Consider the following 56,420-nt stretch of genomic DNA (forward strand, 5'->3'; position numbering starts at 1 on the left):
GCAGGTTGCGCAGGATCGGCGACGGCGTGTGGGTGCCGTAGTAGCCCTGGCCGATGTAGGTCTTGAACAGCTGGTTGTTGCCGGCGATGGACTTGATCAAGGCCAGGGCATCGGCTTCGCTCAGGCCGTCTTCGAGGCCGAGGACGCTGGTGCCCTTGATGCTGTCGGGGATGACGCTGGCGCTCAGGGCTTCCAGGGAATCGAAGCCGAGGCTGTTGAGCATGGCTTGCTCGTCGCCGGCGCGCGGGCCGATGTGGCGGGCGATGAATTCGTTGGCAGTGGTCAGGCTTACTTGGGTCATGTCAGCGCTCCTCAGGCTTCGGCGTTGGCTTTGATCAGACGGTCGTAGGCGTCTTGATCCAGCAGTTTGGCGACAGCCGATGCATCGGTTGGCTGGAAGCGGAAGAACCAGCCTTCGCCCAGCGGATCTTCGTTGACCAGTTCAGGGCTGCTGTCCAGCGCCGGGTTCACTTCCAGCACTTCACCGTCCAGCGGCATGTACACGCCGCTCGCGGCTTTTACCGATTCCACGGTGGCGGCTTCAGCGCCTTTGTCGTAGGACTGCAGCTCAGGCAGTTGTACGAAAACCACGTCGCCCAGGGCGTTCTGTGCGAAAGCGGTGATGCCGACTGTGACGCTGCCGTCAGCTTCGGTACGCAGCCATTCGTGATCTTCAGTAAAACGCAACTTGCTCATGGAAACTCCTAAGGGGGCCAGACTCGTCTGGTGGACGCGATTGAATGCTTGGGCAAAAGCCCTGCTTTATAAGCGGTTACTAAGCAAAATCGCGGCCAATGTTTTTTAATCGTTATAAATCAATAGCTTATATGTTTGTTCGAGGTGCAAGGATTTGCTGGCTGTAGCGAAATCGCTACAGCCCAAGGCGGAGAAAAAAGCCTAAGTGGATCAAAGCCTTGCACAGCGGTGATCGGGAGGGGGTGTAGCGATATCGTTCCGCTGTAGCGCTTTCAGTACAGATGGAGGTCGTTTTTGAGTTGAGTAAATGATCGTTCCCACGCTCTGAGTGGGAATGCCTCAATGGACGCTCTGCGTCCGCTTTGGGACGCGGAGCGTCCCGGGCTGCATTCCCACGCAGAGCGTGGGAACGATCAATCAACCGAGTAGAACCTATGGCTTATTGGGAATGCCGTACTTGCGCAACCGATGGGCGATGGCGGTGTGGGAGGTTTGCAGCCGGCTGGCCAGTTGGCGGGTCGAGGGATAGCTGACGTAGAGTTTTTCCAGCAGGGTCTTCTCGAACTCTTCCATCGCCTGTTCGAGGCTATCGACGTCGCTGTCACTCTGGCGGGCCACGGAGGTGCCAGCGATATCGAGGTCGCCAATATCGACCAGGCTGCTTTCGCAAATCGCCGCGGCGCGGAAGATCACGTTCTGCAGTTGCCGTACGTTGCCCGGCCAGCGGTTTCCCAGTAATGCCGGGTAAGTGCCGGGCGCCAGGCGACAGACCGGGCGCTGGATTTGCGCGCAAGCCTGCTGCATGAAGTAGCGGGCCAGCAGCAGGATGTCCTGGCCGCGTTCGCGCAGGGGCGGGACTTCGACGTTGAGGACGTTGAGGCGATAGAAGAGGTCTTCGCGGAACGAACCTTCGCTGACCATTTTTTCCAGATCGCGGTGCGTGGCGCTGAGGATCCGCACATTGACCTTCACCTCACGATCCCCGCCCACCCGGCGGAAGCTGCCGTCGTTCAAGAAGCGCAGCAATTTTGCCTGCAAGTACGGCGACATCTCGCCGATCTCATCGAGAAACACCGTGCCCTGGTTGGCCAGTTCCATCAGCCCCGGTTTGCCGCCCCGTTGTGCGCCGGTGAAGGCGCCGGGGGCGTAGCCGAACAGTTCGCTTTCGGCGAGGTTCTCCGGCAATGCCGCGCAGTTCAGCGCCAAAAATGGCGAACTGTGCCGAGCGCTGATGGCGTGGCAGGCACGCGCCACCAGTTCTTTGCCGGTGCCGGTTTCGCCCTGGATCAACAACGGCGCATCAAGGGCCGCAACACGCTGGGCACGGGCCTTGAGGGTCCGGATCGCCGGGGACTCCCCAAGCAGCGCATCGAAACCTTCGGCATGGTCATGATGCAGCGCCGACAGGCGTTCGCCGATGCGGTTCGGTTGATACAGGGTCAGCAGGGCGCCGGCGTCGGTAATCGGTGTGGCGTCCAGCAGCAACGTCTGGCCGTTGACAGTGACTTCCCGTAGCGGCAGGCGGAAGCCGTTTTCCAGCAGGGCTTCGAGCAGTGTCGGGTCGGCGAACAGGTCGGCGATGCTTTCGCCGTCAGGTTCGCGACCGTACAACGCAATCAGTGCCGGGTTGGCCAGCAGCACCTTGCCGGCACTGTCCAGCGCCAAAACCGGGTCAGTCATGGCCGCGAGCAACGCATCAAGCTGCAGGTGCCGACGCTGACCGGGAAGAATGTCGACCACCGTCACCGCTTGCACGCCGCGCACGCTGAACAACGCATCGCGCAGCTCTTCGAGGACTTCCGGGCTCAGCGTCGGGGCGTCGATGTAGACGTTGGGCGGAACCATTTCCACCGCATCCAGATTGAGATTGCGCCCACCGAGCAGGGCCAGGACTTCCTGGGTAATGCCGACGCGGTCGATGAAGCTGACGTGGATACGCATGGGGCGTTTTTGGGTTCTGGAATGCGGAGGGTGGCAAGTATGCCTTGGAGGAGGGCTGGGGTGAAATCTTGAGATGTATTGATCGTTCCCACGCTCCTGCGTGGTAACGCCGCCATGGACGCTCCGCGTCCACACTGACGCGGAGCGTCAGGGGATGCATTCCCACGCAGGAGCGTGGGAACGATCAGTGTCATGGCCTTCAGATTCGATCCAGATGCTCAGGTTTGACCGGGTCGCCGGATTTGACGTCGAGCTGCGCCCGCACATCTTCAAACATGGCGTCGTACTCCTTGTGTATCGAGCCGATACTGACCTCTTTGGGCATCCCGTACTTCTGCGCGATGTGTGTGGCATGCCGGGCGAAGTCGAAGGCCTGATCCTTGGGCAGGAAGAATTCTTCCTTCAACTCCTTGTCCCCAACCGTGCCATGCATCTTGAACAGCATGCCTTCGCCTTCCTTGGGATCCTGGCTGACTGCATATTCGATGTGCAGGTTGTAACCGTAATCGTCCTTGGTCAGCGCATGGCGCTCGATGTGCAGGTGACCGGGCTCGAACATAGCCATTTAGCGTTTCTCCTTCAAAAAGGCATTGAATCAGGGCAGACCTCAGGCCTGCCCTCGGAGTTTCTTTTATTGATAGCTTATCCGGGTGTCGCCGTGTCCGAGAGTGGACCGATCACCGCGACTTTTCCAGTCTGTCGGGCGAACGTAATTCATCCTGGTCAGCGTAAATCGGAGGCGTTATGAAGGTGCTGCTGGAGTACCCACCGCCCTATGACTGGTCGGCGATGCTGGGGTTTTTGTCGGCGCGGGCGATTGTCGGGATCGAGGTCGTGGTTGACGGCGTTTACTCGCGCAGCATCGGGTTGAACGGTGTTCATGGCACGTTTTCGATCGAGCCCGCGGCGACGGATGCACTTGAAGTGACACTGGATTTTCCTGATTCAACGGCGGTGCCGGAGATCATCGCGCGGCTGCGGCGGATGTTTGATCTGGATGCGGACCTGGCAACGATTCATCGGCAACTGGCTGTTGACCCCTTGATGGCGCGGTTGATTGCCGAGCGTGCGGGGTTGCGGGTGCCGGGGGCGTGGGATGGCCTGGAGTTGGCGATTCGCGCGGTGTTGGGGCAGCAGATTAGCGTGGGCGCGGCGATTAAACTGGCGGGGAAACTGGTGGCGCAGCATGGCGAGCCGTTGGCTTCGTCGTTGCCCGGCGTGACCCATGTATTTCCTCAGGCCGCCGCTTTGGCATCAGTGGATTTGGCAACGTTGGGGATGCCGAAAAGCCGTGGTCGAACCCTGTCGGGTGTGGCTCAGGCGTTGCTCGATGATCCTTTACTGTTTGAGCCGGATCGTGAGGGCGGCGTTGCGCGGCTGCTGGCGTTGCACGGGATTGGTGACTGGACGGCGCAATACATTGCCTTGCGGCAGTTGCGCGATCTGGATGCGTTTCCACGCGGGGATGTGGGGTTGATCAATGCGTTGGCAGCGCTTGAAGGTGAGGCGGTGACGGCTCGGCAACTGTTGCAGCGCGCTGAAGTGTGGCGACCTTACCGAGGCTATGCGGCGCAGCTGCTTTGGACATCACTGAGTCGAACGGACTGAATATTGATCGAACATCTATGCTGAATGTTCGGGCTCCTTCGCGAGCAAGCCCGCTCCCACACTTAATCGCATTCCATCTGGATGAACCCGGTCAAATGTGGGAGCGGGCTTGCTCGCGAAGGCTATCGGACAGTCACCACCACTGCGCGCGATGGGAACCCAGTTCGCTGGCCGCAAGAGCCCACTGCAACGGCGTCCCCGTAATCTTCAGTGGCACATGAAGTCGATGCGCCGGTCCCCAAGGCGTCTGTTCAACCAACAGCCCTTGATCGTTGTCATCCTCCGCCCGCAACGGCTCATCTGTTCCCGCACCATTTTCAATCAGCAACTTCGCCGTACGCGCCAACGACAACCGCGCCGATCCACTACGCCCCAACAATCGAATCGCACTGGCCGCCATCAAATACCCGGTGGCGTGATCGAGCGCTTGCAAGGGTAATGGCGTCGGCTTGTCCGCGCGTTTCCACTGCATGCCGGCGTCGGCGATTCCGCTGCTCATTTGCACCAGGCTGTCGAAGCCGCGGCGGTTCTGCCACGGGCCGCTCCAACCGTAAGCATTGAGGCTGACGTCGATCAGGCCGGGCGCCAGTTTCTGGCGTTCGGCGACACCGTAACCCAGGCGTTCCAGTGCGTCGGCGCGGTAGCCGTGGAGCAGAATGTCAGCGTCCTTGAGCAGGCTTTCGAACACTGCGCGATCAGTCTTGTCGTGCAGGTTCAGGCGTGTGCAGCGTTTGCCCAGGGTGACTTCCGGCACCACGCCGGGTTCGTTCCAGGTCGGTGGGTCGATGCGCAAAACGTCGGCGCCGAGGCCTGCCAGGAAACGGCTGGCGATGGGGCCGGCGAGCACTCGAGTCAAATCCAGCACCTTGATTCCGGCCAGCGGTTGCGCCACCGAGCCTTGCCACGGTTTCGCGTTCTGGCGGCTGTTTTCAGCAAACTGAATCAGCGGCTCGGCGTTCACGGCCTGACCTTGAGGGTGCGCCTGCCATTGCGCCCAGCTACGCATCTCGGCGGCGCAGCCACCGGCATCGACCACGGCCTGCTCCAGATCGCTTTTGGCCCATTGAGCAACCTTGCTCGCCATCGCTGCACGGTCAGCGCAGGCACCAAGAATGGTTTCGGCAGCGGCGCGGTGATGGGGCGCGTTGGTGTGCAGGCGGATCCAGCCGTCATTGGTCGCGTAGTCACCGGCGACCGGATCCCACAGCGGCGGGACGCTCCAGCCTACCGGGCGGATCGAAGTGGCGAACCAGAAAGAGGCCAGGCGCCGATCGACCTCAAGGCTGGGTAAGCGACCGGTTTGTTGCTGCAACCATTCGCTGACAGCCTGGCCGGCAGCGGCAATGCTGGCGCTTGCCAGGTCGGTGACGGCAAACGCCGAGGGCAGGGCGCCGCTTGAGGTGAACTTGACCTGTGTGTGAGGCAAGCCAAGTGCGGCTTGAATGGACGTGAGTAAATCAGTCATTGAAGGCCCTCCGGGAGAGGGCCTGATCATAGATCAAAAAATTGCCAGGCCGGATGAAATCCCCTTGTGGGAGCGGGCTTGCTCGCGAAGGCGGTGGGTCAGCAACATTGATATCGACTGACACTACGCTTTCGCGAGCAAGCCCGCTCCCACATTGTTCGGTGGCGCCTGTTTAAACCCGAAACTGATCCATCAGTTTCATCTGATGCGAGGTCAACGAGTTGAGGTGGCTGCTGATCTGCGCCGATTCGGTGGCCTGGCCGGTCAGGGTTTCGGTGACGGTGCGGATTGCCGAGACGTTGCGGTTGACCTCTTCGGCCACCGCGCTTTGCTGTTCGGCGGCGCTGGCGATTTGCAGGTTCATGTCGCTGATGACCGTCACCGCGTCGCTGATTTTGCCCAAGGCCTGCACGGCTTGCTGGATCTGCCCGGCGTTGCTGTGAGCCTGGGTCTGGCTCGAATGCATGGTAGCAACCACGCCGCGAGTGCCGGTCTGGATGCGCTCGATGACAATGCGGATTTCTTCCACCGAATCTTGCGTACGTTTGGCCAGGTTGCGCACTTCATCAGCGACCACCGCAAACCCGCGACCGCTCTCGCCGGCACGCGCTGCTTCAATCGCCGCGTTGAGCGCCAGCAGGTTGGTTTGTTCGGCGATGCTGCGGATCACTTCCAGCACCGAACCGATCTGCTCGCTGTTGACTGCCAGTGCTTCGACTTCGGTCACCGCCTTACTGACTTCGTCGGCCAGTTGATTGATGTCGCGGGTGCTGCGTTCGATGATCTGCATGCCGTCGCGGGCCGACTGGTCGGCACCCTTGGCCGCGTTCGCCGCGTTCGACGCACTGTTGGCGACGTCGTGGGCGGTGGCGCTCATTTCGTTGGACGCAGTGGCGACCTGGTCGATTTCGCGGAACTGCACCTGCATGCCTTCGCTGGTCTGGCGGGCGATTTCCGAAGACTGGTCGGCCGTGCCGCGCGCATCGGTGATGCTTTGTTTGATCTGCGCGATGGTCGGTTGCAGCTTGTCGAGGAAGCGGTTGAACCAGCTCACCAGTTCGCCCAGTTCGTCTTTCTTGCTGTAGTGCAGACGCTGCGTCAGGTCGCCGTCGCCGCTGGCAATTGCCTTGAGCATCTCGGCCACGCTGTTGATCGGTCGAGTCACGCCGGACGCCGTCAGCCAGATCAGCAACAGTCCGACCAGACCGGCAATGACAGCGACTAGCACCGCTTTGATCGTGCCGCTTTGCTGGGCGTCATCGAGTACGGCTTGCAACTTGACCGAGTCGGCCAGCAGCACTTGTTTTGGCAGGTCGATCACCACGCCCCAGGCTTTGGACTCGGCAATCGGACTGACCGGGTACACCGCACGGATCAGGTCGCCCTGTTCGAGAATTTTCGGCGTCCCACCGCTGAGCAATTGCAGGACGTCCTTGCCGTCTGCGCCCAAAGTGTCGCCGATGCTTTTGCCGACCTTGCTTGCGTCCACGCTGTAACCGGCGAGCACGCCGCTGCCAGAGACGATCAGCATGTGCCCGGCGCTATTGAACAGATCGCGTTGGGAGTCGACAGCCGCTGCTTGCAGCGCGTCGAGGGCGATGTCCACACCGACCACGCCGATGGATTTGCCATCCACCAGCAGCGGTACGGAAATGGTGGTCATCAGCATTTCCTTGCCGGCGACGGTATCGGCATACGGGTCGAGCAAACAGGTGCGCTTGCTGTCGCGAGGGCAGGTGTACCAGCTGTTATAGGGTGTGCCGCTGAGGCTCAAGGTGGTTTTGGTCATGTCGTCCTCGACCATGATCGTATTGATCCCGACACCGCCAGCACGGCTCCAGTAGCTGGCGAAACGACCGGCTTCGTTGGACTGGCGAGCCGCATCGTTGGCGAATTCGCTGTCCTTGCCGTCGAGGCCATTGGGCTCGAATGCCAGCCAGATGCCGAGTACTTTGCTGTTGCGTTCGAAGGCGGTTTTCAGGCTCTGGTTCAACTCTTCACGCAGGACGCCGGCGTCAAGGGAGCGCTTGCTCGCCATGTTGCGCATGTCCTTGATCTGATCGGCCAGGGCGGTCACCACCAGCAGGCTTTCGCCGAAGGTCTTCTGCACCCGCACCGCTTGCTCGGCGGCCTTGGCCTGGAGCAGGTTCTGCACGCTGGCGGTGAGCATCTTGCTGCTGGAGGCGCTGACCAGTTCATCGTTCTGATCGGTCTGGTAGATGTTCATGCCGACGATCAGGACAACAACGCCAAGCAGGCACAGACCGGACAGCAGGACGATTTTCAGGCGGATGGAGAGAGAGTCGAACATAGGACGAACTCGCGAATGGATGAGGTGTTGGCTGTGAGTCGGGATCGACCCGGTTCGCCAAGTCCATTCAGCGCCATTTAATGCACATCGGCGTGGGCGGAGGTTGCATGAACGCGATGCCGACGAACGGTAACAGGTGAACGTTTGCGCAGGAAAATGCCCTGAAAAGGACGGAAATTCAGGAAATTGTCGGCAACGATTCCGGCCGCGACCAGATCCACAGATTGCCCAGGCTCATGCCGGCAATCGCCAGATAGATCGGCCAGCCATGATCGAGCATCACCAGCATCAACCCGGCGCACAGCAGCATGCTGACGGTGGCGCTGACCTTGGCTCGGCGGGCGATGATTTTGCCGTTGCGCCAGTTGCGCAGGATGGAACCGAACAGCCGATGGTTTTCCAGCCAGGCGCTCAGGCGCGGCGAACTTTTAGTCGCGGCCCAGGCGGCCAGCAGGATGAACTCGGTGGTCGGCAGGCCGGGTACGACGATGGCGATCAGGCCGATGCCCAGGCTGATGTAGGCCAGGAGACCGAAGAGGATTCGGGCGAGTTTTGAAGTGGTGCTCATAAAATTTACGATGCTTTTGTAGGAGCGAGCGATGCGGCGACCCGACTTGCCCGCGATTGGTTCGACGCGGTATGTCAGGCAGACCGCGTTATCGTTCTTCGCGGGCAAGCCTTGCTCCTACAGAAGGGGGGTGTCAGGCGAGTTCTGGGGTGGTGGTGTAAGCCTGTTCCAGCAGTACGGTGAAGCGGTTGAACGCGTCGATAGCGCCTTTATCCAACTCGGCTTCTTCTTGTGCGCTGAGTTCCAGCCCGTCGAGGGTTTTGACGAAGCTCTTCCAGCCTTCAGCGCGGCCACCGGCCGGCTCACCGAGATGACGAGCGCCGAAGGTTTCGCTTAACCCAAGACCCACGGCACGCTTGATCAGGAACGCCGCGCCAAGTTTCGAACCTTCCGACACGAACAGCCAACCCAGCGCCTCTGCTTTGGTTGGATTCTTCACCGCACCGGCGACGGGTGCTGGAACTTCGGTTTCCAGGTCCGCCAGATCTGCCTTGGCCGCTTCAGCACGGCAGCGAGCTGGCAGGTCCGGGACGATGGTGGTCAATTCGGCATCGTTGTACAGCGACACCAGTTCCGACTGAAACAAATACTGAGCCACCACGAAACGCGCGAAGTTGGCCTGGGTTTCGAACGGTGCGTGGGCTTTGACCAAGGCATCCAGCTTGGTATGAGGCTCGTTTGTGATCTGGTTCAAACGTTGCGAACGCAGAGCTGGGCGTTGAGCAGTGTCCTGAGCGGTCATGAGAAGTCCTTGAGAAAAAGAGGCGCTTGGTAACGAGACGAACGGGGCGGCGCCAGACAGTAAAAAAATCCCCCGCGCTCCTATGAAAAGAGCGCAGGGAGGACACTGGGTCAGATATCCCAGACCAGATTGATCGCGAAGTTACGGCCGGGTTGGGTCAGGCGATCGAGGTTGGCCGGTTGAGTCACCGAGGCTTCGCCGACGCTGTCGTAACCGCGCACGTCATCCCACTGCCAGTACTTCTTGTTGGTCAGGTTGTACAAACCGGCGTTGACGGTTACGTCGTCGGTCACCTTGTAGAAACCGGCCAGGTCGAGCACGCCATAGCCCGGGGTTTTGAACTGGGTGCTGGTGCCGTCAGGGGTTTTGAAGCTGGTGCTGTCGACGCGAGTCTTGCGTTTGACCAGTGTCCAGCTCATCAGGGCGCCGTAGTTGTCCTGGTCGTAACCCAGGCCGAACACACCAGTCAGCGGGTTGATGCTGTTAAGCGGCTGGCCGCTGTCATCGTTTCGGCCATACAGATAGGCCACCGAACCTTGGGTGTAGAGACCGGTCGGGGCGCCGAAGCTGTCCAGGTTCAGGCGACCCTTGAGCTCCAGGCCCTTGATGGTGGCGTGCGCGATGTTGTTGCTCTGGAAAGTGGTCTCCGTGTAGCCGGGCGTGATGGCGTTCTCGTCGATGAAGTCGCGGTATTTGTTGTAGAACACCGCCACATCGAAAGTGCCTGCCTCGAACTGGCCGCGCAGGCCGGTTTCATAGCTCTTGCTCTTTTCCGGTTCCAGATCAGGATTCGGTGCGACCTGATAGCCGCCGGCCAGGTTTTCAAAGCGACCGTACAGCGCCTTGGCGGTCGGCGTGCGGAAGCCTTCTGCGTACTGGCCATACCAGGTGTAGTGGTCGTTGAAGCTATAGGTGGTGCCGAATTTTGGCGACAGACGATGCCAGGTCTTGGTGTCCTCGCTCACCACACCGTTGCCGCTCTGGTCGGCGGTGACCAGGAATTCGTCGGTGATGTGCGGCTTGAGCTCGGTGTAGTCGTAGCGTGCGCCGGGCAGGAAAGTCCAGTTGCCCCAACTGATCTGATCCTGGGCGAACAGGCTGTAGCTGTTGATGGTCGGATCCGGGAAGTCGCTGGCGGGTTTCAGTGTGTCGGCGGCGCTGGCGGCACCGATGACCCGGCAAGCGCCGGCCACGGTCAGGCAGGTGCCGCTGCCGGTGCGCAGACCGGTGACTTTGTCCTGTTTGATCGTGGTGCCGTAAGTAATGGTGTGGTCGGTGTCGGCGATGGCAAACGACTTGTCAGCCTGGGCATCGAACACCCATTGGCGATCCTTGTAGGTGGTATCGCGGTTGCGCAGCACCGTGCGCGACGGCGCGTAGATTTCTTCGGTGCTCTGGTCGGTCTTGGCGATCTGGTAATTCAGCGTCCACTTGATGTTGTCAGCCAGGACGCTGTCCAGGCCGAAGCTGTGTTCCAGACCGAAGCGTTCGCGGGTGACGGTGTCGTTGCCGGTACGGGATTTATAGAAGCCGAAACCGCGTCCTGCGTTGAACGGGCCGCCCACTGCGCTCAGCTGGTTAGTGTCGCGGTCATCCTTGTAGTGCTCGTAGGTCAGGCCGAAGCGCGCATCGTCGGCGTAGTCCCAGCCCAGTTTGGCCAGCACGTTGGTGGTGCGCACGTCCTCGGGGTTGGCCTCGGTGCGATTCAGGCCGGTGCCGCCGGTTTCGCCGTAGGACTCTGTTTCATGACCATTGCGCTGACTCAAGTGCAACAGGCCGTCGAAGTCGCCGGTGCGGCCGGCCACGGTGCCGGAGGTCAACCAGCTGTCGTCGGCCGAGCTGTAGCCCGTTTTCAGGCGTGCGCCGACATCCTTGCCCGGTTTGATGATGTCGTCCGGGTCCAGCGTGTAGTAGCTGACCGCGCCGCCGATGGCGTTGCTGCCGTAGAGCACGGATGCCGGGCCGCGCAGAATCTCGACGCGCTTGACGATCTCGGGGTCGACGTAGTTGCGGTTGGTCTGGGCGTAAGGGCCGTTGAAGAAACTGTCGGGCACCTGCACACCGTCGATCTGGGTCAGTACGCGGTCGCCGTCGATACCGCGGATGTTGTAGCCAGTGAGGCCGGCGCGTTGACCGGCGCCGCCCACCGAAACACCGGGCTCGTAGCGCACCAGATCCTTGATGTTATTCACGTTGTTGCGGTCCAGCTCTTCGCGGGTGTGGACGGTGACAGTGCTCGGCACGCTGTTCACGTCTTGCTCCTGGCGGGTGGCGCTAATGGTCACCTGGTCCAGGTTGAGCGCGTTACTGTTGCTGCGCTTCTCCAGCACGATGTTGTTGGTGCCCAGTTTGCGATAGCTCAGGTTGGTCCCCACCAACAGGCGATCGAGGGCTTTCTCTGGCGGCAGCGAACCCCGTACGCCCGGCGAGGCCACGCCTTCAGCCAATTCTGCCGGCAAGCCGACCTGCCAACCGGTCACGGCGGTAAAGGCATTGAGTGCCGAGACCAGCGACTGCTGAGGGATGGCGAACGCGTAATCACCCATGTTGCGGGTCGGTTGCTCTGCAGCGGTGGCAGCGCAGAGTTGCGCGCTGCCGGCCATCAGGATGGCGGCAGTCAGCAGCGACAGCACGCGAGAAGGTGAAGAAGGTTGGCGGGTAAGGCGAGAGGACATCGATAGCGCTCCGTGTCGCACGAATCTTTATAGGTGCTGATCCGAATCAGTAGATGCGAATCAATTGCATTGGCTATAACGAGACGTACGGGGTTTGGCTATCGAGTAAAAATAATTCTCATTTAGTTCAAAATCACCAGCGCCGGGAATTCCTGGAGTCGCGCCGAGGTGATGTGGGCCAGCGAACGAACCACGTCCAATGGCTGGTCGAGGCGGTAATTGCCGGTGACGGCGATGTCGGCCAACTGCTCGTTGTTGTTGATGATCCAGCCTGGGTAGTAACGGCGCAGCTCTGCCAGCACCTGGCTTAGCGGGCAGTTTTCAAACACCAGTCGACCCTGGACCCACGCCAGGTCGGTCGCGGCATCGAGTTTGGCGGGGCGATCGAAACCGTTGGGGCCGATGCGGACGCTTTCTCCGGCGGACAATCGAATTCGCGCGTCATCGCGGGTTGCTCGCAAGTCGACATCCCCACGCTGCACCCGGACCTGTGCCACACCGTCCAGATAACGCACTGCAAACGCGGTGTCCCGAACGCTGGCCTTGACTGGCCCAGCGTCGATTTCCAGCGGCTGGCCACGATTGGCCGCCACCTCGAAAAACGCCTCGCCCTGATACAAACGGGCCACGCGCTGTTGATCGTTGATGGTGCTGGAGAAGGCCGAATTGGTATTGAGCAGGACCTTCGAGCCGTCCTCCAGTTGCAGACGCTGGCGTTCACCGACCACGGTCAGGTGATCAGCCTGCAGGCGAATCGGCAGATTACTGAAACTGAACAAACCGAGGATCAACACGGCGGCGGTGGCCAAAGGTTTCCAGTGCGGGCGCAGGCGCGACAGGACGGTCACTTTCGGCGGCCGGACGGCCAGGCTTTGCGCGCATTGCACGACCTGCGGGCCCTCCCAGATCGCCTGAGCCTTGGCGAACGCCTCGGCATGCAACGGATCGGCGACCAGCCAGTCGTGAAACTGTCGGGTCTGCTCCTCGCTCGGACTGTCCAGCACGATCAGCCAGTCCAGGGCCTGGTCCATCGTGCTTGCGGGGTCCCGCGCCGGGGAGGACGGAGGGGGGGCGGGGGGAGGCACTGGAAGCGTGTCCGTCACGGTGTTTCCTCGGCAGTGTCTTGGCACCGCTGTTTTTTTAGTGAAGCTTGAAAGTGGGGCAAGGGTAGCAAAGCCCGATAGTCAGTGCAGGTCATCCTCACACATAGAGAATTAACCTACAGATTCAGTCGCCGTTTAACCGTTCGGCCACGCCGATGCAGATCGCCATGATCAATTTCAGCTCCTTTTGCACGGTGCTCAATGACACGCCAAGCTTCTCGGCGATCTCCAGATAGCTGTGCCCGTGCAGACGACTGAGGATGAAAATCTGCTGCTGACGGGCGCTGAGTTCATTGAGGCTCACGTTCAAGCGCTCAAGCAGTTGTTCGGCATGGGCGGCGTCCTCGGCACTGCTGGCAGGGGCGGCGACGCTTTCCACCACGTCCAGCGGCACGTCGTCGAGCATCGTGCGCGACTGAATGCGCCGCGCACGCAAATGGTCCAGCGCCAGGTTGCGGGCGGTCTGGAAAACGAACGGTTCAAGGTGATCGATGGCCCGCTCACTGAGCGCCCGGGTCACTCGCAGGTAGGTCTCCTGCAGGAGGTCTTCGGCGGTGCTGTGATTGTTGACCATCCGCTCCAATGTGCGCAGCAGAGACACTCGCTGGGCGATGAAGACGTGATTGAAGCGAGATTGACTCACGGGAGGACCTGATCCATTTCGAGCGAATGATAATGCTTATCATCCGCTCGAGTGGTCAAGTATTGATTTGTGAAGGTTCAGGCGCGGCCCAGCAGATAGGTCGCGTAATCGGGGATCCGATGTTCGTGCGCCTGCTCCATCATCGGGCTGCTGAGCAGGTAGTCGGCGCTGCATTCGTTGCAGGCCACCGGAATGTTCCAGACCGCCGCGACTCGCAATAACGCCTTGATGTCCGGGTCGTGCGGCTGTGGTTCAAACGGGTCCCAGAAGAACACCAGCATGTCGACCCGCTGCTCGGCGATTCGCGCACCGAGTTGCTGGTCGCCGCCCAATGGGCCGCTGATCATGCTTTCCACAGGCAAATCCAGGCGTTGTTGCAACAACAACCCGGTGGTGCCAGTGGCGACCAGTTCATGCTGTGCGAGCCTGTCTTTCTGCCGCTCGGCCCAGTCCAGCAAAAACACTTTGCAGTGGTCATGGGCGACCAAGGCAATACGCTTGCGCGCTGCCATGGTCTTTTGCGTAAAGCTGATACCGATCATCGGTGCTGCTCCTGCTTTTTCACGGCGGCTTATTCAGCGTTGCACAGCGCCAGGCAGTTATCGAGCATGCGGTTGGAGAAGCCCCATTCGTTGTCGTACCAGGCCAGCACCTTGAGCAGCTTGCCGCTGGACTTGGTGTGGTTGGCGTCAAAGATCGACGACAGCGGGTTGTGGTTGAAGTCGCTGGAGACCAGCGGCAGGGTGTTGTAACCGAGAATCTTCGAGTGCTGGCTGGCTTCTTTCAGCAGCGCGTTCACTTCATCGGCCGACGCTTCGCGCTTGAGTTGCACGGTCAGGTCCACCAGCGACACGTTGATCACTGGAACACGCACCGACATGCCGGTCAGTTTGCCCGCCAGTTCCGGCAGCACCAGACCGACCGCTTCAGCCGCGCCGGTTTTGCTCGGGATCATGTTCTGGGTGGCCGAACGCGCACGGTACGGATCGACATGATAGACGTCGGTCAGGTGCTGATCGTTGGTGTAGGCGTGAATAGTGGTCATCAGACCGCTTTCGATACCCAGCTCGCGGTGCAACACCTGGGCCACCGGGGCCAGGCAGTTGGTGGTGCACGAAGCATTGGAAATAATCTGGTGCGATTGGCGCAGAATGTCGTGGTTAACGCCATATACCACCGTGGCGTCGGCGCCTTTGGCCGGGGCGGAGATGATCACTTTGCGTGCGCCGGCCGTAATATGCGCGGCGGCTTTGGCGCGGTCGGTGAACAAACCGGTGCATTCGAATACGACGTCAATCTGCTCGGCAGCCCACGGCAGCTCGGCCGGGTTGCGAATGGCGCTGACTGAAATACGGTCACCGTTGACGGTCAGGGTTTCCTGATCGTGCTGGACATCGGCATCGAACGTGCCGTGAACAGTGTCGTACTTGAGCAGATGAGCGTTCATCGCGCTGTCGCCCAGGTCATTGATGGCAACGATCTGCAGATCCTGGCGATACCCTTGGGTATACAGTGCGCGCAGGACGTTACGGCCAATTCGGCCAAAACCATTGATTGCGATTCGAAGAGTCATTTAACAGGGCCGCCGTCGTTTTGTTGTTGGAATTACAAGATTATTCGCATAAAAATAGAAAACAAGCCTTTTTAATGGCAATATTTTGTTCAATCTACAACGAGTGACCTGAATCAACTGGTCCGACCGATCAAGAAAACCGTCTGTCATCCCATCGACAACGGCTCTTGTTCAGCATAGACAATCAGGTCGCCACATCCGTTAGCCTGGAGTTCTAAACATGCATCCCCGCGTCCTTGAGGTCACCGAACGGCTTATCGCCCGTAGCCGCGCCACGCGTGAGGCTTACCTTGCACTGATTCGTGGTGCTGCCAGCGACGGTCCCATGCGCGGCAAGCTGCAATGCGCCAACTTCGCCCACGGCGTGGCCGGTTGCGGCACCGACGACAAGAACAGTCTGCGGATGATGAACTCCGCGAACATTGCGATTGTTTCGTCCTATAACGACATGCTCTCGGCGCACCAGCCGTACGAAGTCTTTCCTGAACAGATCAAAAAAGCCCTGCGCGAAATCGGCTCCGTCGGTCAGTTCGCCGGCGGCACCCCGGCCATGTGCGATGGCGTGACCCAAGGCGAACCGGGCATGGAACTGAGCCTGCCGAGCCGCGAAGTGATTGCGCTGTCCACTGCCGTGGCGCTGTCCCACAACATGTTCGACGGCGCGCTGATGCTCGGCATCTGCGACAAAATCGTGCCGGGCCTGATGATGGGCGCGCTGCGTTTCGGTCATCTGCCGACGATCTTCGTGCCGGGCGGGCCGATGGTCTCGGGCATTTCCAACAAGCAGAAAGCCGACGTGCGCCAGCGCTATGCCGAAGGTAAGGCCAGCCGCGAAGAGCTGCTGGAATCGGAAATGAAGTCCTACCACAGCCCTGGCACTTGCACCTTTTACGGCACCGCCAACACCAACCAGCTGCTGATGGAAGTCATGGGCCTGCACTTGCCGGGCGCCTCTTTCGTCAACCCGAACACCCCGTTGCGCGATGCCCTGACCCGCGAAGCGGCGCATCAGGTCACGCGTCTGACCAAACAGAGCGGCGACTTCATGCCGATCGGCGAAATCGTCGACGAACGTTCGCTGGTCAACTCCATCGTGGCCCTGCACGCCACCGGCGGCTCGACCAATCACACCTTGCACATGCCGGCGATCGCCATGGCGGCGGGCATTCAACTGACCTGGCAAGACATGGCCGACCTCTCCGAGGTGGTGCCGACCCTGAGCCACGTCTACCCGAACGGCAAAGCCGACATCAACCACTTCCAGGCGGCGGGCGGCATGTCGTTCCTGATCCGCGAACTGCTGGAAGCCGGGCTGCTGCACGAAAACGTCAACACGGTGCTGGGCCACGGCCTGAGCCGCTACACCATGGAACCGTTCCTCGAAAACGGCGAACTGGTCTGGCGCGAAGGCCCGATCGAAAGTCTCGACGAAACTATCCTGCGTCCGGTGGCGCGCGCGTTCTCGCCAGAGGGCGGCTTGCGGGTGATGGAAGGCAACCTCGGCCGCGGTGTGATGAAAGTGTCCGCCGTCGCGTTGGAAAATCAGGTCGTCGAAGCACCGGCTATGGTGTTCCAGGATCAACAGGACTTGGCTGATGCGTTCAAGGCCGGTTTGCTCGAGAAGGATTTCGTCGCCGTGATGCGCTTCCAGGGCCCGCGCTCCAACGGCATGCCGGAGCTGCACAAGATGACGCCGTTCCTCGGCGTGCTGCAGGACCGCGGGTTCAAAGTCGCGCTGGTCACCGACGGGCGCATGTCCGGTGCGTCGGGGAAAATCCCGGCGGCGATTCACGTCAGCCCCGAAGCGTATGTGGGCGGCGCTTTGGCACGCGTCCAAGAGGGCGATATCATCCGCGTCGATGGCGTCAAAGGCACCCTGGAGCTTAAGGTGGACGCCGACGAATTCGCAGCGCGCGAACCTGCCAAGGGCCTGTTGGGCAATAACATTGGCAGTGGGCGCGAACTGTTTGGTTTCATGCGCATGGCCTTCAGCTCGGCGGAGCAGGGCGCCAGCGCCTTTACTTCTGCCCTGGAGACGCTTAATTGAAACTGGCTTTGGTCGGTGACATCGGTGGGACCAACGCACGTTTCGCGTTGTGGAAAAACCAGCAGCTGGAATCGGTCCAGGTGCTGGCGACGGCCGACCACGCCAGCCCGGAAGAGGCGATTGCCCTCTACCTGAGCGGGCTGGGTCTGGCGCCGGGTTCAATCGGTTCGGTGTGCCTGTCGGTGGCCGGTCCCGTCAGCGGCGATGAGTTCAAGTTCACCAACAATCACTGGCGACTGAGCCGCAAGGGGTTCTGCCAGACCTTGCAGGTGGATCAACTGTTGCTGGTCAACGACTTCTCGGCGATGGCGCTGGGCATGACCCGTTTGCAGCCGGACGAGTTTCGGGTGGTCTGCGAAGGTACGCCGGAACCGTTGCGGCCGGCGGTGGTGATCGGTCCGGGGACTGGCCTCGGTGTTGGCACGTTGCTGGATCTGGGCGAAGGTCGTTTCGCTGCGTTGCCGGGGGAGGGCGGTCACGTCGATTTGCCGCTGAGCAGTCCGCGGGAAACTCAGTTGTGGCAGCACATCTTCAATGAGATCGGCCATGTCAGCGCTGAAACGGCATTGAGCGGCAGCGGTTTGCCGCGGGTCTATCGGGCGATTTGTGCGGTGGACGGTCATGAACCGGTGCTGGATTCCCCCGAGTCGATTACCGCGGCCGGTCTGGCCGGCGATCCGATTGCCCTGGAAGTCCTTGAGCAGTTCTGCTGCTGGCTGGGGCGTGTGGCCGGCAACAACGTGCTGACCACCGGTGCGCGTGGTGGCGTGTACATCGTGGGCGGGGTGATTCCGCGGTTTGCCGATTTCTTCATCGAAAGCGGTTTCGCCCGGTGCTTCGCCGACAAGGGCTGCATGAGCGATTACTTCAAAGGCATCCCGGTGTGGCTGGTGACGGCACCGTACTCCGGCCTGGTTGGCGCGGGTGTGGCGCTCGACCAGTCCTGAGACCGAGTCGCCTTCATCGCGGGCAAGCCATGCTCCTACAGAATTGGAGTCGTTCACAAAAATGGCGACCAACCCTATACCTGTAGGAGCCGAGCTTGCTCGCGATGGGGCCATGACAGACAACATAGATTTACGCACGATCAGGCATAATCCGCCCAATTCAAACAACAAGGACGCCGCCCCGTGAGCTCAGTCAACAAGTCGATTTTGTTGGTCGATGACGATCAAGAGATACGCGAGTTGCTGGACACCTACCTGACCCGCGCCGGCTTCCAGGTTCGTACCACGCCTGACGGTGCAGGCTTTCGTCAGGCGATGAACGAGGCACCGAGCGATCTGGTGATCCTCGACGTGATGCTGCCGGACGAAGACGGCTTCAGCCTCTGCCGCTGGATCCGTCAGCACCCGCGTCAGGCGCAGGTGCCAATCATCATGCTCACGGCCAGTTCCGACGAGGCCGACCGCGTCATCGGTCTGGAATTGGGCGCCGACGATTACCTTGGCAAACCCTTCAGCCCGCGTGAATTACAGGCGCGCATCAAAGCCTTGTTGCGTCGCGCGCAGTTCGGCCAGGAACGTTCCGGCAGCGAAGTGCTGGCCTTCGATGACTGGCGGCTGGACATGGTCAGCCATCGCCTGTTCCACATCGACGGCGAAGAAGTGATTCTCTCCGGCGCCGATTTCGCGCTGCTGAAACTGTTCCTCGATCACCCCCAGGAAATCCTCGATCGCGACACCATCGGCAACGCCACCCGTGGCCGCGATTTGATGCCGCTGGATCGCATCGTCGACATGGCCGTCAGCCGATTGCGCCAGCGCCTGCGCGACACCGAAAAACCACCGCGGCTGATCCGTACCGTGCGCGGCAGCGGCTACCAACTGGCCGCCAATGTGGTTGCCAGCAATGGCCACTGAGTTTTTCCGCAAGCTCGCCGCACGGATTCCCGTGCCGCGTTCGCTGCTCGGGCGGATGTTGCTGCTGACGCTGTTGGCGGTGTTGTTCGCCCAGACGCTGTCGAGCGTGATCTGGGTCTCGCAATTGCGCGCCACGCAGCTTGAAGGCCTGGTCACCAGCGCCCGTAGCCTTGCTCATTCGATGACCGCCAGCGTCAGTTACTTCCGCTCTCTGCCGGTCGCGTTTCGGCCATTGGTACTCGACCAGTTGCGCAGCATGGGCGGCACCCGTTTTGTGGTGACGCTCAACGACAAACCCTTGGGCATGGAAGTGCTGCCAATCACCCCGCGCAAGGAAGCCGTGCTCAAAGCGGTGGACGAAGTGTTGCGTCAGTCCCTGGGTCAGGACACGGATATCTCGGTGACGTTCGTCAGCCCCGAAGACCTGCGGATCTTCAACGGTGGTCTGAAACTCGATGAATTGCCTCGCTCCTGGGCGCACTACGCGCTGACTCTGGAGCCGGTAAACCCGCCGGTATTGGTCACGCAAATCCAGATGGCACCGGGCGAGTGGCTGTACATCGCCTCGCTGTTGCCCGAGCCCTACACCAGTCTTGAAGAACAAGGCCTGCCGGCACAACAGGTCTGGTTCATCGTGCTCACCAGCGGCTTTTTGCTGTTGTTCATTGGCCTGCTGGTGCACTGGCAGAGCCGGCCGCTCAAGCGTTTGGCGCGGGCAGCACGGGACATGTCCCTCGGCGCGGAAGTCGAACCCGTGGCGGAGGGCGGCGGCAGTGAAGTGGTCGAAGTCGGCCGCGCCTTCAATGCGATGCGCGAACGTATCAGCCGTTACCTGACCGAGCGCAGCCAGTTGTTCAGCGCGATTTCCCATGACCTGCGCACACCGATTACCCGCTTGCGGTTGCGGGTTGAATTGCTCGAGGACGAAACGCTGCAAGCCAAGTTCGGTCGTGATCTGGATGAGTTGGAGCTGCTGGTCAAAGGCGCGCTGCAATGCGTGAAAGACACCGACATCCACGAAAACATCGAGCCGGTGGACCTCAATCACGTGCTTGATTGTCTGGTGGAGCCGTATCTGGCGCCCAACGGCAATGGTCGCGTTACTCAGCAAGGGCGTGCGCTGGCGGCGTATCCGGGGAAGCCGCTGGCGCTCAAGCGTTGCATCGGCAACCTGATCGACAATGCCTTGAAGTATGGGCAGAAAGCGCATTTGCACATTGATGACGACCAGAGTGCGTTCATCCTGCATGTGGACGATGAAGGGCCGGGCGTGCCGGAACAGCGGATGGAGCAGGTGTTCGAACCGCATTTCCGCCTGGCCGGGCAGCAGCAGGGTTATGGGTTGGGGTTGGGGATTGCGCGAAATATTGCGCATAGCCATGGCGGCGAAGTGAGCCTGCAAAACCTGCGTGAAGGCGGGTTGCGGGTGACGTTGCACTTGCCGCGCAGTGTTGATTAGTGAGACTGCGTTATCGTTCTTCGCGAGCAAGCCCGCTCCCACATTTGGCCGAGTTCATTCAGATGGAATGCATTCAAATGTGGGAGCGGGCTTGCTCGCGAAGACGTCAGACCATTCAGCACATTCATCCAGTCAAATGTCACAAGTCGGTGACATAACTCGCCCCCTTCGTTACAAGCCCGCCACCGCCCGTTGTTTAGACTGCCCCCAGTCATAACAACAAAAAAGGCACCCCATGGACACCTTCCAACCCGCGTTCAGCAGTTGGCTGAACGCACCCGCCCATCAGCACTGGCTCGCCGCCGAAGGCCTGCGCCTGCTGGCGTTTGCCAAGGCTTCGAAGCTTCCCGAAGGTTTCGGCAATCTTGATGAAAAGGGCTGCCTTCCGGTCAGCGCCCACGCCGAAACCATGAACACCGCGCGCATGACCCACAGCTTCGCCATGGCCCATATTCAGGGCTTGCCGGGTTTCGCCGAGCTGGTGGATCACGGCATCAAAGCCCTCAGCGGTCCATTGCGTGACGCCGAACACGGTGGCTGGTTCGCTGCCCCCGAGCATCGCGACGACAACACCGACAAAGCGGCTTACCTGCACGCCTTCGTTGCCTTGGCCGCCAGTTCTGCGGTCGTCGCTCAGCGTCCCGGCGCGCAGGCCTTGCTCGACGATGCCATCCACATCATCGACACGCATTTCTGGTGCGAGGAGGAGGGCGCGATGCGTGAATCCTTCAACCGCGACTGGAGTGAAGAGGAAAGCTATCGCGGTGCCAACAGCAACATGCACGCCACCGAAGCCTTTCTCGCGTTGGCCGATGTCACCGAAGAGAACCGCTGGCTGTGCCGCGCGCAGCGCATCGTCGAGCGCGTCATCCACGGTCACGCCGCTGCCAACGATTACCTGGTGGTCGAGCATTTCGACCGCGACTGGCAGCCGCTTCGCGACTACAACCACGACAACCCGGCCGATGGTTTTCGCCCCTACGGCACCACGCCGGGCCACGGTTTCGAATGGGCCCGGCTGATGCTGCATCTTGAAGCTGCGCGGGTTAAGGCCGGGATGCTCACGCCGGGCTGGCTCGCCACCGACGCGCAGAAACTCTTCGACCACAACTGCCGTCACGGCTGGGATGTCGACGGGGCGCCGGGGATTGTTTACACCCTCGACTGGGACAATCGCGCCGTGGTTCGCCATCGTCTGCACTGGACCCATTGCGAAGCCAGCGCCGCCGCCAGTGCGCTGCTTAAACGCACAGGCGATGCGCAATACGAAAGCTGGTACCGACTTTTTTGGGAATTCTGCGACAGCCATTTCATCGACCGCGAAAGCGGCAGCTGGCGCCACGAGCTCGATCCGCAGAACCGTCCGAGCGCCGATATCTGGGCTGGTAAGCCTGATCTTTATCACGCCTGGCAAGCCGTATTGATCCCGCGATTGCCTCTGGCGCCAAGCATGGCGACTGCCCTGGCACAGTTATCCCAGAGCGCTCCTGTGTAACCATGTGGTGACATTCGAACGTCCCTTCGTTACCTGCGAGGGGATCACTCCTGTTTAAAATCCTATGCAGCGCAAGCACCAGACTTGCATGCATAACAACAAGAAAGGTACTACTAGATGAATGCGATTTCTCGCCTCGCTACTGTCATTTCTCTCGCCTCACTGCTTCCTCTGTCTGCATTCCCGCTGAGTACGCTTGCTGCCGATTCCAAAGGTTCGGTGGAAGTCGTTCACTGGTGGACCTCTGGTGGTGAAAAGGCTGCGGTCGATGTTCTGAAGGCCCAAGTCGAAAAAGACGGCTTCACCTGGAAGGACGGCGCAGTCGCCGGTGGCGGCGGTTCCACTGCCATGACCGTACTCAAAAGCCGCGCCGTCGCCGGTAACCCGCCGGGCGTTGCACAGATCAAAGGTCCGGATATCCAGGAGTGGGGCAGCACTGGCCTGCTCAGCACCGATACCCTGAAAGACGTTGCCAAGTCCGAAGGCTGGGATGGCCTGCTGTCGAAGAAAGTCTCCGACACCGTCAAGTACGAAGGTGACTACGTCGCCGTGCCGGTGAACATTCACCGCGTCAACTGGCTGTGGATCAACCCGGAAGTCTTCAAGAAAGCCGGGATCGAAAAAGCTCCTACTACCCTCGAAGAATTCTATGCCGCTGGCGACAAGCTGAAAGCCGCAGGCTTCATCGCGCTTGCCCACGGTGGCCAGCCTTGGCAGGACAGCACCGTGTTTGAAGACGTGGTGCTCTCGGTCATGGGCGCGGACGGTTACAAGAAAGCCCTGGTAAACCTGGATCAGAAAACCCTCTCGGGCGCCGAGATGACCAAGTCGTTCACCGAGCTGAAAAAACTCACTGGCTACATGGACCCGAATCGCGCCGGTCGTGACTGGAACATCGCGGCCGCCGAAGTCATCAACGGCAAGGCCGGTATGCAGATGATGGGCGACTGGGCCAAGAGCGAATGGACCGCTGCCAAGAAAGTAGCGGGCAAGGACTACCAGTGCGTGCCGTTCCCGGGCACTGAAAAAGCCTTCACCTACAACATCGACTCGATGGCTGTGTTCAAGCTCAAAGCCGATCGCAAAGGCGACATCGCCGCTCAGCAAGACCTGGCCAAGGTCGCCCTGGGTAAAGACTTCCAGAAAGTCTTCAGCATCAACAAAGGCTCGATCCCGGTACGTACCGACATGCTTAACGACATGAGCGGTCTGGGCTTCGATTCCTGCGCTCAAGCGGCTGCCAAGGATTTCCTTGCAGACGAGAAGACTGGCGGCCTGCAACCGAGCATGGCGCACAACATGGCCACTTCCCTGGCCGTGCAGGGCGCGATCTTCGATGTGGTGACCAACTTCATGAACGACAAGAACGCTGACCCGGCCAAGGCCAGTGCCCAACTGGCATCGGCCGTCAAAGCCGCCCAGTAATCCCTGACGCCGCGTGACCCTGTGTGGGAGCGGGCTTGCTCGCGAAGACGGACTGACATTCAACATTGATGTCGACTGACACACCGCTTTCGCGAGCAAGTCGGAGCGCCGAACCGCCGCTCCCACAAGGGATCGCCGTGCCGATTCCATTTCTCTTCACCTGGATTATCCCGATGAGCTCTGTGGCGGTTTTCAGCAAAGCCTCACCGTTCGACGCACTGCAGCGCTGGCTCCCCAAACTGGTTTTGGCGCCAAGCATGCTGATCGTCCTGGTTGGTTTTTACGGTTACATCATCTGGACATTCGTTCTGTCCTTCACCAATTCCAGCTTCATGCCGAGCTACAAATGGGTCGGTCTGCAGCAATACATCCGCCTGATGGACAACGATCGCTGGTGGGTCGCAAGCAAAAACCTCGCGGTCTTCGGCGGCATGTTCATCGGCATCAGCCTGGTGCTGGGGGTGTTCCTGGCGGTGCTGCTGGATCAGCGCATTCGCAAGGAAGGCTTCATCCGCACCGTTTACCTGTACCCGATGGCGCTCTCGATGATCGTCACCGGTACCGCGTGGAAATGGCTGCTCAACCCAGGCCTGGGCCTGGACAAAATGCTGCGTGACTGGGGCTGGGAAGGCTTCCGTCTCGACTGGCTGGTGGATCAGGATCGCGTGGTGTATTGCCTGGTGATCGCAGCCGTGTGGCAAGCCTCCGGGTTTGTGATGGCGATGTTCCTGGCCGGCCTGCGTGGTGTCGATCAATCGATCATCCGTGCCGCGCAAGTCGATGGTGCGAGCCTGCCGACCATCTACCTGAAGATCGTGTTGCCGAGCCTGCGCCCGGTGTTCTTCAGCGCCTTCATGATCCTCGCGCACATCGCGATCAAGAGCTTCGACCTGGTGGCGGCAATGACCGCTGGCGGCCCGGGCTACTCGTCTGACCTGCCCGCGATGTTCATGTATTCCTTCACCTTCAGCCGTGGCCAGATGGGCATAGGTTCGGCGAGCGCCATGATGATGCTCGGCGCGATCCTGGCGATTCTGGTGCCGTACCTGTACTCCGAATTGCGAGGCAAACGCCATGAGTAATCAACTCGGAAAACCGGCGATCAGCTTCAGCCGCATTGCGATCTACGCAACCTTGTTGCTGGCCGCCGCGATCTACCTGATCCCGCTGGTGGTGATGCTGCTGACCAGTTTCAAATCCCCGGAAGACATCCGCACCGGCAACCTGCTGAGCTGGCCGCAAGTGATTGACGGCATCGGCTGGATCAAAGCCTGGGACGTTGTCGGCGGCTACTTCTGGAACTCGGTGAAAATCACCGTGCCGGCGGTCCTGATCTCCACCTTCATCGGTGCCATGAACGGTTACGTGCTGTCGATGTGGCGCTTCCGGGGTTCGCAACTGTTCTTCGGTCTGCTGCTGTTCGGCTGCTTCCTGCCGTTCCAGACCGTGTTGCTGCCAGCCTCGTTCACCCTCGGCAAGTTCGGCCTGGCCAACACCACCACTGGTTTGGTGCTGGTGCACGTGGTCTACGGCCTGGCGTTCACCACGCTGTTCTTCCGCAACTACTACGTGAGCATTCCGGATGCACTGGTCAAGGCTGCACGCCTTGATGGCGCAGGCTTCTTCACGATTTTCTGGAAGATCCTGCTGCCGATGTCGATCCCGATCGTGATGGTCTGCCTGATCTGGCAGTTCACCCAAATCTGGAATGACTTCCTGTTCGGCGTGGTCTTCGCCAGTGGCGATGCCCAGCCAATTACCGTGGCCCTGAACAACCTGGTCAACACCAGCACCGGGGCCAAGGAATACAACGTTGATATGGCCGCCGCGATGATCGCCGGGCTGCCGACACTGCTGGTCTACATATTCGCTGGCAAGTATTTCCTGCGTGGGCTGACGTCCGGCGCGGTCAAGGGGTAGAACAATGGCAACTCTCGAATTACGCAACGTCAACAAGACCTACGGCGCCGGTTTGCCGGACACCCTGAAAAACATCGAACTGAAGATCGATGACGGTGAGTTCCTGATTCTGGTCGGCCCGTCGGGCTGCGGTAAATCCACCTTGATGAACTGCATCGCCGGTCTGGAAAACATCAGCGGCGGCGCGATCCTGGTGGATGACGCCGACATCAGCGGCATGAGCCCCAAAGATCGCGACATCGCCATGGTGTTCCAGTCCTACGCGCTCTACCCGACGATGAGCGTGCGCGACAACATCGCGTTCGGTTTGAAGATTCGCAAAATGCCGGCGGCCGAAATCGACGAAGAGGTCGCTCGGGTTTCCAAGCTGTTGCAGATCGAACACCTGCTCAGCCGCAAGCCCGGCCAGCTCTCCGGTGGCCAGCAGCAGCGCGTGGCGATGGGCCGTGCCCTGGCGCGGCGGCCGAAGATTTACCTGTTCGACGAACCGCTGTCCAACCTCGACGCCAAGCTGCGCGTCGAGATGCGCACCGAAATGAAACTGATGCACCAGCGCCTGAAAACCACCACGGTCTACGTGACCCACGACCAGATCGAAGCCATGACCCTGGGCGACAAAGTGGCGGTGATGAAGGACGGGATCATTCAGCAATTCGGCACGCCGAAAGACATCTACAACAACCCGGCCAACCTGTTCGTGGCGAGCTTCATCGGTTCGCCACCGATGAACTTCATCCCGCTGCGTTTGCAGCGCAAGGACGGTCGTCTGGTGGCGCTGCTTGATAGTGGTCAGGCGCGTTGCGAATTGCCGTTGGGCATGCAGGACGCCGGTCTTGAAGACCGCGAAGTGATCCTCGGCATGCGCCCTGAGCAGATCGTGTTGGCGGGCAGCGAGCCGAATGGTTTGCCGATCATTCGCGCCGAAGTCCAGGTCACTGAGCCGACCGGTCCCGACACCCTGGTGTTCGTCAATCTCAACGAAACCAAAGTCTGCTGCCGTCTGGCGCCGGACGTTGCACCGGCCGTGGGCGAGACCCTGACCCTGCAATTCGATCCATCGAAAGTGCTGCTGTTCGATGCCAAGACCGGTGAACGCCTGGGGGTGGCCGGTCAGCCGCAAGCCGAAACACGGGCTGCCAACGTCACCCAATTCAAAGGCCGCTGAAGATCAAAAATGTGGGAGCGGGCTTGCTCGCGAAAGCGGTGTAACAGTCGGCATCTCCGTTGGATATCAGACCGCATTCGCGAGCAAGCCCGCTCCCACAGGGGGAGTCCGTGGCGGGCGGTCTGTCGCCCGTCGCAACCGATGTCACCGCGTTAAATAAAAACAGTTAATAACAATAAAACGAGGATGTAGGGATGAAGAACAACAACAACGCTCAGCTTATCTGCCAGTTGTCAGCCGTTGCGGCAATGATGCTGGCCGGTAGTGTGCACGCGGCTGACGCGTTCAGCGCCGATTCCGAATGGATGACCGGTGATTGGGGTGGCGAGCGGACCAGGCTGATCGAGCAGGGTATCGACATCAAGATGGACTACGTCGGTGAAGTGGGCGCCAACCTCCACGGCGGCTACAACGACGACAAGACTGCGCGTTACGCCGACCAGTTTGGTCTGGGCGTGGCGCTGGACCTGCAAAAACTGTGGGGCTGGGATAACACCCAGGCCAAGATCCAGCTCACCAACCGTAACGGTGAGAACATCTCCAATGACCGTGTTGGCGACCCGCGTGCCGGCACCTTGAGTTCGTCCCAGGAAGTCTACGGCCGTGGCCATATGGTCCGTCTGACCCAATTGTGGATCAAGCACCAGTTCCTCGACGGTAAACTGGACGTCAAGGCCGGTTACTTTGGCGAAGGCGAGGACTTCAACACCTTCCCGTGCGAGTTCCAGAACCTGGCATTCTGCGGTTCCCAAGCGGGTAACTGGGCGACCAACATCTGGTACAACTGGCCGGTCATGCAGGCTGCGGTCCGCGTGAAGTACAACATCTCGCCTGAGTTCTATGCGCAGATCGGCGCGTACAACCAGAACCCTTCGCAACTGGAGCACGGTAACGGCTTCAAGCTCAGCGGCAGTGGTACCGAGGGCACGGTCTTGCCAGTCGAACTGGTCTGGTTGCCGAACCCTGGCAACCTGCCGGGCGAATACCGTGTCGGTTACTACAAAAGCACGGCCAATGCCGATGACGTCCGCAAGGATGCCGACGGCAATGATGCAGCAACCAGCGGTAACGCCTATCGCAGCCACGATAGCAAGCACGGTTACTGGTTCGTGGCGCAGCAACAACTCACCAGCCATAACGGTGACGCGTCCCGCGGTCTGAACATCGCAGCCAACGCCACTTTCCACGACAAGGACACCAACTTCGTCGACAACTACCAGTCGCTGATGTTTGTGTACAAGGGCCCGTTCGATGCACGTCCAAAAGATGACATGGGTATCGGTTTCGCCCGTATCCACGTCAACGATGACGTGAAGAAAAACGCCGAGCTGGTCAACGCCTCCAATGGTGTTACCGAATACGAGGATCCACTGTTCTCGCCGCTGCGTAGCACCGAGTACAACTACGAGATCAACTACGGCTTCCACGTTACCAACTGGCTGACCGTGCGTCCTAACCTGCAATACATCACTCACCCGGGTGGTGTTGATGAAGTCGACAACGCGCTGGTCGCCGGCCTGAAAATTCAGTCGGTGTTCTAACGCTGTTGCGATAAGCTCCTCTCCATGTGCGCATTTTTGCGGACAGCCCAGGCTGTCCGCTTTTTTTTGGGGGCTGCGCACCCCGGGTGATTTTCAGGACCGTGGCACATGCATGAGCATCCGCTACAACGCTTCTTCAAATCCTTGCGCGAACGTCCGGTGTTTGCGTGGGAGCGCTATCAGAAGCGCGACGTGCTGGTGATCGACCATCCGCTGTGTCAGGCGGTGTTCAGTCGGCAGGGTGCGCAGTTGCTGCACTTCCAGCCAAAGGGCCAGAAACCCTGGCTTTGGTGCGCGGCGAAGTGGCCGCAGGTCGGCGCGATTCGTGGCGGCGTTCCGGTGTGCTGGCCGTGGTATGGCCGTCATCCGAGCGAAAACGCCTGGCCGTCCCATGGCTGGGCACGACTGATCGACTGGAAGCTGCTGGACAGCAGCAGTGACGACGATGGCGTGCGCTTACACTGGCAACTTCAGTTGTGCGACTGGCAAGTGGACCTGCGCGCGCACTTGGGCGAACGCATGGATTTACGCCTGAGCACCGAGCATCAGGACAGCCTGCCGTGTCAATTGAGTCAGGCGTTGCATGCTTATTGGCGTATTGGTGATGTCGGTGAGGTAGCGCTGTCTGGTCTCGACGGGGCGCAGGGTTACGACCAGTTGAACCGTCAGATTTGTCATCAGGAAGGCGAATTGCGGGTAGAGGGTGGCTGTCAGCGGGTGTTCCAGCATGACGGCGAATTACAGATCAAGGACCACGCCTGGCAGCGCGAGTTGTGCATCGATACCGGTGACCGTGCGGACACGGTGGTCTGGCATCCGGGCTCACGGCCATTGCTGGGGGTGAGCTGGAATGAAATTTCCGAGTTTGTGTGTGTGGAAGCGGCGAGCGGCGGGACCGATAGCCTGAGCCTGGCACCGGGGGAGAGGGCGCATTTGAGTTTGCAGGCAAGGGTTGGGGGGATCGTTCCCACGCTCTGCGTGGGAATGCCTCAAGGGACGCTCCGCGTCCAGTGACGCGGAGCGTCACGGGCTGCATTCCCACGCAGAGCGTGGGAACGATCGGCGTGGGTTAATTAAACTCATCCCCAATCGGATACCGACTGGCATTCAAGCTTTCCTTGATCTTGCGCAAATGCGGCTGGAAATCCACACCTCGGCGCAAAGTCATGCCAGTGGCGAGCACGTCCAGCACGGTCAGCTGAATGATCCGCGACGTCATCGGCATATAGATGTCGGTGTCTTCCGGCAGCGGAATGTTCAGGCTCAACGTGCTGGCCTTGGCCAGTGGCGAACCCTCGGCCGTCAGGCCCAGCACCGAAGCGCCGTTTTCCCGGGCAATACGCGCCACTTCCACCAGTTCGCGGGTACGGCCGGTGTAGGAAATGATCACGAACAACTCGCCGGTGTGCGCCACCGACGCAATCATGCGCTGCATCAGCACGTCCGCATGGGCGGTGACCGCCAGGTTGAAGCGGAAGAACTTGTGCTGCGCATCCAGCGCCACCGGGGCCGAGGCGCCGAGGCCGAAGAAGTGGATCTGCCGGGCCTGGATCAACAGGTCGACGGCGCGGCTGATCAGGTTCGGGTCAAGCGCCTGCAACGCACTGTCCAAAGAGGCGATGGCACTGCCGAAAATCTTTTTGGTATAGGCTTCCGGATTGTCGTCAGCCTCGACCGCACGGCTGACATACGCCGCGCCACTGGCCAGGCTCTGAGCCAATTGAAGCTTGAGTTCCGGGTAGCCGCTGACGCCGAACGAACGGCAGAAACGGTTGACCGTCGGCTCGCTGACTTTAGAGGCCTGGGCGAGGGCGGCGATGCTGAAGCGGGTGGCCTGCTCTGGGTTGAGCAGGATTACTTCGGCGACTTTGCGTTCCGCCTTGTTCAGGTCTTCAAGGCGATTCTGGATCTGTTCCAGTAAATTTCGCACGCGGTCCATATATGTTCCTTAGCTCTGCAAACATGAGAGCAATGCAAATAAGGGCCCCGGCTATGCAAATTGGGACTTTGATCGGGCCCGTAACGGTGGCCTATCCTACTGATGGCTCCGACCGTCCACCACTCGGAATCTGTATTTTGCGAAAATGTTGTGGTTATTACTACATTTTCCCTTGAGTGATGCCTTAAAAAAAGGTATTTGTAGCTTAACTTGATAAAAGAACAAACATCATGCCTTCGATTACGGTTGAACCGTGCACCTTTGCCTTGTTCGGCGCCCTCGGCGATCTGGCCCTGCGCAAGCTGTTTCCTGCCCTTTATCAGCTCGATGGCGCAGGCCTTTTGCACGAGGACACGCGAATTATCGCGCTGGCCCGTGAGCCTGGCAGCGAGCAGCAGCATTTGGCGTTCATCGCCTCAGAGCTGCGCCGCTACGTCGTCGCCAAAGAGCTGGACGAAGCCGTGGTCGAACGCTTCCTGGCCCGCCTGAGTTACCTGCACGTCGACTTCCTCAAGGCTGACGATTACGTCGCCCTGGCCGAAATGGCTGGCAGCGCCCAGCGGGTGATTGCCTACTTCGCGACTCCGGCCGCCGTTTACGGCGCGATCTGCGAGAACCTGTCGAAAGTCGGTTTGACCGAAAACACCCGCGTGGTGCTGGAAAAACCCATCGGTTCGGACCTGGAATCCTCGCGCAAGGTTAACGACGCCGTGGCGCAGTTCTTCCCGGAGAACCGCACCTACCGCATCGACCACTACCTGGGCAAAGAAACCGTCCAGAACCTGATCGCCCTGCGTTTCGCCAACAGCCTGTTCGAAACCCAGTGGAACCAGAATTATATCTCCCACGTGGAAATCACCGTGGCCGAGAAAGTCGGGATCGAAGGTCGCTGGGGTTACTTCGACAAGGCCGGCCAGCTGCGGGACATGATCCAGAATCACCTGCTGCAACTGCTTTGCCTGATCGCCATGGACCCGCCGGCCGACCTGTCCGCCGACAGCATCCGTGACGAGAAAGTCAAAGTGCTCAAGGCGCTGGCGCCGATCAGCCCGGAAGGCCTGACCACTCAGGTTGTGCGCGGTCAGTACATCGCCGGTTACAGCGAAGGCAAATCGGTTCCCGGTTACCTGGAAGAGCCGAACTCCAACACCCAGAGCGACACCGAAACCTTCGTTGCGCTGCGTGCCGATATCCGCAACTGGCGTTGGGCCGGTGTGCCGTTTTACCTGCGTACCGGCAAGCGCATGCCGCAGAAGTTGTCGCAGATCGTCATCCACTTCAAGGAACCGTCCCACTACATCTTCGCTCCCGAGCAGCGCCTGCAAATCAGCAACAAGCTGATTATCCGCCTGCAACCGGACGAAGGCATTTCCTTGCGCGTGATGACCAAAGAACAAGGCCTGGACAAGGGCATGCAGCTGCGCAGCGGTCCGTTGCAGCTGAATTTTTCCGACACTTATCGCAGCGCACGGATTCCCGATGCCTACGAGCGGTTGTTGCTGGAAGTGATGCGCGGCAATCAGAACCTGTTTGTCCGTAAAGATGAAATCGAAGCCGCGTGGAAGTGGTGTGACCAGTTGATCGCCGGGTGGAAAAAATCCGGTGATGCGCCCAAGCCGTACGCGGCCGGGTCCTGGGGGCCGATGAGCTCCATTGCTCTGATTACGCGGGATGGGAGGTCGTGGTATGGCGATATCTGAATTGAAACTGCCTCAGGGCGTCAGCGCCCATGCGTTCAAAAGCCCGGTGCTGCTGGCCGAAGGCCTGGCGTTGAATGTGGCCAAGCAACTGAGTGACGCGATCGACGCGCGCGGCACTGCGACCTTGGTGGTTTCCGGTGGACGCAGCCCGGTGGCGTTTTTCCAACACCTGGCCAAGCAGACGCTGGACTGGTCGAACGTGGTGGTCACCCTGGCCGACGAGCGCTGGGTGCCGGTTGAACACGCCGACAGCAATGCCGGTCTGCTCAAGCGTTACCTGTTGCAAGGTCCGGCGGCCAAGGCTCAGTTCCTGAGTCTGTACAGCGCCACTGCCAACCTTGAACTGGCGGCCGAGCAGGCGGATCGCTTGCTCGCGGAATTGCCGTCGATCGACGTGTTGATACTCGGCATGGGCGACGACGGTCACACCGCGTCGCTGTTCCCCAACAGCCCGAACCTGAGCGATGCCTTGAAAGCCGACGGCACACGTCGTTGCTACCCGATGCTGGCGCCGACCGTGCCGCATCAGCGCCTGACCATGAGCCGCGCGCTTCTGGCCTCGGCCAAGACCACCGTTCTATCGATTTCCGGTCAGTCCAAGCTGACCACCTTGAGTGCCGCATTGGCCGGTGACGATGTCGCCGCCATGCCGATTCGCGCGTTTCTGCAACCTACGTTAGAGATTTACTGGTGCCCATGAGCCAAGGAACAGCCGCTATGACAACCCCATCCCCGACCGTTTCCATGGCGGACAAAGTTGCCCTGATCGACAGCCTCTGCGCCAAGGCGCGGATCCTGCCGGTGATCACCATCGCTCGCGAGCAGGACATTCTGCCGCTGGCCGACGCCCTCGCGGCCGGTGGCCTGACAGCCCTGGAAGTGACCTTGCGTTCACAGTTCGGCCTCAAGGCTATCCAGATTCTGCGCGAGCAACGCCCGGAACTGGTGACCGGTGCTGGCACTGTGCTGGATCGCAACATGCTGGCGGCTGCCGAAGCGGCCGGTTCGCAGTTCATCGTCACGCCGGGCATCACCCGTGACCTGCTGGAAGCCAGCGTCAACAGCCCGATTCCGCTGTTGCCAGGCATCAGCAACGCCTCCGGCATCATGGAAGGCTACGGTCTGGGTTATCGCCGCTTCAAGCTGTTCCCGGCGGAAGTCAGTGGCGGCGTTGCGGCCATCAAGGCCCTCGGCGGCCCGTTCGGCGAAGTGAAATTCTGCCCGACTGGCGGCGTCAGCCCGGCCAACATCAAGAGCTACATGGCGTTGAAAAACGTGATGTGCGTGGGCGGTAGCTGGATGCTTGATCCTGAGTGGATCAAGAACGGCGACTGGGCCCGCATTCAGGAATGCACCGCCGAGGCATTGGCGCTGCTGGACTGATCGGCTTTTACCAAACACTTCGTTGTGTGTTCTACGGCTTTACGGTGCGCTTGGTCGGTGCACCGTTTTTTTTTGCCCGATGAAAACCCCTCTTGGCTGTCGACTCGCTCTTTGTAGCAGCTGCCGAGCCTGCGAGGCTGCGTTCGGCTGCGTAGCAGTCGTAAAACCAGAGATTGCGGTACGTCAGGCAGACCGCGTAAGCCGGATTCACGACTGCTACGCAGCCGAACGCAGCCTTCGGCAGCTGCTACAGATCGACATCATGCGATACATAGTTACCGCATCTCGCTGCTCGTCCAGCGTTAACCTGCGTTCATCTTATGGAAGAGAGAACGTCATGGAAGACAACACTCCGGTTTCACCCTCACCCGCGGTTTACCTGCTTTCACCCGAACAGATCGCCGGTCCCTATTTCCGAAATCCAAAATTGATCAGACGGAACATCAGCGAAGGGATGGATGGCATCCCCTTGGTGCTGAGGCTGGCGATTGTCGATGCCATGACCGGTCAACCGGTGACTGACGCGTTGGTGGATATCTGGCACTGCAACGCACGCGGTGCGTATTCGGGTTGGAGCAAGGTCAATCCGGACAAGGAAGTCGACGTCGGCGACATAGGCTCGATCCCACGAACCGACGACGACACTTACCTGCGTGGCGGACAATTCACGGACAAGAACGGCATCGTGCGGTTTACCACGATCTATCCGGGGTTCTACGCCGGCCGTGCCCTGCACATTCACGTCGTCGTACGCATTATGGAAGGCAACAACTACCTGGAAGAGAGGCATGTTGCCTGGGTCGGTCAGCTCTACTTTCCCGAGGTGGCCTCGCGCTCGGTACTCAACGCCAGGGAGTACCGCGGTCGATCCGTCTCGCCACTGACCAACGATCAAGACTTTTTCTATGAAAGCATGGACGGCGAAGCCTCGACCCTGAACGTTCACACCCTGGGCCGAGATTCGAAAGAAGACGGCTTTTTCGGGCGCATGACCATCGCTATCGACACCTTCGCGGTGTCGACGCAGATCAAGCCCGAGGACTTCGACAAATACACCGTGTGACGTCAGCGCAGCTCGGTCAGCGCCCGGGCCAGCAAATCCATGTCTGCAGCCGTGGTGGTGAGCCCCGGCGTTATGCGAATGCACGGACCACTCGCGGCACCACTGCGCGCCACGGTAAACAGGTTGTAGTCCTTGAGCAGCCGCTCGACCATCGCCTGTTGATCGGCATGCCGGGTAAAGCGCATCGAGGTGATGCCGCAATACAGTCGCGGGTCGTCCGGGGTCATGACTTCGATCCCCGGCAACTCGCGTACCGCGCGCACCCAGCGGTTGCGCAGGTAATTGAGCCGAGAGCCCTTGGCGGCGGAACCGCCCATGGCCCGATGCTCCTCGAACACCAGCGGCAGGGTCAGCAGCGCCGGGATGTTGGGCGTGCTGTACGGCGTGCGGGCGCGAATGTCGGTGACCGGGAAATGCATCTCGCCCATGTCCGGGTCGATATCGGTCAGGCGCTCGGGGGCGATGTAAATGAAGCCCAGAGTCAGCGGTGCACCGATCCATTTGTGCAGGTTGTAGCCAGCAAAGGCGATGCCCAGTTCCTCGAGATTGAACTCGAGCTGGCCGAGCGCATGGGCGCCGTCGAGGATCACGTCGATGCCATGTTCCCTGGCGGCTGCGGCAATGGCCTGCACCGGCATCACCAACCCCGAGCGATGGGTGACGTGGGTCAGGGCCATCAGTTTGAGTCGTGGATAACGCACGAAGGCTTCGCGGTAAGTGGCCAGCAAACTGTCGAAACTGGCGGGGTGCGGGTGTTCGATCTCGATCACCTCGACGCCGCGATGACGTGCCAGCCAGCGCATGGCCCCTTTGACCGTGTCGTATTCCAGATCACAGATCAGCACCTGATCGCCCGGCGTCAGACGGTTGTAGTTGCGGATCAGCGATTGCAGACCGTCCGAAGCGTTGCGGGTGAAGGCGACAGCGTCGGCGGGTACGCCCACCAGCTCGGCGAGCTGTTTGCGAATCTCCAGGCTTTCGCCCTGTTCGAAGCGTTGTCGCACATGCACCGAGTTGCTGCGGTTGATCAGTTCGATGTTGCGCTGATACTCCTCGACCACCGTGCGCGACATGCGCCCGAAGTACCCGTTTTCGAGGTTGATCGGGCCGGGTTCAACCGCATATCGGTCGGCAAAGGTTCGCCAGAAGGCTTCGTCACGGGCACGGCGGGTGTTATCGGGCATGGGCTACTCAATCAGGGGCCAGGTATGGGTGTCGGGTCAATGGCGAGGGGCGGGTTTGCCATGTTTGGCGCGTAGCGGTTCGAGCAGCTCCGACAAGCCGTTGTGATCGATTTCCTGCATCAAGGCCAGCAAGCCGCCGAGTTCGCCATGGGGGAAACCTTCCCGAGCGAACCAGTTCAGGTATTGGCCGGGGAGGTCGGCAATGATTCGGCCCTTGTACTTGCCGAAGGGCATTTCACGGGTAATCAACAGTTCGAGCTTTTCAGGGTTCATCAATCAGTCGTCTTGATTCAAACAGTCTGGAAAATACAGGCATTCTGCATGCAGGCCAAATGACAGATCATGCAAAAAAAGCGGATACAGATTTCGCGTTAAACGATAAGCGATTGAAATATAAGTAGTAAGTAGTCAGTTCCAAGCTGGCATGCAGGGTGCAAGACCTATTGCATCTTTCATTAACCGCGAGGAATTGAAAAATGACCGACATGAATAAAGAAGCCATCTCTGTACTCAACGACCTGATTGAAACCAGCAAAGACGGTCAGGAAGGGTTCAAGACTTGCGCTGAAGACATCAAACACCCTGAACTCAAAACCCTGTTCGTTCAGCGCTCCGCCGACTGCGCTGCTGCCGCTGCCGAGCTGCAGGCCACTGTGCGTTCCCTGGGCGGTGATCCGGAAACCTCCACCAGCGTCAGCGGCGATATGCACCGTCGCTGGGTCGACGTGAAGGCGATGTTCACTGGCAAGGATGAAGAGGCAGTGCTGAACGAAGCCGAACGTGGTGAAGACCACGCGCTGAAGGCTTACAAGGACGCACTGGAAAAAATCAACAAGGACAACCTGGTGAGCATTCGTGACATCGTTGAACGCCAGTATCACGGCGTACAACGTAACCACGATCAGGTGAAAGCCCTGCGTAATCAGGCTCGCGCACGCTCATAAGCGTTCGTTATCTGTCAAAAACGCCAGCCAGCCCTGGCGTTTTTTTGTGTTCGGCATTTAACGCTGGACGGAATATACGTGCCCATCACTTTGCAGGCCTTGTTCGCACCTGACCGCCGCGCCTTGCAGTTCGCGATCAAGACTTTGATCGGCGGAGAACTGGCGCTGCAGAGCGTCACTAGTGGGGGTGAATTCTGGACAGCGTAATGGCTACTTAGTAGCATTCGCCGCATACGGATCTTTCTCCTGCACGTCGATCGACGTGGGTCAATCAAGGAATCGAAATGCACGACTTCACCCATGGCGATAAAACCGTTTCTTTCACTGTCTTGAGCGGTGAAGTGGTGGGCAGCGAAAAACTCAGCGAGACCCGCGTGACATCCACGGGCGGCGTTCATGTGAACGGTAACGATGGTGATGTGACGCCTGTGCGCATCAGTTCTGTTTCGATCATCAATCATGAGTTCTGGGTCAGAACCCCGGACGGCGTCGAGCACGATGTAAAGCTGCGCGGCGTGGACATTCCTTTGCGCACAGGTCAGGAAATCTCTTTGATCAGTGCCTTGAAGAAGGATGGTTCGCCGCTGCACACCATTTTGCAAAACCACACGGCGTCCAAGCGCTGGGTGCTGCGTGACGCGAACGCGCTGAATACCGAGTTGGAGCTGTCGCCCTTTAACTGGAAGACGGTGCTGATCGTGCTTGGATTGTGCGTCGCCGGTCTTGCTACAGCCGGGCTAGGCTTCCTGGCGGCGACGGGCTATTTTTGCTACGCGTGGTATCAGGGCTCCCAGCGCAAGAAACTGCTGATTAGCGATTTGAACGCCTACATCGAGAAGCTGGACAATCGGGTCGCCAGTCGCGGCCAGGCGCCAAGCCCTGTTCAAATTGAAAGCCCGGTCCAGGCTGAAATCTCTTTCCAGGTCGAAAGTCCTGCACCGGCGCAACCCCCTGCCGAGACTGAAAGCCCTAAGCTGAACAGTGAGAGCGTGCGCAGGGCGTTATCGCGCAATCTCTGATTTGGCTCAGAGGCAGCAAGGGGGAGCAAGCTCCCCCTTCAGTTTTTCCCGGACACCAGTGACGCGGAGCCTGGGAGCGATCAGCGGACTTGCAAATCAGCCGATGCTGATCGCCGGCAGGGTAGGCAACGTCACCGTCTGCTGCTTACGCGGCGCCAGAATCTCCGCCTCGCCATCCACTACCAATTCATCGCGCTGGTTAAACACGCGAGTGGCAATCCGCACACGAAACTTCGGCAGCTTCTCGAGAATCTCCAGACGCACGGTCAGCGTGTCGCCAATCTTCACCGGCTTCTGAAAGCTCATCTGCTGACCGATATAGATAGTCCCCGGCCCAGGCAACTCGCAGGCAACGGCAGCGCTGATCAGCGCACCGCTGAACATGCCGTGAGCGATGCGTTCCTTGAACATGGTGCCGGCGGCGAATTCAGCGTCCAGGTGCACCGGGTTGTGATCGCCGGACATCTCGGCGAACAACTGAATGTCGCGCTCTTCGACCGTCTTGCTGTAGCTGGCGGTCTGGCCGACTTCAAGGGCCTCGTAAGGGGTGTTGGTAACCTGGGTCATCTGTTTCAATTCCTGTCACGAATAAATAAATTCAAAAAAACTATTCCGATCTGGGCGGTCGACGGTGGCTCAGCGCCTGGGCGATCCAGCTCAACACGTCATTGATCACTTCATCGCGGTTGCTCTCGTTGAACAGTTCATGCCGTGCCTGCGGGTAAATAGTCAGTTGCAGGCTTTGGCTGCCGGCCGCGCGTAGCGCATGGGCCAGATCTTTCAGACGCTTGCCTTCGCTCACCGGATCACATTCACCGCCGATGACCAGCAACGGCAGGCCCGGATCAATCTGAGCGAGATTGGACGCTTTGCTGATTTGCTGCAACCCACCGAGCAAATCGATCCACAGCTGATTGGTGCAGCGAAAGCCGCAGAGCGGGTCGTTGGCGTACAGGTCGACCTCCGCCGGGTCGCGGCTGAGCCAGTCGAACTTAGTGCGCGCCGGTTTGAATTTTTTGTTGAACGAACCGAACGACAACCATTCGATCAGCGCACTGCGACCCTTCGGGCCCTGGCGCAAACGTTCTAACCGCGCAATCTGCCGCGCCGCGCGATAGAGCGCCACCGGTTGGAAGTTCGACCCGCAGAGAATGGCACCGTGCAGGCTGGCGCTGTGGTGCAGCAGATAGGCCTGGGCGATGTAGCTGCCCATGCTGTGACCGAGCAGCACGATTGGCGCGCCGGGATGTTGTTGGCCGATGTGCTGGTTGAGGCTCGCCAGGTCGCCGACCACCTTGCACCAACCGTCATCGTCGGCGAAATGGCCCAGTGTCCCGTTTTCGGCAGTTTTGCCATGTCCACGCAGGTCCGGCGCATACACACCGTAGCCCTGATCACAGAGTTTTTCCGCCAGACGGGCGTAGCGGCCACTGTGTTCCGCCATGCCATGGGCCAGCAGAATCACTGCTTTTAAAGGCGCGGCGGGCAGCCACTGGTTGACGAAGAGGCGGCTGCGGTCACTCGCGGTCAGCCAGAAAGTGTCGTGGATCATGGCGGTTCCTTTGCGCTTGGTCGTTGCATTGTATAGCGCATCCATAGCGTGCCGTCTGATCAGGCCACGCCGTGGCAGCAAGATTCACGCGATCAATGTCGACCGTGCGCATATTTGCCTGATTCGCCATAGCTGCTAGTGTCCGTGAAGCTCCGTTTTTCGCTTTTTCTGCTTTTTGAGGGATAAGAGAGGAAGGACAGAAAAACGGCCCCGGATAGGTTCAGGTAAAGAGGACAAGAATAATGCAACCTGATTTCTGGAATGACAAACGCCCGGCCGGCGTGCCCCTGGACATCGATCAAGGGGCCTATAAGTCGGTGATCGAGGTGTTCGAGCGTTCCTGCAAGAAATTTGCTGACCGCCCGGCATTCAGCAACATGGGCGTCACCCTGACCTACGCCGAACTGGAACGCTACAGCGCAGCGTTCGCCGGTTACCTGCAAGCCCACACCGACCTGGTGCCGGGGGATCGGATTGCGGTGCAGATGCCCAACGTCCTGCATTACCCGATTGCCGTGTTCGGTGCCTTGCGCGCCGGGCTGATCGTGGTCAACACCAACCCGCTGTACACCGCGCGGGAGATGCGTCATCAGTTCAAGGACTCCGGTGCCCGGGCGCTGATTTACCTGAACATGTTCGGGCAGAAAGTCCAGGAAGTGCTGCCCGACACCGACATCCAGTACCTGATCGAAGCGAAAATGGGCGACCTGATGCCCACCGCCAAGGGCTGGCTGGTCAATACGATGGTGAGTAAGGTCAAGAAGATGGTCCCGGCGTACTCCTTGCCGCAGGCCACTTCCTTCAAGAGCGCGCTGAGTCTGGGCCGGGGCCTGGGCATCAAGCCGCTGAAAGTCGGGCTCGACGACATTGCCGTGCTGCAATACACCGGCGGCACCACCGGCCTGGCCAAGGGCGCGATGCTGACCCACGGCAACCTGGTAGCCAACATGCAGCAAGTGCGGGCGTGCCTGGAGCAGTTCGGTAATGACGGCCAACCGCTGTTGCGCGAAGGGCAAGAGGTCATGGTCGCGCCGCTGCCGCTGTACCACATCTATGCCTTCACGGCGAACTGCATGTGCATGATGGTGTCGGGCAACCACAACGTGCTGATCACCAATCCGCGAGACATCAAGGGCTTCATCAAGGAGCTGAAGAACTGGCGGTTCTCGGCGTTGCTGGGACTCAACACGCTGTTCGTTGCGCTGATGGACCACCCGGATTTCAAGACCCTGGATTTCTCCAGCCTGAAACTCACCAACTCTGGCGGCACCGCGCTGGTCAAGGCCACGGCCGAGCGCTGGGAACAGCTCACCGGTTGCCGCATCACCGAAGGTTACGGCCTGACCGAAACCTCGCCGGTGGCCTGCACCAACCCGTACGGCGACAAGTCGCGGCTCGGTACAGTCGGCCTGCCGGTGCCGGGCACCACGCTGAAAGTCATCAACGATGAAGGCGTCGAGCAGCCGCTGGGCGAGCGCGGCGAACTGTGCATCAAGGGCCCGCAGATCATGAAGGGTTACTGGCAGAAACCCGAAGCCACCGCCGAAGTGCTGGATGCCGAGGGCTGGTTCAAGTCGGGCGACATCGCGGTGATCGACCCGGACGGTTTTGTGCGCATCGTCGATCGCAAGAAAGACATGATCATCGTCTCGGGCTTCAACGTGTACCCGAACGAGATCGAAGACGTGGTCATGGCTCACCCGAAAGTCGCCAACTGCGCGGTGATCGGTGTGCCGGACGAGCGGTCGGGGGAGGCGGTGAAGCTGTTTGTGGTGGCCCGTGAAACGGGTGTCAGCCTTGAAGAGCTGAAGGCTTACTGCAAGGAAAACTTCACGGCGTACAAAGTGCCCAAGCACATCGTCTTGCGTGAGTCGTTGCCGATGACCCCGGTTGGGAAAATTCTGCGGCGGGAGTTGCGGGATATTGCTTGATCTTTGAATGGCCGCGCTTCGCGCGGATCGCGGGCAAGCCATGCTCCTACGGGTTCGATGTCGTTCACATGTTTTGTGAACACCACTGAACCTGTAGGAGCATGGCTTGCCCGCGATGCTTTTAAAGGGCGAAAGGCCCGGTTTTACGAGGCTTTCAAGGTCGTATAGAATTTTTGCTCTAAAATGACCGCTTGCTACTCTTGAGTCATTAAAGTGACTGTAGAGGCTTCTTTTGGCTCTGGTCGGCCCTTTGCAAAGCTGCTACTCTCGGCGCGCTTTGTGACTTCTCGGCCTTGTTAAAAGCCAGACTCACCAATAATCAAACACCAATAATAATCGCATCAAATGCGGTATTTGAATTCGCGTTGCTGAGGAGTGGGCTTCCATGATCGAAGACTTTTGGAAGGATAAGTACCCTGCCGGGATTGCTGCCGACATCAATCCGGACGAGTATCCGAATATTCAGGCGGTGTTGAAGCAGTCCTGCCAACGCTTTGCCGACAAACCGGCATTCAGCAACCTGGGCAAGACAATCACCTACGGTGAACTGTACGAATTGTCCGGTGCCTTTGCCGCTTACCTGCAACAGCATACCGACTTGCAGCCGGGCGATCGAATCGCCGTGCAGCTGCCCAACGTGTTGCAGTACCCGGTCGCCGTCTTCGGTGCCATCCGCGCCGGGCTGATCGTGGTCAACACCAACCCGCTGTACACCGCGCGGGAAATGGAACACCAATTCAACGACTCCGGTGCCAAAGCCCTGGTCTGCCTGGCCAACATGGCGCACCTGGCCCAGCTCGTCGTGCCGAAAACCGGCGTCAAGCACGTGATCGTCACCGAAGTGGCCGACCTGCTGCCGCCGCTCAAGCGCCTGTTGGTCAACAGCGTCATCAAGTACGTGAAGAAGATGGTCCCGGCGTATCACTTGCCCAAGGCCATCAAGTTCAACGACGTACTGAGCAAGGGCCACGGCCAGCCAGTCGCTGAAGCCAACCCGGCCAGCGGCGACGTTGCCGTGCTGCAATACACCGGCGGCACCACCGGCGTGGCCAAGGGCGCGATGCTGACCCACCGCAACCTGGTGGCGAACATGCTGCAGTGCAAGGCGCTGATGGGTTCCAACCTCAATGAAGGTTGCGAGGTCCTGATCACGCCGCTGCCGCTGTACCACATCTATGCCTTCACCTTTCATTGCATGGCGATGATGCTGATCGGCAACCACAACATCCTGATCAGCAACCCGCGCGATTTGACGGCGATGGTCAAGGAACTGTCGAAGTGGAAATTCAGCGGTTTCGTCGGGCTCAATACGCTATTTGTCGCCCTGTGCAACAACGAAGGTTTCCGCAAGCTGGATTTCTCGGCGCTGAAAGTCACCCTGTCCGGTGGCATGGCCCTGCAACTGGCCGCGGCCGAGCGCTGGAAAGCGGTCACCGGTTGCGCCATCTGTGAAGGTTACGGCATGACCGAAACCAGCCCGGTGGCCACCGTCAATCCAATCCAGAACATCCAGATCGGCACCATCGGTATTCCGGTGCCGTCGACCCTGTGCAAAGTCATCGACGATGCCGGCGTTGAACAGCCAATGGGCGAAATCGGTGAGCTGTGTGTGAAAGGTCCGCAAGTGATGAAGGGCTACTGGCAGCGTCAGGACGCCACCGATGAAATCCTCGACAGCGAAGGCTGGTTGAAGACCGGTGACATCGCGCTGATCCAGCCTGACGGTTACATGCGCATCGTCGATCGCAAGAAAGACATGATTCTGGTCTCCGGTTTCAACGTGTACCCGAACGAACTGGAAGACGTGCTCGCGACCCTGCCGGGCGTGCTGCAATGCGCAGCCATCGGGGTGCCGGACGAGAAATCGGGCGAGGCGATCAAGATCTTCATCGTCGCCAAACCGGGCGTGACGCTGACCAAAGAGCAGGTGATGGAGCACATGCGCGCCAACGTCACCGGCTACAAAGTGCCGAAAGCCGTGGAGTTCCGCGACGCGCTGCCGACCACCAACGTTGGCAAGATCCTGCGCCGCGAGTTGCGCGACGAAGAGCTGAAAAAGCTCGGCGTCAAAAAGGTAAGCGCGTAACAAACAATAAGCCCCGCAGATGCGGGGCTTTTTGTTTCTGGCCAGGATGTTTTCAGCGTCTGTCAGGACGCTTTCGCGAGCAAGCCCGCTCCCGCATTTAATCGAGTTCATCCAGAAGGAATGCGATCGAATGTGGGAGCGGGCTTGCTCGCGAAGCTTTTGCTTTTAAAGGCGGAACTGCGCGAAATTGACGTTGGTACCCGCCGGGCGCATGTCCTGGAGGTACGAGTCCTTGTCGGCGCTCAGTTCCAGGCTCAAGGCTGCTTTACGCTTGCCTTCGTTGCGCACCACCAGACCTTCCAGCTTCTCGCGCAGGAATACCGTCGGCACTTTCAGGTGCAGCAGTTCGTCGGTATCCGGGGTGTGCATCAGCAGGTGAACCCACTCGTACTGACCAATGGCCAGACGCGCGACCGGAATATCGAACCACCAGATGTTGCGGTTGCGGTTCAATTCGGTGAAATGGCAGTTGTTGACGCCAAGCACAGCACCGCCAAGTTCCTGGTTTCTGCGGGCAATGGCCTGCTTTTTATCGAGTTTCATAACATTCCTACGGGATTGGATCTTCAGCGCCATGGCCTGAATACGTTGCGCATTCTCGGGGGTTGGTCGACAAACATAAAGCCCAACCTGCACTGAACGATGAAATGTCGCCGTGAAAATAAATGAAACTCCGTGCAAACGCCCCCGGTCAACCTTGTGTAACGACTTTCCCATTGAATTGTTCACAGGAGAAACACCATGAGCAGCACTGGCGATAAAGTAAAAGGCATGGCCAACGAAGCCGCCGGCAACGTCAAGCAAGGCGTCGGCAAGGCTACCGGTAACGAAAAAATGCGCACCGAAGGCGTCGCTCAGGAAAGGAAAGGCGAAGCCCAGCAAGCGGTCGGTAAAGCCAAGGATGCGCTCAAAAAAGGCATCGACAAGGCATGATCAGGCCTTTGATGAGCAACAGAAACGGCCATCCGCGGATGGTCGTTTTTGTGTCAGCCTGAACTTGCACAAGGAAATTGTTTCAAACTCGCCAAGTAGGCTACTTTGATGTAGAAAACGGCCCCTGAGTCGCCACGACTTCGAGCAAATTTGCGGCGAAAGGAGACGCTAATGTTTTTCCCACACATGAAAGGTCAGCGCCTGCACCGTGTCATGGTGCGCACGATCACCGAGTTCGTCGACGACGAGATGTCGACCTATGCCTCGGCGTTGGCCTATCAGATGCTGTTCTCGCTGTTCCCCTTCATTCTGTTCCTGATCGCCCTGATCGGTTTCCTGCACCTGCCGGACTTCTTCTCCTGGCTGCGCCTGCAATCGGAACTGGTCCTGCCGCCCCAGGCGCTGGAACAGGTGAACCCGGTCATCGACCAGCTCCAGCAATCCAAGGGTGGCTTGCTGTCGGTGGGTATCGTGATTGCCCTGTGGACCGCGTCCGCGGGTGTGCGGCTGATGATGAGTGCGATGAACGCCGCCTACGACGTGGTCGAAGGCCGTCCGGCGTGGAAGCGTTTTCCGCTATCGATCATCTACACCGTCGGCATCGCCGGCATGCTGCTGATCGCCGCCGCGCTGATGGTGCTCGGGCCGCAGGTGATGGCCTGGATCGCCTCGCAAGTCGGCCTTGAAGATTTCATCGTGACTGTCTGGACCATCGTGCGCTGGCCGGTGGTCGTGATTCTGTTGATGATGGCGGTGGCGCTGATTTACTACGTCATGCCTGACGTCAAACAGGAGTTCCGCTTCATCACCCCGGGCTCGGTGCTGGCGGTGGTGGTGTGGATCATCGCGTCGCTGGGCTTCGGTCTGTACGTCAAGATGTTCGCCAACTACAACGCCATGTATGGCAGTATCGGCGCGATCATCGTGTTGTTGCTGTACTTCTACATTTCCGCCGCCGTGCTGTTGCTCGGCGCGGAGATGAATGCCGTGATCGATCACATGTCGACCGAGGGCAAGAATGATGGCGAAAAAGTCCCCGGCGAGCTCGATCACGAACCCAAACACCACGTGTCGGGACTGGGTCGGGACCACTCGATCAAGCCGACCACTGACGAAGTCATCAAATGATCCGTGAAATCCTGAAAATGGGCGACGAGCGCCTGCTGCGCATTGCCCCGCCGGTGCCTGCCGAAATGTTCGACAGCCCCGAGCTGTGGCAACTGATCGACGACATGTTCCAGACCATGGAAAGCGTCGGCGGCGTTGGCCTGGCCGCACCGCAGATCGGCGTCGACCTGCAACTGGTGATCTTCGGTTTCGAGCACAGCGAACGCTACCCGGACGCCGAAGCCGTGCCACAGACGATTCTGATCAACCCGCTGATTACGCCGTTGAGCCCGGCGCTGGAAGAGGGTTTCGAAGGCTGCCTGTCGGTGCCCGGCCTGCGCGGCGCGGTGGATCGCTATCAGCACATTCGGTACGAAGGGTTCGATCCCAAAGGGCAGCCGATTGTGCGCATCGCCTCGGGATTCCATGCGCGCGTAGTGCAGCATGAATGCGATCACCTGATCGGCCGGTTATACCCCTCGCGCATCAGTGACTTCAGCAAGTTCGGGTTTACCGAAGTGATGTTCCCGGATCTCGATCCGAACTCAGACGATTGACCGAATCCAACCCGAAACCAATGTGGGAGCGGGCTTGCTCGCGAAGGGGCCATATCAGTCAATATTGATGTCGACTGACACGCCGCCTTCGCGAGCAAGCCCGCTCCCACATTAGATCTTCTTAAGGCTTTAGAACGTTATCTGGCCATGTCCAGACCCATGGCGATCATCGGTTTGCTGCGCGCGTAACGGCTCAAGCGTTCTGCCATGGAGTAGGGCAGTGGTGGGTCGAAGGTAAAACCACGACGTTCATAAAACCCGCGCAAGTCCGGATGACAAAACAGCCACACCGGGCCTTCAAGATCCTTCAGCGCCTCGGCGATCAACGCCGCAGCGATGCCCTGTTCACGGCAGGCCGGATCGACAAACAAACCCGTCAGCCAATGCCCGTCCGCCATCGGTCGCAAACACAGTGCGCCAATGATCTCTTCGCGCCTGGCCACCCAGAGTTGAGCGTCGCGGACGGCTTTCATCGACGATTGGTGCGCGCGATAAAACTTGTTCATCAAGGGCCACAAAGGCTCGGCGAGCAAGGTGTACTGGGTGTTGGGCATGGTCTTCGACTGTCGGTGCGCAAAGCGGGCGATTATAAAAGAACGCGCGCGCAGCGATAGGTGTATACCTGATCTCACATCCCGTATGAGTGGAGTACGTATCATGGCCAAAGGCATGGATTCAAAAAAAGCGGCAAAGAAGAAACCGGCAAAAACCGCCGATGAAAAGCGCGCGGACAAGAAGGCCAAGAAGGTGGATGTGTTCGGTCATTGATCCCGCGTTGATTGATCGTTCCCACGCTCTGCGTGGGAATGCAGCCCGTGACGCTCCGCGTCACTGGACGCAGAGCGTCCCTAGAGGCATTCCCACGCAGAGCGTGGGAACGATCCGTAAAGTAATCTGCAAGATTTCCCTGCGCCATTGCACAGAAGGGGATTGGTCCCCGATCTGAGCAACGTCATGCCCCATTACTTCGATACCGCCCACCGTGAAGAAATCGAAACCCTGCGCCAACGCTTGACCGCTCGCACCGAGTGGCCGACCTGGTTGCTGCTGATCGGCGTGTACGTCGGCTGGTTCGGCATCGTGCTCGCCAGTGGTTGGTTGGGCCTGTGGTGGAGCACTGTGCTGTTGATTCCGCTGGTGGTGCTCTGGTTGTCGGTGCAGCACGAATTGCTTCACGGTCACCCCACTCGCTGGACATCGCTGAACAAGATCCTCGGCTACGCGCCGTTCGCCGTCTGGTATCCCTACACCCTGTATCGCGACAGCCATTTGCGGCATCACCGCGATGAAGACTTGACCCTCCCGGGTCGGGATCCGGAAAGCCGTTACCTGAGCGCCGAGCAGTGGCAGGGCAGTTCACTGTTCGAACAGAGTCTGCACTGGCTGAACAAAACCGTACTCGGACGCTTCGCCCTCGGTGCACCACTGGCCTTGCTGGCGCTGGCCCGGGAGGAACTGCAACGTCTAAAAGCAGGTGAGCGGCAGGCCTGGTTGATGTGGTTGAGCCACGGCACGCTGACCCTGCTGATGTTGCTGTTTATCGCCCGCTACAGCGTGCTGCCGGTGTGGCATTACCTGTTGCTGATCAGTGTGCCGGCGCTATCGATTGCAATGATTCGCTCCTACTATGAACACCGTCCCCACGCCGAGCCCGAGCAAAGGACGGTCATCAATGAAGCGGCCTGGCCGTGGCGCTGGCTGTTCCTCAACCTCAATCTGCATTTGGTGCATCACGATTTGCCGGGGCTGCCCTGGTACGACTTGCCCCGCGCCTACCACGCGCGTCGCGAGCAATGGCTGGCGCGCAGCGGCGGGTTTCTGGTGCGGGGTTATGGCCAGTTGTGGCGTCAGCATGGGGTGAAGGCTATCGACAGCCCTCGGCATCCGTTCAGTTGAGAAATCCAATGACTTCAGCCTACGCAGAACTTTTGATGTACGTCGCCCCCGAACCGATCCGCGAGGTCAACGAGCGTTGGCTGACACGAGTGCTCGAGCGACTGGGTACCAGCCGCTGCAACGCCGAGGGCCTTTCGCTGATGGACCTCTGGCTGTCCCCGCACTTGCTGCTGACCCAAACCTGCGGCTACCCGCTGATGACCACGTTGCGCGGTCGGGTCCGGGTCATCGGTCGTCCTCGCTATGAATTGCCGGACGCCAATGGTGGCAACCATTGCAGCCTGTTGCTGAGTCGCACCGATGATCCGCGGCGCAGCTTGCCGGCGTTTCGCGACAGTCGTGGGGTTATCAATGGCGAAGACTCCAACAGCGGCATGAACCTGCTGCGTCATCGGCTGGCGCCTCTGCATCAAGAGGGGCAGTTCTTCGCTAGTGTCGATATCAGCGGTAGCCACCGCGAAAGCCTGCGCGGGTTGCGTGAAGGGACAGCGGACCTGGCGGCCATCGACAGCGTCACCTTCGCCTATCTCGCGCGGCACGCCGAAGAAGAAGTGGCCGGCCTGCGGGTCATTGCGCGAAGTGCATTCAGTCCGACCTTGCCGTTTATCAGCGCCGCGACCGTCACCGATGACCAGGCTGAAGAGCTGCGTCAGGTGATGAACACGACGTTGCAGGAATTGCCCGACGTCGCTGAAGTCCTCGGGCTGCACGAGGTTTTGCCGGCCAGCGAAAGCGACTATCAAATCATTCTCGACTATCAGCAAGAGGCCGAAGCGCTGGGGTATGGGCGATTGCGGTAGGCGGTGTGAAAAGATCGCAGCCTCGTTTCACTCGACAGCTGCTACAGGAAATCGGTGTGCATCTGTAGCAGCTGTCGAGTGAAACGAGGCTGCGATCTTTTGATGTTTAATGCTGTAACGGAATATAAAAATGCTTTTTAAGTATTATTAATGAATAAGGCTCCTTGCTAGGATCGCGTCACCGGATCACCGGACATTCAGCGACCCCTAACCCTTGGAGCCTCTATGTCCGGCACCGACCTTTCCCATCGCAACGACGTGGGCGGATTGTTCCGCGCGCATTACCCCTGGCTGTGCGCACGGTTGCGCCGGCATCTGGGCGCCAGTTCCAGCGTCGAAGACATCGCTGCCGAAACCTTTTTACAACTGCTCGAATCGCCGGGGCTGACCCCGATCCGCGAGCCTCGCGCCTTGCTCACCACCATTGCCCGGCGGTTGATCTATCAGCTCTGGCGCCGCCGCGATCTGGAACGCCAACACCTCGATCAGCTGCAACACCTCGATCAGCCTCTAGCGATCTCGCCCGAAGAACGGGTGCAACTGACCCAGGCCTTGCATGGCCTCGACCGTACGCTTGAGCGCTTGCCGGGCAAGGTTCGCGCAACCTTCCTGTTGTCGCGAATCGACGGTCTGACCTACCCGCAAATCGCCGCCGAACTGGGCATTTCCCAACGTTCGGTCAGCGTTTACATGACTCGTACCCAAGCCCTGTGCGCCCGGCACAGCGCCAACCAATCCTTGAATTCCCTGACCCGGAGGTCCGCATGAGATCGATCAAAACCCTGCTCGGCAGTTCGCTGCTGGCCCTGAGCCTTGTGGCTACCCACGTTCCCGCGGCAGAAAAAACCGCACCGATCCACTTCGGTGACATCACCTGGGAAAGCGGCAGTCTCATCACCGAAATCCTGCGCTTGATTGTCGAGAAAGGTTACGGCTACCCGACAGATACCTTGCCAGGCAGCACCGTCAGCCTCGAAGCGGCGTTGGCCAAGAACGATATTCAAGTGATCGGCGAAGAGTGGGCCGGGCGCAGTCCGGCGTGGGTCAAAGCCGCCTCGGAAGGCAAAGTGTTTGGGTTGGGCGACACGGTCAAAGGCGCCACCGAAGGCTGGTGGGTGCCGGAATACGTGATCAAGGGCGACCCCGAACGCGGCATCAAACCCCTGGCGCCGGAGCTGAAATCCGTCGCCGATCTGGCGCGCTACAAGGACGTGTTCCGCGACCCGGAAGACCCGAGCCGAGGACGCTTCCTCAACAGCCCGACCGGCTGGACCTCGGAGATCGTCAACAGTCAGAAACTCAAGGCCTATGACCTGACCGACAGCTTCGTCAACTTCCGCACGGGTTCTGGCGCCGCACTGGATGCCGAGGTGGCTTCGTCGATCCGTCGTGGCAAACCGGTGTTGTTCTATTACTGGTCGCCGACGCCGCTGTTGGGGCGTTTCAAACTGGTGAAACTCGACGAGCCGGCGTTCGACGCCGAAGCCTGGAAGACCTTGGCCGACGCCAACAACCCGAATCCAAAGGGCACGCGCTCGATGCCGGCAAGCCTGGCGATTGGGGTGTCCGCGCCGTTCAAGGCGCAGTACCCGGACCTGGTGGCGTTCTTCGAAAAGGTCGACCTGCCGATCGATCTGCTGAACCACACGCTCGGCCAGATGAGCGAAAAGCGCCTGCAACCGCGTCAGGTGGCCGAAGCGTTTTTGCGTGATCAGCCGCAGGTGTGGAAGGGCTGGGTACCCGGCGAGGTGGCCACTAAGGTGAGTGCGAGTTTGTAAATTTGTAGTGCCTGATCTTGAGGCCTACACCAACTCAGCGGCCAACGCAGCCTTCACGGCTGGCCGCTGATCAACCCGCGCCTGAAACCCTGCCAACGCCGGCCACTCATTCAAATCGATGGCAAACAGGTGCACCCAGCGCAACACCGTAAACAAATACGCATCACCAATGCTGAACCCGTCAGCCATCAAATAATCCTGGCGCTCCAGCGTCTGGCTCAACACAACAAAACGCTTGAACAATTTCTCCTTGATCAGCGCTTTCACCTCATCCGGGAACTGCGAACTGAACAACCACCCCAGCCCGCCATGAATCTCTGTCGAAACGAAATTCAGCCACTCCTGCAACCGCACCCGTTCGAACGTTCCGCTCGCGGGTGCCAGGTTCGCTTCGGGTCGCAGGTCTGCCAGGTATTGCAGGATCGCCGGGCCTTCGGTCAACACGTGTTCGTTGTCCAGTTGCAGTGCCGCGACGTAACCCTTTGGGTTGATGGCGAGGAAGTCGTCGCCGCTGGCGGTTCGTTTGGTGGTGTTGTCGACGCGGATCAAGTCGAACGGCAGATCCAGTTCGCGCAGCACGATGTGTGGCGCGAGCGAGCAGGCGTGTGGGGCGTAATACAACTTCATCGGCAGGGCTCTGGCTGGGGATTTGCGCCAGTGTCATAGTGCGCGGCACCCTCGGTAAAATTAATCTTTCAGAAAGCCGCCATAAGGAAAGCTACTGCCATGATGAATCTGATGCACTGGCGAATGGTGGTGGCCGTGGCTGACACGGGCAACATTACCCGGGCTGCCGAGCGGGTCGGCATGACCCAGTCCGGTGCCAGCCAGGCGTTGGCGTTGATTGAAGAAACCCTGGGCGTTCAGCTGTTCAGTCGGGAGAGTCGCCAGACCTTGCCGACGGCAATCGGCCAGTCTGTGATCGAACACGCGAGAACCATGCTCGGTGCCCTGGAAAACATCCGCAGCAGCGTCGATGCCACCAAAGACATTCAGCGCGGGACGATTCGCCTGGCCAGTTTCCCCATGGTGTTGGCGACTTTCCTGCCACCGCTGCTGCGTCAGTTCAATCGGCTTTATCCCGGTATTCAGGTGGTCGCGCTGGAAGTCAGTGACGATGAAGTGGAAACGCTGCTCGGCGCCGGGCTGGTGGATGTCGGCGTGGTGTTGAACCCGGCGCCCGAGCGCAATGCCGGTCGCCTGGGACGTGATGCCTGGATGGCGGTGGTGCCTGGTGGCCATCCCTTGGCTCGCCGTTCGAATGAAGAAGGCGTCTCCCTGGCTGAGTTGGCGGAACAACCTTTTGTACTGGCTACCGGCGGTTGTTCGACCAACGCTCGCAGCCTGGCAGAGGATGCCGGGCTGCAACTGCTTGATGTGCGGGTTGAGGTCCGTGAGTGGAGCAGTGCGTTCACCCTGGTGCGGGAAAACATCGGCGTGACGCTGGTGCCGGAGATGACGCTGCCGAGCCAACTTCAGGGTTTGCGCGTGGTGCCGGTGACGCCGCGTATCGATCGCGAATTTGCTTTGGTGGCCGCTGCGAATAAGCCACCCTCGGCGGCGGTGCAGGCGTTGATGGGCATGCTCGCTGAGAAATGACGCATTCCAATGCTGAACCGATTTTGTCCTCAATACTGGCCGACTAGTGGCCTTGCTTACCTGCCTCGCCTGTCTATGCTGACTCGTAACTAACTATGTCGACCGCATGTGAAGGCCGTCATACAGGTTAAAAGTGCGCAACCCAAGGCGCCGACTCTGAACAATACGGAGCTGTCCGGTCAATGGAATGTCTTATCAGAACGTTAGGGCTGGCCCGATTCCGGGCTATCAAGAGAAGGATGTCTTGATAAGAGCGTTGCTGCATGGACTCTCCGATTAAACATCATTGATCACCTGACCAAGTCCTTCCTGTGGAGGGATGCGTGTGCCTGTTCCCTGGAACGTAGTGGTGGAGCTGTTGAAAGAGCAAAGAACTTTCATCAAACAAAAGACCGCGCTGAAGGTGATACGACTATGTTTAATCGACGTCACAAGACTGACCTGCTGGAAATCGAACGATTCAGTTGCGCGCTGACCGAGGCTAACGCGAAGTTGGCCGCGGTCAGCCGCTCGATGGCAATGATTGAGTTCACCCCCGAAGGGATCGTGCTCGATGCCAACGACAACTTTTGCAGTGTCATGGGTTACAGCGCCGAAGAAGTGCGCGGTAAGCATCACCGGATCTTTTGCGAAGAAGCGTTTTATCGAAGCGAAGCCTACGCCAAGTTGTGGCGTGACCTGGCCCGTGGCGAGCCGGTGAGCGGGACCTTTTTACGCTTGAACAGGAGCGGCAAGGAGATCTGGCTCGAAGCCAGCTATATGCCGGTGCTCGGCGCTGATCGTCAGGTTCGGAGTGTGATCAAAGTCGCCACTGACATCTCAGCCAGGGTCTACAAGGAACACGAAAACGAGAGCATGCTCGCGGCGATCGGTCGTTCCATGGCCGTGATCGAATTCACCCCGGATGGCAAAGTCATCACGGCCAACGACAACTTCTTGAAGACGATGCATTACTCGCTCAACGAAGTGGTTGGCCAGCACCACAGCCTGTTTTGTCATCGTGCCGAAGCCGAATCGCAGGCCTACAAAGCGTTCTGGGCCTCGCTCAATCGCGGCGAATATCACTCGCACCGTTTCGAGCGCAAAGATAAGCACGGTCATACGGTTTTCCTGGAGGCTTCTTACAACCCGCTGTTCGACACCAAGGGTCGGTTGTACAAAGTGGTCAAGTTCGCCAGCGACATCACCCAGCAAGTCACCACCCTGCAAACCGCCGCGGAATCGGCCCACAGCACTTCGGTACAAAACGACGCCTGCGCGCAGAAAGGTTCTCAGGTGGTGCAGCAAACGGTGCAGACCATCCAGGACATTTCCAAAGACTTGAACGAAGCGGCGCTGAGCATCGATGCGGTGAGCAAGCAGTCGGACATCATCGGCACCATCGTCCAGACCATTCGTGGCATTGCCGATCAAACCAATCTGCTGGCGCTCAACGCTGCGATCGAAGCGGCCCGGGCCGGGGAACACGGGCGCGGGTTCGCGGTAGTCGCCGATGAAGTTCGCAGCCTTGCGGCACGAACGAGCCAGGCAACGGTGGAGATCGTTGAAGTGGTGCGCAAGAATCACGATTTGTCATTGAGCGCGGTGTCGAGCATGCAGTCCAGTTTGAGTCGAACCGGGCTTGGGGTGGAACTGGCGAATGAGGCGGGAGCGGTGATACTGGAGATTCAACAAGGGTCGCGGCATGTGGTGGATGCGATCAGTCAGTTCAACTCGACCTTGCAGATAAGTTGATAGCGGCACATTGAAAAGGGTCCGCTATCCCTGTAGGAGCCGAGCTTGCTCGCGATGGCGGTCTTACATTCAACACATACGTTGTCTGCCAGTCCGCCATCGCGAGCAAGCTCGGCTCCTACAGGTTCTGCGCCTTAACTGACTGGCATTGCCCTCGAAGGGACCCTTTTTTATTGACTCCCGCGCTGTTAAAGCGAAGCGAGGAACTTGTCGACCACTTGGCTGCTGCCGTTTTCGCTGCTGCTGTTTTCTTTCTCGGCCTGCGCCAGTTTGATCTTGTCTTGCATGCGCTCGGCAATCTCTTTACCGATCGCCAGTTGTTTTTCCGGCGGCATGGCTTTTAGGTCGTCTTCCGTCAAACCCATTTCTTCCAGGATGCTGTCGCGCAACCGCTCCTCCGGCGTTTTGCTCATGTACTCCTTGAAGGCGTCCGTGGCTGTTTCAACATCGGTCGGTAGTTTGGCGGACAGGGCAAGCAGTCCCACGCGGGTTTTGGCGAACGCCTCATCGACGTTATCGCTGATTCGGGTCGCTTCGCTGACCTGTTGCGTGGCGATTTGGGTGGCGGAGTCCTGGACCTGCTTAGTGGTCTGCGCGGTTTGCGCCTGCACATTGTTTTGCAGGGCTTGTGTCATGGCGGCTTGCAGGCCGCCCTGAAGTCCGGCGGCGGCGTCCGAGATCGGTTCGTCGCCGGGACGCTTGGGGAGGGGCGCCACCAGGTTTTGTTTTGCACTGACCAACATGATGAATAGACCTTGTAGGTATTTGCGGTGCAGTGCTTTCAGCAAATAGTGTGCCTTGTTAAAAAATATCAACAAAAACAATTATTTAGGATTTTACAGCTCGGCGAGTGACGAAGGATTTAGGCCAACCTTTGCCGCCGGGCGGCAGAGGTCTACCGCACGGTGGATCAGCGATGGGCTTATGGCGCAATAGGGATATCGAACGTCTGAAATGCATCATCCACAGGCCGGTAACCTAACACCCGCATGGTTTCGCTGATGTCCAGGCGCTTGAAGCGGTTGTTGGAAATGCCGTGGGCGATCAGGTGTTGCACGCCTTCGACCTCCACCGAACGCTGCAGCAACTGCACCGCATCGCGCGGGCTCAGCCAGGCGCTTAGGTCTCGGGCATTGGTCAGTTCATGACGGTCCGGGAATTCGAAAGCGCCGATCCGTATCGCGATGGTAGAGAGGTTGCGTTTGGCAGCATAGAACGCACACAACGCTTCGCCATAACACTTGCTGACGCCATACAGATTGGCCGGCATGACCTGCATGCCCGGGGCGATCTGCCGGTCCACCGGATAGCCTTCGATGGTTTGCGCACTGCTGGCGAACACTAGTCGCTGGCAGCCAGCCGCCGCCGCGGCTTCGAACAGGTAAGTGGTGGCCAGAATGTTATTGGGCAGCAGCTCATTGAAAGTGGCAGTGGCGTGAGGAATACCGGCCAGGTGCACGATGACGTCGATCCCTTTCAATACTTCGCCCATTGCCTCGGGGTCGGACAGGTCCAGGCTGACAAAACGGTGAGGCGCATCGACCGCAAAGTCGGGCTCGATGCGATCCGTCAGGACGAAGGTGTAGCGGTCTTTTGAGGCTTCGAAAAAGGTTTTGCCGATTCTGCCGCAGGCACCGGTCAGCAGTATGTTGAGTCCGTTCATGTGTCTCTCTTTTCAGGGTAGGAGTGTTGCGGGTTTGGCGTTATGGCAGGCCGTTGCAGCCATGTTTCAGAAATCCCGGGCGTTGTGCCAATCGCTGAAAATACTCGTCGATGGCCGGGTAGTCGGGACGCTCCATCGGTGTCATCAGCCAGCGATTGACCGACAGCCCGATGACGATGTCCGCCAGCGTGAAGTGTGGCCCGGCGACATACGCTTTGGTGGCCGCGAGCTGATGCTCGAGGATGCCCATCTTCTGATTCCAGCCATGTACACCGGCTGCAATGTGATGCGGGTCCCGGAATTCCGGATCTTTGCGTACCAACGCCGTGAACGCGTAGCTCCAGGAGGCATTGAGCTCGGTCGCTTGCCAATCCATCCACTGTTCCACCCGAGCGCGCGCCGCCGGTTCGTGGGGCAGCAGATCGGTGTTGTGGTGTTTACCGGCCAGATAGCGGCAGATGGTGTTGGACTCCCACAGCACGCCGGCCTCATCGATGATCACGGGCACCAGTGCGTTGGGATTGAGCCTGAGAAACTCCGGCGTGTGGGTCGACGCATAACCGCCGCCCCAGTCTTCACGTTCGTAGGCAACACCCAGTTCCTCACAGGTCCATAGGACTTTTCTGACGTTGATGGACGAGGCTTTTCCCAGAATCTTCAGTGCATGTTCCATTGAGCTACTCCGTTAGCGATTCGACGCTTCAGGAATCTAACAGACATTCAGCGTTTTCAAACCGGATCAGGCAGCGCCGAAGTTGGCAAACCAAACGTGCGATCAAACAACCAGTTGAAGGCGAAGGTGTAGCACGGGATGAAAATGATCAGCGCCGCGTCCAGCAAGAAGGCTTGCACCAGGCTGATGTTCATCCACCAGGCGATCAACGGGATGAGGAACACTATCAAGGTTAGTTGAAAACCCACGGCATGGGCGATGCGCCGTTTAACGGTGCGGGTGCGCGAAGGCTGACGACTTTCCCAGCGCTCGAACAGCGAGGTGTAGATGAAGTTCCAGGTCACCGCGATGGTGGTAATGATCACTGCCAACGGACCAGTGCTGCCGGGCGAGGTGCCGGACAATAACGCCAGACCCAGGGCCGAGAAGGTCATGCCGATGACCTCGTAAAGGGACACGTAGAGCAGTTTTCGTTTAACGCTTTGCATGGGATTTGCCTCTTTCTGCGAACTTGTAGCCAGGAGCACTGGCGAAGGCGGCGAAAGATAGCTTCAATGTGGATGACAGAAAAAGTCAGTAGCTTTCAGTTTTATTGATAGGACGACAGATGAATTTCAACAGTGACAGCATCGAGTTGTTC

The 56,420-nt window shown here is 59.4% G+C and carries 54 protein-coding genes and 4 pseudogenes (1 of these 58 running past the window's edge); 32 read left to right on the top strand and 26 right to left on the bottom strand.

What is annotated here, in order from left to right:
• From CKW16_RS22710 to CKW16_RS22725, 4 genes and pseudogenes are all read right to left on the bottom strand, one after another.
• Window positions 1-301 (bottom strand): annotated as a pseudogene (locus CKW16_RS22710) (glycine dehydrogenase (aminomethyl-transferring)); the annotation flags it as partial.
• 11 nt (window positions 302-312) lie between these two features.
• Window positions 313-696, bottom strand: a complete 384-nt coding sequence (gcvH, locus tag CKW16_RS22715) for a glycine cleavage system protein GcvH (RefSeq protein ID WP_095130820.1) — start codon at window positions 694-696, stop codon at window positions 313-315.
• Between the two features lie 432 nt (window positions 697-1,128).
• Window positions 1,129-2,637 carry a sigma-54-dependent transcriptional regulator gene (locus tag CKW16_RS22720; protein WP_046049473.1) on the bottom strand — a complete coding sequence of 503 codons (1,509 nt, stop codon included), beginning with the start codon at window positions 2,635-2,637 and terminating at the stop codon, window positions 1,129-1,131.
• A 199-nt stretch (window positions 2,638-2,836) separates the two neighbouring features.
• Window positions 2,837-3,202, bottom strand: coding sequence for a DUF5064 family protein (locus tag CKW16_RS22725; RefSeq protein ID WP_095130823.1), 366 nt, complete (start codon window positions 3,200-3,202; stop codon window positions 2,837-2,839).
• A gap of 179 nt (window positions 3,203-3,381) precedes the next feature.
• Here CKW16_RS22725 and CKW16_RS22730 point away from each other — a divergent pair, with 179 nt between their 5' ends.
• Window positions 3,382-4,245: a DNA-3-methyladenine glycosylase gene (locus CKW16_RS22730; RefSeq protein ID WP_095130825.1), complete on the top strand. Its 864-nt coding sequence runs from the start codon at window positions 3,382-3,384 to the stop codon at window positions 4,243-4,245.
• Window positions 4,246-4,378: 133 nt separating this feature from the next.
• Here CKW16_RS22730 and CKW16_RS22735 read toward each other — a convergent pair whose 3' ends face one another.
• From CKW16_RS22735 to gap, 10 genes and pseudogenes are all read right to left on the bottom strand, one after another.
• Complete coding sequence (locus CKW16_RS22735; RefSeq protein WP_095130827.1) at window positions 4,379-5,710, bottom strand: CoA transferase; 1,332 nt, start codon at window positions 5,708-5,710, stop codon at window positions 4,379-4,381.
• A gap of 172 nt (window positions 5,711-5,882) precedes the next feature.
• The gene (locus tag CKW16_RS32930; RefSeq protein ID WP_371918047.1) at window positions 5,883-6,638 is read right to left on the bottom strand and encodes a methyl-accepting chemotaxis protein; all 756 of its coding nucleotides are present in this window, start codon (window positions 6,636-6,638) and stop codon (window positions 5,883-5,885) included.
• Between the two features lie 150 nt (window positions 6,639-6,788).
• Window positions 6,789-8,021, bottom strand: a pseudogene (locus tag CKW16_RS32935) (chemotaxis protein); the annotation flags it as partial.
• Window positions 8,022-8,199: 178 nt separating this feature from the next.
• Window positions 8,200-8,589: a YbaN family protein gene (locus tag CKW16_RS22745; protein WP_095131002.1), complete on the bottom strand. Its 390-nt coding sequence runs from the start codon at window positions 8,587-8,589 to the stop codon at window positions 8,200-8,202.
• 133 nt (window positions 8,590-8,722) lie between these two features.
• Window positions 8,723-9,331 (bottom strand): biliverdin-producing heme oxygenase, encoded by a 609-nt coding sequence (locus tag CKW16_RS22750; protein ID WP_095130831.1) that lies wholly within the window; start codon window positions 9,329-9,331, stop codon window positions 8,723-8,725.
• A 110-nt stretch (window positions 9,332-9,441) separates the two neighbouring features.
• Window positions 9,442-12,006 carry a TonB-dependent receptor gene (locus tag CKW16_RS22755; RefSeq protein WP_095130832.1) on the bottom strand — a complete coding sequence of 855 codons (2,565 nt, stop codon included), beginning with the start codon at window positions 12,004-12,006 and terminating at the stop codon, window positions 9,442-9,444.
• A 122-nt stretch (window positions 12,007-12,128) separates the two neighbouring features.
• Entirely contained in the window at window positions 12,129-13,109 is a 981-nt protein-coding gene (locus CKW16_RS22760) for a FecR domain-containing protein (protein WP_371918046.1), read from the bottom strand.
• A 124-nt stretch (window positions 13,110-13,233) separates the two neighbouring features.
• The gene (locus tag CKW16_RS22765; protein ID WP_033056830.1) at window positions 13,234-13,752 is read right to left on the bottom strand and encodes an RNA polymerase sigma factor; all 519 of its coding nucleotides are present in this window, start codon (window positions 13,750-13,752) and stop codon (window positions 13,234-13,236) included.
• 77 nt (window positions 13,753-13,829) lie between these two features.
• Window positions 13,830-14,294 (bottom strand): methylglyoxal synthase, encoded by a 465-nt coding sequence (locus CKW16_RS22770; RefSeq protein ID WP_008155845.1) that lies wholly within the window; start codon window positions 14,292-14,294, stop codon window positions 13,830-13,832.
• Window positions 14,295-14,323: 29 nt separating this feature from the next.
• The gene (gene gap / locus CKW16_RS22775; protein ID WP_095130836.1) at window positions 14,324-15,325 is read right to left on the bottom strand and encodes a type I glyceraldehyde-3-phosphate dehydrogenase; all 1,002 of its coding nucleotides are present in this window, start codon (window positions 15,323-15,325) and stop codon (window positions 14,324-14,326) included.
• Window positions 15,326-15,545: 220 nt separating this feature from the next.
• Between gap and edd the strand changes: the two genes are divergently transcribed.
• From edd to CKW16_RS22835, 11 genes are all read left to right on the top strand, one after another.
• Complete coding sequence (gene edd, locus CKW16_RS22780; protein WP_046049478.1) at window positions 15,546-17,372, top strand: phosphogluconate dehydratase; 1,827 nt, start codon at window positions 15,546-15,548, stop codon at window positions 17,370-17,372.
• The gene (locus CKW16_RS22785; RefSeq protein ID WP_095130838.1) at window positions 17,369-18,319 is read left to right on the top strand and encodes a glucokinase; all 951 of its coding nucleotides are present in this window, start codon (window positions 17,369-17,371) and stop codon (window positions 18,317-18,319) included. The genes edd and CKW16_RS22785 overlap by 4 nt, the downstream gene beginning before the upstream one ends.
• A gap of 183 nt (window positions 18,320-18,502) precedes the next feature.
• Entirely contained in the window at window positions 18,503-19,234 is a 732-nt protein-coding gene (locus CKW16_RS22790) for a response regulator (protein WP_008155851.1), read from the top strand.
• A complete protein-coding gene (locus tag CKW16_RS22795) occupies window positions 19,224-20,693 on the top strand; it encodes an ATP-binding protein (protein ID WP_095130840.1) in 1,470 nt (489 codons plus the stop codon). Before CKW16_RS22790 ends, CKW16_RS22795 begins: the two co-directional genes overlap by 11 nt.
• A gap of 235 nt (window positions 20,694-20,928) precedes the next feature.
• Window positions 20,929-22,188 carry an AGE family epimerase/isomerase gene (locus tag CKW16_RS22800; RefSeq protein ID WP_095130841.1) on the top strand — a complete coding sequence of 420 codons (1,260 nt, stop codon included), beginning with the start codon at window positions 20,929-20,931 and terminating at the stop codon, window positions 22,186-22,188.
• Between the two features lie 117 nt (window positions 22,189-22,305).
• On the top strand, window positions 22,306-23,613 hold the full coding sequence (locus CKW16_RS22805; RefSeq protein WP_095130843.1) for an ABC transporter substrate-binding protein: 1,308 nt from the start codon (window positions 22,306-22,308) through the stop codon (window positions 23,611-23,613).
• Window positions 23,614-23,786: 173 nt separating this feature from the next.
• Window positions 23,787-24,695, top strand: a complete 909-nt coding sequence (locus CKW16_RS22810; protein WP_007902369.1) for a carbohydrate ABC transporter permease — start codon at window positions 23,787-23,789, stop codon at window positions 24,693-24,695.
• Window positions 24,688-25,533 (top strand): carbohydrate ABC transporter permease, encoded by an 846-nt coding sequence (locus CKW16_RS22815; protein ID WP_008155862.1) that lies wholly within the window; start codon window positions 24,688-24,690, stop codon window positions 25,531-25,533. Before CKW16_RS22810 ends, CKW16_RS22815 begins: the two co-directional genes overlap by 8 nt.
• Window positions 25,534-25,537: 4 nt before the next feature.
• On the top strand, window positions 25,538-26,698 hold the full coding sequence (locus CKW16_RS22820) for an ABC transporter ATP-binding protein (RefSeq protein ID WP_095130845.1): 1,161 nt from the start codon (window positions 25,538-25,540) through the stop codon (window positions 26,696-26,698).
• A 194-nt stretch (window positions 26,699-26,892) separates the two neighbouring features.
• The gene (locus CKW16_RS22830; RefSeq protein ID WP_095130849.1) at window positions 26,893-28,239 is read left to right on the top strand and encodes a carbohydrate porin; all 1,347 of its coding nucleotides are present in this window, start codon (window positions 26,893-26,895) and stop codon (window positions 28,237-28,239) included.
• A gap of 108 nt (window positions 28,240-28,347) precedes the next feature.
• Window positions 28,348-29,253 (top strand): D-hexose-6-phosphate mutarotase, encoded by a 906-nt coding sequence (locus CKW16_RS22835; protein ID WP_095130851.1) that lies wholly within the window; start codon window positions 28,348-28,350, stop codon window positions 29,251-29,253.
• A gap of 55 nt (window positions 29,254-29,308) precedes the next feature.
• Here CKW16_RS22835 and CKW16_RS22840 read toward each other — a convergent pair whose 3' ends face one another.
• On the bottom strand, window positions 29,309-30,169 hold the full coding sequence (locus tag CKW16_RS22840) for a MurR/RpiR family transcriptional regulator (protein WP_173667542.1): 861 nt from the start codon (window positions 30,167-30,169) through the stop codon (window positions 29,309-29,311).
• A 239-nt stretch (window positions 30,170-30,408) separates the two neighbouring features.
• Here CKW16_RS22840 and zwf point away from each other — a divergent pair, with 239 nt between their 5' ends.
• The 4 genes from zwf (at window position 30,409) to CKW16_RS22865 (ending at window position 34,324) form a co-directional block, all read left to right on the top strand.
• The gene (gene zwf / locus CKW16_RS22845) at window positions 30,409-31,878 is read left to right on the top strand and encodes a glucose-6-phosphate dehydrogenase (protein ID WP_008151108.1); all 1,470 of its coding nucleotides are present in this window, start codon (window positions 30,409-30,411) and stop codon (window positions 31,876-31,878) included.
• The gene (pgl, locus tag CKW16_RS22850; RefSeq protein ID WP_095130852.1) at window positions 31,865-32,578 is read left to right on the top strand and encodes a 6-phosphogluconolactonase; all 714 of its coding nucleotides are present in this window, start codon (window positions 31,865-31,867) and stop codon (window positions 32,576-32,578) included. Before zwf ends, pgl begins: the two co-directional genes overlap by 14 nt.
• A gap of 17 nt (window positions 32,579-32,595) precedes the next feature.
• Complete coding sequence (locus CKW16_RS22855; RefSeq protein ID WP_008151112.1) at window positions 32,596-33,261, top strand: bifunctional 4-hydroxy-2-oxoglutarate aldolase/2-dehydro-3-deoxy-phosphogluconate aldolase; 666 nt, start codon at window positions 32,596-32,598, stop codon at window positions 33,259-33,261.
• A gap of 337 nt (window positions 33,262-33,598) precedes the next feature.
• Window positions 33,599-34,324: an intradiol ring-cleavage dioxygenase gene (locus CKW16_RS22865; protein WP_095130856.1), complete on the top strand. Its 726-nt coding sequence runs from the start codon at window positions 33,599-33,601 to the stop codon at window positions 34,322-34,324.
• Window positions 34,325-34,326: 2 nt separating this feature from the next.
• Here the strand turns inward: CKW16_RS22865 and CKW16_RS22870 are convergent, their stop codons facing one another.
• The gene (locus tag CKW16_RS22870) at window positions 34,327-35,508 is read right to left on the bottom strand and encodes an aminotransferase class V-fold PLP-dependent enzyme (RefSeq protein ID WP_095130858.1); all 1,182 of its coding nucleotides are present in this window, start codon (window positions 35,506-35,508) and stop codon (window positions 34,327-34,329) included.
• A gap of 36 nt (window positions 35,509-35,544) precedes the next feature.
• Complete coding sequence (locus CKW16_RS22875; protein ID WP_007949456.1) at window positions 35,545-35,781, bottom strand: DUF3820 family protein; 237 nt, start codon at window positions 35,779-35,781, stop codon at window positions 35,545-35,547.
• A gap of 203 nt (window positions 35,782-35,984) precedes the next feature.
• On the opposite strand from CKW16_RS22875, the gene CKW16_RS22880 reads away from it, so the two are divergent.
• The 3 genes from CKW16_RS22880 to CKW16_RS32940 all read left to right on the top strand — a co-directional run bounded on the left by CKW16_RS22880 (window position 35,985) and on the right by CKW16_RS32940 (window position 37,089).
• On the top strand, window positions 35,985-36,452 hold the full coding sequence (locus CKW16_RS22880; RefSeq protein WP_095130860.1) for a PA2169 family four-helix-bundle protein: 468 nt from the start codon (window positions 35,985-35,987) through the stop codon (window positions 36,450-36,452).
• Between the two features lie 78 nt (window positions 36,453-36,530).
• Complete coding sequence (locus CKW16_RS32690; RefSeq protein WP_256580538.1) at window positions 36,531-36,659, top strand: hypothetical protein; 129 nt, start codon at window positions 36,531-36,533, stop codon at window positions 36,657-36,659.
• Window positions 36,660-36,918: 259 nt separating this feature from the next.
• Complete coding sequence (locus CKW16_RS32940) at window positions 36,919-37,089, top strand: hypothetical protein (protein ID WP_371918048.1); 171 nt, start codon at window positions 36,919-36,921, stop codon at window positions 37,087-37,089.
• Between the two features lie 478 nt (window positions 37,090-37,567).
• Here CKW16_RS32940 and CKW16_RS22890 read toward each other — a convergent pair whose 3' ends face one another.
• Together CKW16_RS22890 and CKW16_RS22895 are read right to left on the bottom strand one after the other, a co-directional pair.
• Window positions 37,568-38,038 (bottom strand): MaoC family dehydratase, encoded by a 471-nt coding sequence (locus tag CKW16_RS22890; RefSeq protein ID WP_095130864.1) that lies wholly within the window; start codon window positions 38,036-38,038, stop codon window positions 37,568-37,570.
• 40 nt (window positions 38,039-38,078) lie between these two features.
• Window positions 38,079-39,023, bottom strand: a complete 945-nt coding sequence (locus CKW16_RS22895; protein ID WP_095130866.1) for an alpha/beta hydrolase — start codon at window positions 39,021-39,023, stop codon at window positions 38,079-38,081.
• Window positions 39,024-39,265: 242 nt separating this feature from the next.
• On the opposite strand from CKW16_RS22895, the gene fadD2 reads away from it, so the two are divergent.
• The gene (gene fadD2, locus CKW16_RS22900) at window positions 39,266-40,954 is read left to right on the top strand and encodes a long-chain-fatty-acid--CoA ligase FadD2 (protein WP_095130868.1); all 1,689 of its coding nucleotides are present in this window, start codon (window positions 39,266-39,268) and stop codon (window positions 40,952-40,954) included.
• 385 nt (window positions 40,955-41,339) lie between these two features.
• On the top strand, window positions 41,340-43,040 hold the full coding sequence (gene fadD1 / locus CKW16_RS22905; protein ID WP_095130870.1) for a long-chain-fatty-acid--CoA ligase FadD1: 1,701 nt from the start codon (window positions 41,340-41,342) through the stop codon (window positions 43,038-43,040).
• Between the two features lie 165 nt (window positions 43,041-43,205).
• Here fadD1 and CKW16_RS22910 read toward each other — a convergent pair whose 3' ends face one another.
• The gene (locus CKW16_RS22910) at window positions 43,206-43,583 is read right to left on the bottom strand and encodes a hypothetical protein (protein ID WP_033056806.1); all 378 of its coding nucleotides are present in this window, start codon (window positions 43,581-43,583) and stop codon (window positions 43,206-43,208) included.
• Window positions 43,584-43,781: 198 nt separating this feature from the next.
• On the opposite strand from CKW16_RS22910, the gene CKW16_RS22915 reads away from it, so the two are divergent.
• The 3 genes from CKW16_RS22915 to def all read left to right on the top strand — a co-directional run bounded on the left by CKW16_RS22915 (window position 43,782) and on the right by def (window position 45,637).
• A complete protein-coding gene (locus CKW16_RS22915) occupies window positions 43,782-43,973 on the top strand; it encodes a CsbD family protein (protein ID WP_046049500.1) in 192 nt (63 codons plus the stop codon).
• Between the two features lie 171 nt (window positions 43,974-44,144).
• Window positions 44,145-45,101 carry a YihY/virulence factor BrkB family protein gene (locus CKW16_RS22920; RefSeq protein WP_095130872.1) on the top strand — a complete coding sequence of 319 codons (957 nt, stop codon included), beginning with the start codon at window positions 44,145-44,147 and terminating at the stop codon, window positions 45,099-45,101.
• The gene (gene def / locus CKW16_RS22925; protein WP_095130874.1) at window positions 45,098-45,637 is read left to right on the top strand and encodes a peptide deformylase; all 540 of its coding nucleotides are present in this window, start codon (window positions 45,098-45,100) and stop codon (window positions 45,635-45,637) included. The genes CKW16_RS22920 and def overlap by 4 nt, the downstream gene beginning before the upstream one ends.
• Window positions 45,638-45,774: 137 nt before the next feature.
• Here def and CKW16_RS22930 read toward each other — a convergent pair whose 3' ends face one another.
• Window positions 45,775-46,191 (bottom strand): GNAT family N-acetyltransferase, encoded by a 417-nt coding sequence (locus CKW16_RS22930; protein WP_095130876.1) that lies wholly within the window; start codon window positions 46,189-46,191, stop codon window positions 45,775-45,777.
• A 400-nt stretch (window positions 46,192-46,591) separates the two neighbouring features.
• Between CKW16_RS22930 and CKW16_RS22940 the strand changes: the two genes are divergently transcribed.
• The 4 genes from CKW16_RS22940 to CKW16_RS22955 all read left to right on the top strand — a co-directional run bounded on the left by CKW16_RS22940 (window position 46,592) and on the right by CKW16_RS22955 (window position 50,111).
• Window positions 46,592-47,533 (top strand): fatty acid desaturase, encoded by a 942-nt coding sequence (locus tag CKW16_RS22940; protein ID WP_095130880.1) that lies wholly within the window; start codon window positions 46,592-46,594, stop codon window positions 47,531-47,533.
• An 8-nt stretch (window positions 47,534-47,541) separates the two neighbouring features.
• Window positions 47,542-48,333, top strand: a complete 792-nt coding sequence (locus CKW16_RS22945; protein WP_095130882.1) for a phosphate/phosphite/phosphonate ABC transporter substrate-binding protein — start codon at window positions 47,542-47,544, stop codon at window positions 48,331-48,333.
• A gap of 225 nt (window positions 48,334-48,558) precedes the next feature.
• Window positions 48,559-49,101, top strand: coding sequence for a sigma-70 family RNA polymerase sigma factor (locus CKW16_RS22950; protein WP_095130884.1), 543 nt, complete (start codon window positions 48,559-48,561; stop codon window positions 49,099-49,101).
• On the top strand, window positions 49,098-50,111 hold the full coding sequence (locus tag CKW16_RS22955; RefSeq protein WP_095130886.1) for an ABC transporter substrate-binding protein: 1,014 nt from the start codon (window positions 49,098-49,100) through the stop codon (window positions 50,109-50,111). The genes CKW16_RS22950 and CKW16_RS22955 overlap by 4 nt, the downstream gene beginning before the upstream one ends.
• 24 nt (window positions 50,112-50,135) lie before the next feature.
• On the opposite strand, the gene gstA is transcribed toward CKW16_RS22955, so the two are convergent.
• Window positions 50,136-50,738, bottom strand: coding sequence for a glutathione transferase GstA (gene gstA / locus CKW16_RS22960; protein WP_095130888.1), 603 nt, complete (start codon window positions 50,736-50,738; stop codon window positions 50,136-50,138).
• Between the two features lie 99 nt (window positions 50,739-50,837).
• Here gstA and CKW16_RS22965 point away from each other — a divergent pair, with 99 nt between their 5' ends.
• From CKW16_RS22965 to CKW16_RS32950, 3 genes and pseudogenes are all read left to right on the top strand, one after another.
• Entirely contained in the window at window positions 50,838-51,710 is an 873-nt protein-coding gene (locus tag CKW16_RS22965) for a LysR family transcriptional regulator (RefSeq protein ID WP_095130890.1), read from the top strand.
• Window positions 51,711-52,229: 519 nt separating this feature from the next.
• Window positions 52,230-52,901: pseudogene (locus tag CKW16_RS32945) on the top strand (PAS domain-containing protein); the annotation flags it as partial.
• A gap of 111 nt (window positions 52,902-53,012) precedes the next feature.
• Window positions 53,013-53,444: pseudogene (locus CKW16_RS32950) on the top strand (methyl-accepting chemotaxis protein); the annotation flags it as partial.
• Between the two features lie 188 nt (window positions 53,445-53,632).
• On the opposite strand, the gene CKW16_RS22975 reads toward CKW16_RS32950, so the two are convergent.
• The 4 genes from CKW16_RS22975 to CKW16_RS22990 form a co-directional block, all read right to left on the bottom strand.
• A complete protein-coding gene (locus tag CKW16_RS22975; protein ID WP_095131003.1) occupies window positions 53,633-54,187 on the bottom strand; it encodes a hypothetical protein in 555 nt (184 codons plus the stop codon).
• Window positions 54,188-54,366: 179 nt separating this feature from the next.
• Entirely contained in the window at window positions 54,367-55,107 is a 741-nt protein-coding gene (locus tag CKW16_RS22980; RefSeq protein WP_095130894.1) for an NAD(P)-dependent oxidoreductase, read from the bottom strand.
• 40 nt (window positions 55,108-55,147) lie between these two features.
• Window positions 55,148-55,780 (bottom strand): glutathione S-transferase family protein, encoded by a 633-nt coding sequence (locus tag CKW16_RS22985; protein WP_046049512.1) that lies wholly within the window; start codon window positions 55,778-55,780, stop codon window positions 55,148-55,150.
• Between the two features lie 56 nt (window positions 55,781-55,836).
• Complete coding sequence (locus tag CKW16_RS22990) at window positions 55,837-56,268, bottom strand: PACE efflux transporter (RefSeq protein WP_095130896.1); 432 nt, start codon at window positions 56,266-56,268, stop codon at window positions 55,837-55,839.
• Window positions 56,269-56,387: 119 nt separating this feature from the next.
• On the opposite strand from CKW16_RS22990, the gene CKW16_RS22995 reads away from it, so the two are divergent.
• Window positions 56,388-56,420: the 5' end (the start) of a LysR family transcriptional regulator gene (locus tag CKW16_RS22995; RefSeq protein WP_095130898.1), read on the top strand. The gene runs 840 nt beyond the window's last position; only the first 33 of its 873 coding nucleotides appear in the window; its start codon is at window positions 56,388-56,390; the stop codon falls past the right edge of the window.

Source organism: Pseudomonas sp. Irchel s3h14 (genome assembly GCF_900187425.1).
Classification (GTDB): domain Bacteria; phylum Pseudomonadota; class Gammaproteobacteria; order Pseudomonadales; family Pseudomonadaceae; genus Aquipseudomonas.

Coding starts and splice junctions, on each gene's coding strand:
- CKW16_RS22895 (WP_095130866.1), bottom strand. CDS start 39,023: ATGATCCACGACACTTTCTGGCTGACCGCGAGTGACCGCAGCCGCCTC.
- CKW16_RS22930 (WP_095130876.1), bottom strand. CDS start 46,191: ATGCCCAACACCCAGTACACCTTGCTCGCCGAGCCTTTGTGGCCCTTG.
- CKW16_RS22915 (WP_046049500.1), top strand. CDS start 43,782: ATGAGCAGCACTGGCGATAAAGTAAAAGGCATGGCCAACGAAGCCGCC.
- CKW16_RS22820 (WP_095130845.1), top strand. CDS start 25,538: ATGGCAACTCTCGAATTACGCAACGTCAACAAGACCTACGGCGCCGGT.
- CKW16_RS22920 (WP_095130872.1), top strand. CDS start 44,145: ATGTTTTTCCCACACATGAAAGGTCAGCGCCTGCACCGTGTCATGGTG.
- CKW16_RS22950 (WP_095130884.1), top strand. CDS start 48,559: ATGTCCGGCACCGACCTTTCCCATCGCAACGACGTGGGCGGATTGTTC.
- CKW16_RS22980 (WP_095130894.1), bottom strand. CDS start 55,107: ATGAACGGACTCAACATACTGCTGACCGGTGCCTGCGGCAGAATCGGC.
- CKW16_RS22990 (WP_095130896.1), bottom strand. CDS start 56,268: ATGCAAAGCGTTAAACGAAAACTGCTCTACGTGTCCCTTTACGAGGTC.
- CKW16_RS22770 (WP_008155845.1), bottom strand. CDS start 14,294: ATGATCGGTATCAGCTTTACGCAAAAGACCATGGCAGCGCGCAAGCGT.
- CKW16_RS22725 (WP_095130823.1), bottom strand. CDS start 3,202: ATGGCTATGTTCGAGCCCGGTCACCTGCACATCGAGCGCCATGCGCTG.
- edd (WP_046049478.1), top strand. CDS start 15,546: ATGCATCCCCGCGTCCTTGAGGTCACCGAACGGCTTATCGCCCGTAGC.
- CKW16_RS22795 (WP_095130840.1), top strand. CDS start 19,224: ATGGCCACTGAGTTTTTCCGCAAGCTCGCCGCACGGATTCCCGTGCCG.
- CKW16_RS22945 (WP_095130882.1), top strand. CDS start 47,542: ATGACTTCAGCCTACGCAGAACTTTTGATGTACGTCGCCCCCGAACCG.
- CKW16_RS22720 (WP_046049473.1), bottom strand. CDS start 2,637: ATGCGTATCCACGTCAGCTTCATCGACCGCGTCGGCATTACCCAGGAA.
- CKW16_RS22875 (WP_007949456.1), bottom strand. CDS start 35,781: ATGAACCCTGAAAAGCTCGAACTGTTGATTACCCGTGAAATGCCCTTC.
- CKW16_RS22730 (WP_095130825.1), top strand. CDS start 3,382: ATGAAGGTGCTGCTGGAGTACCCACCGCCCTATGACTGGTCGGCGATG.
- CKW16_RS32930 (WP_371918047.1), bottom strand. CDS start 6,638: ATGCAGGTGCAGTTCCGCGAAATCGACCAGGTCGCCACTGCGTCCAAC.
- CKW16_RS22815 (WP_008155862.1), top strand. CDS start 24,688: ATGAGTAATCAACTCGGAAAACCGGCGATCAGCTTCAGCCGCATTGCG.
- CKW16_RS22830 (WP_095130849.1), top strand. CDS start 26,893: ATGAAGAACAACAACAACGCTCAGCTTATCTGCCAGTTGTCAGCCGTT.
- CKW16_RS22735 (WP_095130827.1), bottom strand. CDS start 5,710: ATGACTGATTTACTCACGTCCATTCAAGCCGCACTTGGCTTGCCTCAC.
- gstA (WP_095130888.1), bottom strand. CDS start 50,738: ATGAAGTTGTATTACGCCCCACACGCCTGCTCGCTCGCGCCACACATC.
- gcvH (WP_095130820.1), bottom strand. CDS start 696: ATGAGCAAGTTGCGTTTTACTGAAGATCACGAATGGCTGCGTACCGAA.
- CKW16_RS22745 (WP_095131002.1), bottom strand. CDS start 8,589: ATGAGCACCACTTCAAAACTCGCCCGAATCCTCTTCGGTCTCCTGGCC.
- CKW16_RS22800 (WP_095130841.1), top strand. CDS start 20,929: ATGGACACCTTCCAACCCGCGTTCAGCAGTTGGCTGAACGCACCCGCC.
- CKW16_RS22965 (WP_095130890.1), top strand. CDS start 50,838: ATGATGAATCTGATGCACTGGCGAATGGTGGTGGCCGTGGCTGACACG.
- CKW16_RS22755 (WP_095130832.1), bottom strand. CDS start 12,006: ATGTCCTCTCGCCTTACCCGCCAACCTTCTTCACCTTCTCGCGTGCTG.
- CKW16_RS22975 (WP_095131003.1), bottom strand. CDS start 54,187: ATGTTGGTCAGTGCAAAACAAAACCTGGTGGCGCCCCTCCCCAAGCGT.
- zwf (WP_008151108.1), top strand. CDS start 30,409: ATGCCTTCGATTACGGTTGAACCGTGCACCTTTGCCTTGTTCGGCGCC.
- CKW16_RS22810 (WP_007902369.1), top strand. CDS start 23,787: ATGAGCTCTGTGGCGGTTTTCAGCAAAGCCTCACCGTTCGACGCACTG.
- CKW16_RS22805 (WP_095130843.1), top strand. CDS start 22,306: ATGAATGCGATTTCTCGCCTCGCTACTGTCATTTCTCTCGCCTCACTG.
- gap (WP_095130836.1), bottom strand. CDS start 15,325: ATGACTCTTCGAATCGCAATCAATGGTTTTGGCCGAATTGGCCGTAAC.
- fadD1 (WP_095130870.1), top strand. CDS start 41,340: ATGATCGAAGACTTTTGGAAGGATAAGTACCCTGCCGGGATTGCTGCC.
- CKW16_RS22750 (WP_095130831.1), bottom strand. CDS start 9,331: ATGACCGCTCAGGACACTGCTCAACGCCCAGCTCTGCGTTCGCAACGT.
- CKW16_RS22985 (WP_046049512.1), bottom strand. CDS start 55,780: ATGGAACATGCACTGAAGATTCTGGGAAAAGCCTCGTCCATCAACGTC.
- CKW16_RS22955 (WP_095130886.1), top strand. CDS start 49,098: ATGAGATCGATCAAAACCCTGCTCGGCAGTTCGCTGCTGGCCCTGAGC.
- CKW16_RS22910 (WP_033056806.1), bottom strand. CDS start 43,583: ATGAAACTCGATAAAAAGCAGGCCATTGCCCGCAGAAACCAGGAACTT.
- CKW16_RS22865 (WP_095130856.1), top strand. CDS start 33,599: ATGGAAGACAACACTCCGGTTTCACCCTCACCCGCGGTTTACCTGCTT.
- def (WP_095130874.1), top strand. CDS start 45,098: ATGATCCGTGAAATCCTGAAAATGGGCGACGAGCGCCTGCTGCGCATT.
- CKW16_RS22855 (WP_008151112.1), top strand. CDS start 32,596: ATGACAACCCCATCCCCGACCGTTTCCATGGCGGACAAAGTTGCCCTG.
- CKW16_RS22880 (WP_095130860.1), top strand. CDS start 35,985: ATGACCGACATGAATAAAGAAGCCATCTCTGTACTCAACGACCTGATT.
- pgl (WP_095130852.1), top strand. CDS start 31,865: ATGGCGATATCTGAATTGAAACTGCCTCAGGGCGTCAGCGCCCATGCG.
- CKW16_RS22870 (WP_095130858.1), bottom strand. CDS start 35,508: ATGCCCGATAACACCCGCCGTGCCCGTGACGAAGCCTTCTGGCGAACC.
- CKW16_RS22835 (WP_095130851.1), top strand. CDS start 28,348: ATGCATGAGCATCCGCTACAACGCTTCTTCAAATCCTTGCGCGAACGT.
- CKW16_RS22940 (WP_095130880.1), top strand. CDS start 46,592: ATGCCCCATTACTTCGATACCGCCCACCGTGAAGAAATCGAAACCCTG.
- fadD2 (WP_095130868.1), top strand. CDS start 39,266: ATGCAACCTGATTTCTGGAATGACAAACGCCCGGCCGGCGTGCCCCTG.
- CKW16_RS22890 (WP_095130864.1), bottom strand. CDS start 38,038: ATGACCCAGGTTACCAACACCCCTTACGAGGCCCTTGAAGTCGGCCAG.